General features: G+C 69.7%; 61 protein-coding genes, 1 tRNA gene and 1 riboswitch (2 of these 63 running past the window's edge). Of the genes, 24 read left to right on the top strand and 38 right to left on the bottom strand.

Annotated features, from left to right (window positions below; genetic code table 11):
- Positions 1-162, bottom strand: the beginning of a protein-coding gene (locus AB0L64_RS03745) for a GNAT family N-acetyltransferase (RefSeq protein ID WP_363707371.1). The gene continues 615 nt to the left of window position 1, outside the view; 162 of the gene's 777 nt are visible here — the first part of the coding sequence; it begins with the start codon at positions 160-162; its stop codon lies beyond the left edge, outside the window.
- A 42-nt stretch (positions 163-204) separates the two neighbouring features.
- Positions 205-609, bottom strand: coding sequence for a helix-turn-helix transcriptional regulator (locus AB0L64_RS03740; RefSeq protein WP_363707369.1), 405 nt, complete (start codon positions 607-609; stop codon positions 205-207).
- 62 nt (positions 610-671) lie between these two features.
- On the opposite strand from AB0L64_RS03740, the gene AB0L64_RS03735 reads away from it, so the two are divergent.
- The 3 genes from AB0L64_RS03735 to AB0L64_RS03725 all read left to right on the top strand — a co-directional run bounded on the left by AB0L64_RS03735 (position 672) and on the right by AB0L64_RS03725 (position 2,660).
- Positions 672-1,868 carry an MFS transporter gene (locus AB0L64_RS03735; protein WP_363707367.1) on the top strand — a complete coding sequence of 399 codons (1,197 nt, stop codon included), beginning with the start codon at positions 672-674 and terminating at the stop codon, positions 1,866-1,868.
- Between the two features lie 277 nt (positions 1,869-2,145).
- A complete protein-coding gene (locus AB0L64_RS03730) occupies positions 2,146-2,340 on the top strand; it encodes a hypothetical protein (RefSeq protein ID WP_355692923.1) in 195 nt (64 codons plus the stop codon).
- Positions 2,337-2,660 carry a hypothetical protein gene (locus tag AB0L64_RS03725; protein WP_363707365.1) on the top strand — a complete coding sequence of 108 codons (324 nt, stop codon included), beginning with the start codon at positions 2,337-2,339 and terminating at the stop codon, positions 2,658-2,660. The genes AB0L64_RS03730 and AB0L64_RS03725 overlap by 4 nt, the downstream gene beginning before the upstream one ends.
- 156 nt (positions 2,661-2,816) lie before the next feature.
- Here AB0L64_RS03725 and AB0L64_RS03720 read toward each other — a convergent pair whose 3' ends face one another.
- Both AB0L64_RS03720 and AB0L64_RS03715 read right to left on the bottom strand, forming a co-directional pair.
- Positions 2,817-3,569: a hypothetical protein gene (locus AB0L64_RS03720; RefSeq protein WP_363707363.1), complete on the bottom strand. Its 753-nt coding sequence runs from the start codon at positions 3,567-3,569 to the stop codon at positions 2,817-2,819.
- A 412-nt stretch (positions 3,570-3,981) separates the two neighbouring features.
- The gene (locus tag AB0L64_RS03715; protein ID WP_363707361.1) at positions 3,982-4,152 is read right to left on the bottom strand and encodes a hypothetical protein; all 171 of its coding nucleotides are present in this window, start codon (positions 4,150-4,152) and stop codon (positions 3,982-3,984) included.
- 76 nt (positions 4,153-4,228) lie between these two features.
- Here AB0L64_RS03715 and AB0L64_RS03710 point away from each other — a divergent pair, with 76 nt between their 5' ends.
- A complete protein-coding gene (locus AB0L64_RS03710; RefSeq protein WP_363707359.1) occupies positions 4,229-5,086 on the top strand; it encodes an aminoglycoside phosphotransferase family protein in 858 nt (285 codons plus the stop codon).
- Here AB0L64_RS03710 and AB0L64_RS03705 read toward each other — a convergent pair.
- Positions 5,067-5,804, bottom strand: coding sequence for a phytanoyl-CoA dioxygenase family protein (locus AB0L64_RS03705; protein WP_363707357.1), 738 nt, complete (start codon positions 5,802-5,804; stop codon positions 5,067-5,069). The two genes, AB0L64_RS03710 and AB0L64_RS03705, sit on opposite strands and share 20 nt — an antisense overlap.
- A gap of 105 nt (positions 5,805-5,909) precedes the next feature.
- Positions 5,910-6,272, bottom strand: coding sequence for a nuclear transport factor 2 family protein (locus tag AB0L64_RS03700; protein ID WP_355692935.1), 363 nt, complete (start codon positions 6,270-6,272; stop codon positions 5,910-5,912).
- 113 nt (positions 6,273-6,385) lie between these two features.
- On the opposite strand from AB0L64_RS03700, the gene AB0L64_RS03695 reads away from it, so the two are divergent.
- On the top strand, positions 6,386-7,180 hold the full coding sequence (locus tag AB0L64_RS03695) for a helix-turn-helix transcriptional regulator (RefSeq protein WP_363707355.1): 795 nt from the start codon (positions 6,386-6,388) through the stop codon (positions 7,178-7,180).
- Complete coding sequence (locus AB0L64_RS03690) at positions 7,177-7,680, top strand: DinB family protein (RefSeq protein ID WP_363707353.1); 504 nt, start codon at positions 7,177-7,179, stop codon at positions 7,678-7,680. Before AB0L64_RS03695 ends, AB0L64_RS03690 begins: the two co-directional genes overlap by 4 nt.
- A gap of 31 nt (positions 7,681-7,711) precedes the next feature.
- On the opposite strand, the gene AB0L64_RS03685 is transcribed toward AB0L64_RS03690, so the two are convergent.
- Positions 7,712-8,737 (bottom strand): hypothetical protein, encoded by a 1,026-nt coding sequence (locus AB0L64_RS03685; protein ID WP_363707351.1) that lies wholly within the window; start codon positions 8,735-8,737, stop codon positions 7,712-7,714.
- On the bottom strand, positions 8,737-9,252 hold the full coding sequence (locus tag AB0L64_RS03680) for a SigE family RNA polymerase sigma factor (RefSeq protein WP_355475199.1): 516 nt from the start codon (positions 9,250-9,252) through the stop codon (positions 8,737-8,739). Before AB0L64_RS03680 ends, AB0L64_RS03685 begins: the two co-directional genes overlap by 1 nt.
- Before the next feature lie 155 nt (positions 9,253-9,407).
- Here AB0L64_RS03680 and AB0L64_RS03675 point away from each other — a divergent pair, with 155 nt between their 5' ends.
- Both AB0L64_RS03675 and AB0L64_RS03670 read left to right on the top strand, forming a co-directional pair.
- The gene (locus AB0L64_RS03675) at positions 9,408-10,607 is read left to right on the top strand and encodes a hypothetical protein (protein WP_363707349.1); all 1,200 of its coding nucleotides are present in this window, start codon (positions 9,408-9,410) and stop codon (positions 10,605-10,607) included.
- 161 nt (positions 10,608-10,768) lie between these two features.
- On the top strand, positions 10,769-11,233 hold the full coding sequence (locus AB0L64_RS03670) for a hypothetical protein (protein ID WP_363707347.1): 465 nt from the start codon (positions 10,769-10,771) through the stop codon (positions 11,231-11,233).
- 56 nt (positions 11,234-11,289) lie between these two features.
- Here the strand turns inward: AB0L64_RS03670 and AB0L64_RS03665 are convergent, their stop codons facing one another.
- The 5 genes from AB0L64_RS03665 to AB0L64_RS03645 all read right to left on the bottom strand — a co-directional run bounded on the left by AB0L64_RS03665 (position 11,290) and on the right by AB0L64_RS03645 (position 16,080).
- Positions 11,290-11,718, bottom strand: a complete 429-nt coding sequence (locus AB0L64_RS03665; protein ID WP_363707345.1) for a hypothetical protein — start codon at positions 11,716-11,718, stop codon at positions 11,290-11,292.
- Complete coding sequence (locus tag AB0L64_RS03660; protein WP_355692947.1) at positions 11,715-12,239, bottom strand: SigE family RNA polymerase sigma factor; 525 nt, start codon at positions 12,237-12,239, stop codon at positions 11,715-11,717. Before AB0L64_RS03660 ends, AB0L64_RS03665 begins: the two co-directional genes overlap by 4 nt.
- A 21-nt stretch (positions 12,240-12,260) precedes the next feature.
- Entirely contained in the window at positions 12,261-13,601 is a 1,341-nt protein-coding gene (locus AB0L64_RS03655; RefSeq protein WP_363707342.1) for a GGDEF domain-containing protein, read from the bottom strand.
- Between the two features lie 157 nt (positions 13,602-13,758).
- Positions 13,759-15,306 (bottom strand): helicase HerA-like domain-containing protein, encoded by a 1,548-nt coding sequence (locus AB0L64_RS03650; RefSeq protein ID WP_363707340.1) that lies wholly within the window; start codon positions 15,304-15,306, stop codon positions 13,759-13,761.
- A gap of 69 nt (positions 15,307-15,375) precedes the next feature.
- Positions 15,376-16,080: a L,D-transpeptidase family protein gene (locus AB0L64_RS03645; protein WP_363707338.1), complete on the bottom strand. Its 705-nt coding sequence runs from the start codon at positions 16,078-16,080 to the stop codon at positions 15,376-15,378.
- Between the two features lie 159 nt (positions 16,081-16,239).
- Here AB0L64_RS03645 and AB0L64_RS03640 point away from each other — a divergent pair, with 159 nt between their 5' ends.
- Positions 16,240-16,533 carry a type II toxin-antitoxin system VapB family antitoxin gene (locus AB0L64_RS03640; protein WP_130386840.1) on the top strand — a complete coding sequence of 98 codons (294 nt, stop codon included), beginning with the start codon at positions 16,240-16,242 and terminating at the stop codon, positions 16,531-16,533.
- A 31-nt stretch (positions 16,534-16,564) separates the two neighbouring features.
- On the top strand, positions 16,565-17,128 hold the full coding sequence (locus tag AB0L64_RS03635) for a LytR C-terminal domain-containing protein (RefSeq protein ID WP_363707335.1): 564 nt from the start codon (positions 16,565-16,567) through the stop codon (positions 17,126-17,128).
- 15 nt (positions 17,129-17,143) lie between these two features.
- Here the strand turns inward: AB0L64_RS03635 and AB0L64_RS03630 are convergent, their stop codons facing one another.
- On the bottom strand, positions 17,144-17,407 hold the full coding sequence (locus AB0L64_RS03630; protein WP_363707333.1) for a hypothetical protein: 264 nt from the start codon (positions 17,405-17,407) through the stop codon (positions 17,144-17,146).
- 97 nt (positions 17,408-17,504) lie between these two features.
- Here AB0L64_RS03630 and AB0L64_RS03625 point away from each other — a divergent pair, with 97 nt between their 5' ends.
- The gene (locus tag AB0L64_RS03625) at positions 17,505-17,960 is read left to right on the top strand and encodes a MarR family transcriptional regulator (protein ID WP_363707331.1); all 456 of its coding nucleotides are present in this window, start codon (positions 17,505-17,507) and stop codon (positions 17,958-17,960) included.
- A 3-nt stretch (positions 17,961-17,963) separates the two neighbouring features.
- On the opposite strand, the gene AB0L64_RS03620 is transcribed toward AB0L64_RS03625, so the two are convergent.
- The 5 genes from AB0L64_RS03620 to AB0L64_RS03600 form a co-directional block, all read right to left on the bottom strand.
- The gene (locus tag AB0L64_RS03620) at positions 17,964-19,475 is read right to left on the bottom strand and encodes a potassium/proton antiporter (protein ID WP_363707329.1); all 1,512 of its coding nucleotides are present in this window, start codon (positions 19,473-19,475) and stop codon (positions 17,964-17,966) included.
- Positions 19,476-19,681: 206 nt separating this feature from the next.
- A tRNA-Ser gene (locus AB0L64_RS03615) sits at positions 19,682-19,772 on the bottom strand.
- A 13-nt stretch (positions 19,773-19,785) separates the two neighbouring features.
- Positions 19,786-20,214 carry a nucleoside deaminase gene (locus AB0L64_RS03610; RefSeq protein WP_359940327.1) on the bottom strand — a complete coding sequence of 143 codons (429 nt, stop codon included), beginning with the start codon at positions 20,212-20,214 and terminating at the stop codon, positions 19,786-19,788.
- 31 nt (positions 20,215-20,245) lie between these two features.
- The gene (locus AB0L64_RS03605) at positions 20,246-20,734 is read right to left on the bottom strand and encodes a tRNA adenosine deaminase-associated protein (RefSeq protein ID WP_363707327.1); all 489 of its coding nucleotides are present in this window, start codon (positions 20,732-20,734) and stop codon (positions 20,246-20,248) included.
- Between the two features lie 87 nt (positions 20,735-20,821).
- Entirely contained in the window at positions 20,822-20,983 is a 162-nt protein-coding gene (locus AB0L64_RS03600) for a hypothetical protein (RefSeq protein ID WP_359940007.1), read from the bottom strand.
- A gap of 104 nt (positions 20,984-21,087) precedes the next feature.
- Between AB0L64_RS03600 and upp the strand changes: the two genes are divergently transcribed.
- Entirely contained in the window at positions 21,088-21,729 is a 642-nt protein-coding gene (gene upp, locus AB0L64_RS03595) for a uracil phosphoribosyltransferase (RefSeq protein ID WP_355692966.1), read from the top strand.
- A gap of 1 nt (position 21,730) precedes the next feature.
- On the opposite strand, the gene AB0L64_RS03590 is transcribed toward upp, so the two are convergent.
- From AB0L64_RS03590 to AB0L64_RS03575, 4 genes are all read right to left on the bottom strand, one after another.
- Positions 21,731-22,693, bottom strand: a complete 963-nt coding sequence (locus tag AB0L64_RS03590) for a hypothetical protein (protein ID WP_363707325.1) — start codon at positions 22,691-22,693, stop codon at positions 21,731-21,733.
- 4 nt (positions 22,694-22,697) lie between these two features.
- Positions 22,698-23,663 (bottom strand): hypothetical protein, encoded by a 966-nt coding sequence (locus AB0L64_RS03585; RefSeq protein ID WP_363707323.1) that lies wholly within the window; start codon positions 23,661-23,663, stop codon positions 22,698-22,700.
- A gap of 179 nt (positions 23,664-23,842) precedes the next feature.
- Positions 23,843-24,745 (bottom strand): 1,4-dihydroxy-2-naphthoyl-CoA synthase, encoded by a 903-nt coding sequence (locus AB0L64_RS03580; RefSeq protein ID WP_363707321.1) that lies wholly within the window; start codon positions 24,743-24,745, stop codon positions 23,843-23,845.
- Positions 24,746-24,759: 14 nt separating this feature from the next.
- On the bottom strand, positions 24,760-25,773 hold the full coding sequence (locus tag AB0L64_RS03575; RefSeq protein ID WP_363707319.1) for a LacI family DNA-binding transcriptional regulator: 1,014 nt from the start codon (positions 25,771-25,773) through the stop codon (positions 24,760-24,762).
- Positions 25,774-25,918: 145 nt separating this feature from the next.
- Here AB0L64_RS03575 and AB0L64_RS03570 point away from each other — a divergent pair, with 145 nt between their 5' ends.
- Together AB0L64_RS03570 and AB0L64_RS03565 are read left to right on the top strand one after the other, a co-directional pair.
- Complete coding sequence (locus AB0L64_RS03570) at positions 25,919-27,853, top strand: Xaa-Pro dipeptidyl-peptidase (protein ID WP_363707316.1); 1,935 nt, start codon at positions 25,919-25,921, stop codon at positions 27,851-27,853.
- 149 nt (positions 27,854-28,002) lie between these two features.
- A complete protein-coding gene (locus AB0L64_RS03565; protein ID WP_363707314.1) occupies positions 28,003-28,866 on the top strand; it encodes a hypothetical protein in 864 nt (287 codons plus the stop codon).
- Positions 28,867-28,975: 109 nt separating this feature from the next.
- Here AB0L64_RS03565 and AB0L64_RS03560 read toward each other — a convergent pair whose 3' ends face one another.
- The gene (locus AB0L64_RS03560) at positions 28,976-29,902 is read right to left on the bottom strand and encodes a helix-turn-helix domain-containing protein (protein WP_363707312.1); all 927 of its coding nucleotides are present in this window, start codon (positions 29,900-29,902) and stop codon (positions 28,976-28,978) included.
- Positions 29,903-30,027: 125 nt separating this feature from the next.
- On the opposite strand from AB0L64_RS03560, the gene AB0L64_RS03555 reads away from it, so the two are divergent.
- Both AB0L64_RS03555 and AB0L64_RS03550 read left to right on the top strand, forming a co-directional pair.
- Positions 30,028-30,357, top strand: a complete 330-nt coding sequence (locus AB0L64_RS03555; protein WP_355692988.1) for a PadR family transcriptional regulator — start codon at positions 30,028-30,030, stop codon at positions 30,355-30,357.
- A complete protein-coding gene (locus AB0L64_RS03550; protein ID WP_363707310.1) occupies positions 30,354-31,538 on the top strand; it encodes a hypothetical protein in 1,185 nt (394 codons plus the stop codon). Before AB0L64_RS03555 ends, AB0L64_RS03550 begins: the two co-directional genes overlap by 4 nt.
- Here the strand turns inward: AB0L64_RS03550 and AB0L64_RS03545 are convergent.
- The 6 genes from AB0L64_RS03545 to AB0L64_RS03520 all read right to left on the bottom strand — a co-directional run bounded on the left by AB0L64_RS03545 (position 31,522) and on the right by AB0L64_RS03520 (position 37,827).
- Positions 31,522-32,250, bottom strand: coding sequence for a GNAT family N-acetyltransferase (locus AB0L64_RS03545; RefSeq protein WP_363707308.1), 729 nt, complete (start codon positions 32,248-32,250; stop codon positions 31,522-31,524). The genes AB0L64_RS03550 and AB0L64_RS03545 overlap by 17 nt on opposite strands.
- Before the next feature lie 124 nt (positions 32,251-32,374).
- Entirely contained in the window at positions 32,375-33,352 is a 978-nt protein-coding gene (locus AB0L64_RS03540) for an adenylate/guanylate cyclase domain-containing protein (protein ID WP_363707306.1), read from the bottom strand.
- A complete protein-coding gene (locus AB0L64_RS03535) occupies positions 33,342-33,740 on the bottom strand; it encodes a cyclic nucleotide-binding domain-containing protein (RefSeq protein ID WP_359940043.1) in 399 nt (132 codons plus the stop codon). Before AB0L64_RS03535 ends, AB0L64_RS03540 begins: the two co-directional genes overlap by 11 nt.
- Before the next feature lie 176 nt (positions 33,741-33,916).
- Complete coding sequence (locus AB0L64_RS03530) at positions 33,917-35,263, bottom strand: threonine/serine exporter family protein (RefSeq protein ID WP_363707304.1); 1,347 nt, start codon at positions 35,261-35,263, stop codon at positions 33,917-33,919.
- Complete coding sequence (locus tag AB0L64_RS03525) at positions 35,253-36,230, bottom strand: sugar-binding transcriptional regulator (RefSeq protein WP_363707302.1); 978 nt, start codon at positions 36,228-36,230, stop codon at positions 35,253-35,255. Before AB0L64_RS03525 ends, AB0L64_RS03530 begins: the two co-directional genes overlap by 11 nt.
- 31 nt (positions 36,231-36,261) lie before the next feature.
- Entirely contained in the window at positions 36,262-37,827 is a 1,566-nt protein-coding gene (locus tag AB0L64_RS03520) for a DUF4038 domain-containing protein (RefSeq protein WP_363707300.1), read from the bottom strand.
- Positions 37,828-37,874: 47 nt separating this feature from the next.
- Positions 37,875-38,008: riboswitch (FMN riboswitch) on the top strand.
- A gap of 84 nt (positions 38,009-38,092) precedes the next feature.
- Between AB0L64_RS03520 and ribB the strand changes: the two genes are divergently transcribed.
- Positions 38,093-38,707 carry a 3,4-dihydroxy-2-butanone-4-phosphate synthase gene (ribB, locus tag AB0L64_RS03515; RefSeq protein ID WP_363707298.1) on the top strand — a complete coding sequence of 205 codons (615 nt, stop codon included), beginning with the start codon at positions 38,093-38,095 and terminating at the stop codon, positions 38,705-38,707.
- On the opposite strand, the gene AB0L64_RS03510 is transcribed toward ribB, so the two are convergent.
- Genes AB0L64_RS03510 through AB0L64_RS03480 form a run of 7 tightly spaced genes read right to left on the bottom strand, consistent with a single transcriptional unit; the run spans position 38,691 to position 45,579 of the window.
- A complete protein-coding gene (locus AB0L64_RS03510; protein ID WP_363707296.1) occupies positions 38,691-39,659 on the bottom strand; it encodes a transketolase C-terminal domain-containing protein in 969 nt (322 codons plus the stop codon). The two genes, ribB and AB0L64_RS03510, sit on opposite strands and share 17 nt — an antisense overlap.
- On the bottom strand, positions 39,656-40,567 hold the full coding sequence (locus AB0L64_RS03505; RefSeq protein WP_363707294.1) for a transketolase: 912 nt from the start codon (positions 40,565-40,567) through the stop codon (positions 39,656-39,658). The genes AB0L64_RS03510 and AB0L64_RS03505 overlap by 4 nt, the downstream gene beginning before the upstream one ends.
- The gene (locus tag AB0L64_RS03500; protein ID WP_363707292.1) at positions 40,564-41,559 is read right to left on the bottom strand and encodes a sugar phosphate isomerase/epimerase family protein; all 996 of its coding nucleotides are present in this window, start codon (positions 41,557-41,559) and stop codon (positions 40,564-40,566) included. The genes AB0L64_RS03505 and AB0L64_RS03500 overlap by 4 nt, the downstream gene beginning before the upstream one ends.
- Positions 41,560-41,599: 40 nt before the next feature.
- Positions 41,600-42,496 carry a carbohydrate ABC transporter permease gene (locus AB0L64_RS03495; protein ID WP_355693010.1) on the bottom strand — a complete coding sequence of 299 codons (897 nt, stop codon included), beginning with the start codon at positions 42,494-42,496 and terminating at the stop codon, positions 41,600-41,602.
- Positions 42,493-43,392, bottom strand: a complete 900-nt coding sequence (locus AB0L64_RS03490; RefSeq protein ID WP_363707290.1) for a sugar ABC transporter permease — start codon at positions 43,390-43,392, stop codon at positions 42,493-42,495. The genes AB0L64_RS03495 and AB0L64_RS03490 overlap by 4 nt, the downstream gene beginning before the upstream one ends.
- Before the next feature lie 4 nt (positions 43,393-43,396).
- Positions 43,397-44,689: an extracellular solute-binding protein gene (locus tag AB0L64_RS03485; protein WP_363707288.1), complete on the bottom strand. Its 1,293-nt coding sequence runs from the start codon at positions 44,687-44,689 to the stop codon at positions 43,397-43,399.
- Entirely contained in the window at positions 44,686-45,579 is an 894-nt protein-coding gene (locus tag AB0L64_RS03480; protein WP_363707286.1) for a nucleoside hydrolase, read from the bottom strand. Before AB0L64_RS03480 ends, AB0L64_RS03485 begins: the two co-directional genes overlap by 4 nt.
- Positions 45,580-45,697: 118 nt before the next feature.
- Between AB0L64_RS03480 and AB0L64_RS03475 the strand changes: the two genes are divergently transcribed.
- A complete protein-coding gene (locus tag AB0L64_RS03475) occupies positions 45,698-47,101 on the top strand; it encodes an FGGY family carbohydrate kinase (protein ID WP_363707284.1) in 1,404 nt (467 codons plus the stop codon).
- Here AB0L64_RS03475 and AB0L64_RS03470 read toward each other — a convergent pair.
- Positions 47,088-47,933 carry a hypothetical protein gene (locus tag AB0L64_RS03470; RefSeq protein WP_363707282.1) on the bottom strand — a complete coding sequence of 282 codons (846 nt, stop codon included), beginning with the start codon at positions 47,931-47,933 and terminating at the stop codon, positions 47,088-47,090. The genes AB0L64_RS03475 and AB0L64_RS03470 overlap by 14 nt on opposite strands.
- Positions 47,934-48,134: 201 nt before the next feature.
- Here AB0L64_RS03470 and AB0L64_RS03465 point away from each other — a divergent pair, with 201 nt between their 5' ends.
- The 6 genes from AB0L64_RS03465 to AB0L64_RS03440 form a co-directional block, all read left to right on the top strand.
- Entirely contained in the window at positions 48,135-48,872 is a 738-nt protein-coding gene (locus AB0L64_RS03465) for a cupin domain-containing protein (RefSeq protein WP_363707280.1), read from the top strand.
- An 11-nt stretch (positions 48,873-48,883) separates the two neighbouring features.
- Positions 48,884-50,044, top strand: coding sequence for a Gfo/Idh/MocA family oxidoreductase (locus tag AB0L64_RS03460; protein ID WP_363707278.1), 1,161 nt, complete (start codon positions 48,884-48,886; stop codon positions 50,042-50,044).
- A complete protein-coding gene (locus AB0L64_RS03455) occupies positions 50,044-51,189 on the top strand; it encodes a dihydrodipicolinate synthase family protein (RefSeq protein ID WP_363707276.1) in 1,146 nt (381 codons plus the stop codon). Before AB0L64_RS03460 ends, AB0L64_RS03455 begins: the two co-directional genes overlap by 1 nt.
- Complete coding sequence (locus tag AB0L64_RS03450) at positions 51,186-52,001, top strand: sugar phosphate isomerase/epimerase (RefSeq protein WP_363707274.1); 816 nt, start codon at positions 51,186-51,188, stop codon at positions 51,999-52,001. The genes AB0L64_RS03455 and AB0L64_RS03450 overlap by 4 nt, the downstream gene beginning before the upstream one ends.
- Positions 52,002-52,014: 13 nt before the next feature.
- Complete coding sequence (locus AB0L64_RS03445; protein WP_363707272.1) at positions 52,015-52,770, top strand: sugar phosphate isomerase/epimerase; 756 nt, start codon at positions 52,015-52,017, stop codon at positions 52,768-52,770.
- An 81-nt stretch (positions 52,771-52,851) separates the two neighbouring features.
- Positions 52,852-53,795, top strand: partial view of a diguanylate cyclase gene (locus AB0L64_RS03440; RefSeq protein ID WP_363707270.1) — the 5' portion only. Its footprint extends 496 nt past the window's final position; only the first 944 of its 1,440 coding nucleotides appear in the window; its start codon is at positions 52,852-52,854; the stop codon falls past the right edge of the window.

The raw sequence follows: 53,795 nt of genomic DNA, 5'->3' as shown, positions 1-53,795 counted from the left end.
CTCGGGCGCGAAGGGCTGCCCGGGTTCGGCGGCGACCATGGTCGACAGGTACCACTCGTCCCGGTCGTGCAGCATCCCTACCAACGGCCCTGCGACGATCTGCCGCCGCGACCTCGCCAGCCCGTCCACCTGCGCCCGCGCGATCCGCGCCCCGATCTCCATGTCGCGGACCCTACGACGATCTCCTGCGGCTACGCGAGCCGGTTACGCGAGCAGCAGGAGGTCGAGCAGGCGGTTGAGGTCGGCGGCCGTCGGAGGACGCCCCAGGAGCAGGGCAAGCGCGTCGAGAGTCGCGACGAGCTCGCGGCGCGTCGCTGCGCGAGATCTCCCGTTCGCGATGGCGGTGACGACCACTTCGGCCCGGTCGGACGCGGCCAGCAGCTCGGCGGCGCCCGAGGGCGCAGGCGACGGTTCTTCGTCGTCGATGCGCACCTCGAGCCGCGCCCCGAGGGCGGTCGCGAGGCGATCCAGGGCGGCCAAGGTCGGGTTGCCGCGGCCGTTCTCGAGGTTCGCGATGTACGGCACGGACAGACCGGCGTCGACGGCCACCGACGCGATGGTCCGCCCGGCCGCCTTCCGGCGGTCGCGCAGGACGTCGCCAAGCTCCATGGAACCTATCTTCACAGAACACTCTTGCCGATGTCTATCTCGACAAGATAGATTCCGGCGGCGTGAGGGACTTCCGGCGCCTCTGGCTCAGCGGCGCGATCTCCGGCATCGGGTCATGGCTGCTGGTGGTCGCGATCCCCTTCCACGTGTTCGCGTTGACCGGATCCGCGGTCGCGACCGGTCTGACCTTGGCGTTGGAGGCCCTCCCGGCGCTCCTGATCGGCCCCTGGGCCGGCGTCCTGCTGGACCGCTGGAACCTGGCGCGGGCGATGTGGATCGCCGACCTGGTCAGCGCGGCGGCGGTCGGGCTCATCCTGACCGCCGATCCCGACCGCATCTGGCCGATCTACCTCGCGATCCTGCTCGAGAACACCGCGACGACCGTGTTCCGGCCGGCGGCCCGCGCGCTGCTCCCGGCGGTCGTCGGCACCGGCAAGGAGCTGGCCACCGCGAACGCGGTCAACGCCGCCACCGGCAGCGCGATCCGGCTGGCCGCGCCGCCACTCGGCGCACTGCTGCTGGCCGGACCCGGTATCGAGTTCGTGCTCGCCGTCGACATCGCCAGCTATTTGTTGTCTGCGGCAATCATCGCGACTGTCCGCACCCGCCGGCACAGCACTGCCGGCGAACCGCCACGGCCGCTCGAAGGATTCCGGGCGACGATCGAGCACCGGGCACTGCGCGGCATCCTGATCGGCCAGACGACGTTCCTCACCGCCAACGCCGGCCTGACCGCGCTTCTCGTACCATTCACCGTCGGCCGCCTGCACGCCCCCGGGTACGTCGTCGGCTACCTGATCTCCGGCCTCGGCGCCGGATACCTCCTCGGCGCCGCGCTGAGCACGAAGGCCGCCCGCCTGCTGGGGACCCGAGAGCTCCTCGCCCTGACACAACTCGCGACCGCCGCAGCGTTCTTCGCGCTCTTCAACGCCCCGAACGTCCCGATCGCGATCGTCGCCGCGGCCTTCATCGGCCTACCGGGCAGCATCCTGCTCATCACGGCGCAGACGACGATCCAGCGCGCCGCTCCACCGGAGGTCCTCGCGAGCGTCAGCGCGATCTTCTTCGCCGCCGACTCACTCGCACTGCTGATCGGAGCGTTGGCAGCACCCACGCTAACTCTCGTCCTCGGGCTGCCGCTGACCCTGAACGTCATCGCCGCCCTCGCGGTCGGCGCCGCGGCTGTCACGCTGGCCGTCGTACCGCGCCATCCGGCGCACCTGCTACCGGTACGTAAGCAGTCGCGCGCAAAGGGTTAGCAGGACGTCATAGATTTCTATCGCCGTCGAATAAAGGGCGGACGCCGAATCGTTATCTGCAAATACCTGCAGCCATTCTTGACATGCTTTCCGGCCGCCTCGACGATGCCGCGCAGACGGCGCTGACCTGCAGGTTCGTAGGGTTTCCCTACTCTGCGTTAGGCCTCTGTAAAGGTCCCTACGGAAGTGTTCCGAAGGTCGGTGCCGGTGAGGTTTCTTTATCTCAACGCCGGACAAAGCCGTCCGGGGTGAGACCGAGACTGCCGAAGGAACCGCGATGACCGAGACGCTCGAGACCCCCGCAACGCACCGTCGGGTGCGGGTTTGGTTCGGCGCGAACCCGATCGCGGACCACACCGCCACGGCGGAGCAGGCAGCGCAGTACGAGGAAGCCATGCGCCGGCGCTTCGCGTCCCTCCGGGTGACGAGCGAGCCGGTGCTGGTGGACACTCAAGCGGTGCCTGGGCGATGACCACCCGGCCGACGCTGCTCGGGTACGTACGGGCCGACGCGCTGAGCTGCGCGGAGGAGCTGGCCGCCGCGACCGATTCTCTGGTCGCCTTCGCCAGCGCTGAGGGGTTCACCCTCGGCACCGTCTACACCGAGCGCGATGCGGCCGAGTCGGCGGCGTTCCACGCACTGCTCGACGAGGTGAAGCGGTCCGACGTGCACGCCGTCGTCGTACCGACCATGAACCACCTCGGGTTCGGCAGCCCCGGCGGCACTCCGGCGGCGATGCGGCAACACCTCGAGTTCCACCAGGCGCAGGTCTGGGCGGCCGACTCGAGATAACTCCACACAGGCAAGCGGAGCTGACGTCTTGACCCCTGCATCGGCGTCGGTTCCGCTCTCCACCTCCACAGCTGCACCGGGGATGCCCGGGCGGTAGTGGACCACCAAGGCCCCACCGGCTGCTACCGGTGGGGCCTTGCCGTTGCTGGGGGTGGTTCAGGCGACGATCGTGTACCCGTACCGCTTCATCACGCCGGCCACGGCGGAGTTGAAGATCCCGGTGACGTCGAGCTTGAAGTGCAACTGCACCTTGCGGATCACCCGCTGGAAATGCAGGTGCCATTGCACGCCGGCCGGCGGCACCGTCTCTGCCTTCGTGATCGCGCCGACCCGGGGATGCGCCGCCCAGGCGATCACCCGGGCCCGGTCCGCGCCCCACACGCCGGTCATCGCGTCGTGCGTCCGGGCGTACTCCATCGCGGCCAGCGAGATCGTCGAGTCGGGTACCGGCTCCTTCGGCGGGTGCGCCTTCAGGTACAGCTCCCAGGTCATCCCGTAGTACCCGGGCGGCCCGTCGTCCTTCCCGCGGTTCGCCAGCCCGTTGAGCTTGCGGTGGTACTCCGCGACCTGGACGGCCGCTCCCCGGGACAGGTCCTTGTCGCCGACCGCGATCGCGTGCACGTGGTACGGCCAGTTGCCCTGCGCCGGCGTCCGCAGCCAGGCGGCGAATCCGACCTGCCGCAACGCCTTCACCACCGCGACCCGCTGCGCGGCGCTCTTCGTCCGGACGTCGACGTCGACCGCGCCGCCGCCGTCGTGGGTGCCGGCCGAGGCCTCCACACCGCCGGCGTTGTACGAGCCCTGCAGGATCGCGAACTTCGAGTCGTACAGCTGCTCCGCGGCCTCGACCATCGCCACGGTCCGCCGGTTCACCGTGACACCGCGCCAGGAGATCCTTGCCTCAGGCACCTTTCTCACCCACCGCACCGAGGATCACGTCCGCGTCCTCGGCCGCGCCGAGCGCCTCCAACTCGTCCAGCACGTCGTCGGTCAACTCGTCGTCGAACAGTTCCGGCATCGCCGTTCCTTCCCCCTGGCTGTCCGCACACCGACCCGGGTGCGCGAAAATCGCCGCCAGCCTAAGCGGCTGTCAGGTCAGCTACTACCGGTGAAGGTTTGAGGAACGTCAAGTTTTCCGTCCGATACGCGTGCCGGAGTGTGTGCCGGGCCGCGATCTGGGGTACCTCTAGGTGGTCCCGCGGTTCGGTCAGTGCCATTCGGGCATGGGTGGTGTTCACCGAGCCGCGAGTTCTCCCACTGAGGGGCGGGAGAACGACCGGCCGGCGGGTGTGTCTCTCCCAGGACGCACCCGCCAGGCACGTCACAGCGCGGACGCGACGAACAGGTACCTGTTCAGGCTGAAGAAGTAGCTCTCGCCGAGACCGCGCAGATCGTCCGCCCACGCTCGCGACTCGTCCTGCGTCGGCGTGAAACCGGTCTTCACCAGTACGTCGGCCAGCGTCCGCGGCAGATACGGATCGGCGCACATCATGGACCTCCGTCTCGCCGCGGGGAGGCGATCTGGAAATCGAGGGGCATGCCCCGGGTTGCCCCGCTACGGTTTCGGGATGATCGAGCTCCCCCGGACGTTCCTCGACATGCCACGCTGGTGGACCGAAGGACAGGCCTGGCTGGAGTCGCTTCCGCACGCCGTCGACGAGCAGTGCCGCCGCTGGAACCTCGCCGTCACGGGCCCGATCGCCCACGGCGGCAACGCGATCGTCGTACCGGTCGTGCGCGACGGCGCGGAGCTCGTACTGCGGATGTCACCGCCTGGTGACGAGGTGACGCAGCAGGCCTGGGCGCTGAGGTGGTGGGACGGCCGCGGCATGGTCCAGTTGTGGGACGACGACGCCGAGGCCGGGGCGATGCTGCTCGAGCGGCTGTCGACACCGCTGACGACGCGGCCGATCGACGAGGTGATCGCCGTGCTCGGGCAGTTGATGCGCAGACTCGCCGTCCCCGGGCCGGAGGACGCGCTGTCCACCGCGGACATCGTGACGACCCGATCGGCCGAGCTGGAGCCGCAGTGGGAGCGGCTCGGGCGTCCGTTCGACGCCGCGATCCTGCGCGAGGCACTCGACGTCGCCCCGACCGAGACCACGTCCACCGCCGCGGTCAACGGCGACTTCCACTCCGGCCAGGTTCTCGCGGGACAGCGGGAGGCGTGGCTGACCGTGGACCCCGTGCTCTACCGCGGCGACATCGAGTTCGACCTGGGCCGCGTGCTGTGGTGGGACCTGGACAGGATGACCGAGATCGTCCCGTACTTCGACATCGCTGTTCGTGAGGCGGGACTGCACCGCGATCGCGCGCGCGACTGGGTGTTCTGGCGGACCGTCGACTATTGGCTGTGGGGACTGCAAGCCGGTCTCACCGAGGACCCGGTCCGCTGCGCGCGGCTGGTCACTGCGCTTTCCAGATGAAGCGGCTGCGCATCATCCGCGGAACGTCGCCGGCGTTCGGCGCGATCGAGTGCAGGATCCACGGATGGGTCAGGTACACGTCGCCGGCCTGACCGGTGAGCTCGACGACGCGGGCCGGCAGCCCTTCGATCTCGGTGGGCTCGAGGGGGTCGACCGTGCGCTGCTCGGAGGTCAGGTTGCGCAGCCACGGATCGGAGCGCAGCACCTGGTCGCGGACCGCCTTGAACTCGCGCTCGTCCGTCGTGGTCAGGAACCGCTCGATGATCCGGTGCGAGCCCGCGACCTGCGGAGTCCCGCCGCCGCCCGGCTCCAGATCCCCGAGCAGGGCCCAGATCTTGACTGCCTCCGTCGGCGTCTCGAACCCGACGTCGGTGTGCCACTGCCGATGCGGCACCGACCACGACACGCCTTCCGGCATGGTGACCAGCACCTGGCCGGCGTGCTTCGGCTGGGTCCACTCGCCGAGCAGCCCGTCGAGCGCCGAGCGCACCCTTGGACCGAGCACCGCGAGGGCCGCGCGGCTGGACTTGGCGGTCTTCAGGCCGGTCGGCCGCAACGGCGTCCAGGTGGCACGGTCGTCACGATCCATCCCGTGCCGCTCGGACAACTCGCTCCACAGCACGTCCCGCATGGCGGCGGCCTCGTCGGAAGTGAAGGCGGACGGGATCTTCACGATCCCGTCGCGCTCGAAAACGTCGTGCTCCTCGGCGGTGAGCATCCGTCCATGCTGCGCCGACCGCCGCGGACCTTCCACCCAATTAACAGTCGCCCGCCGGCAGCTTGCCCTCCACGCGCCGGCCGAGAGTCGGATGTGGGCGAAAGGTCAGTGCTCCGGGGCGAAGTCGTGGAAGCCGATCAGCTTCTGGATCTTCCCGTCGGCGTCGAGCACGACGATGTCGGTGCCGCCCGCGACCGGCTCCTGCCCGTCGGCCTGCAGGTGCCAGGTCCAGCGCAGGTAGCCGTGGTGCTCGTCGATGCCGCCGATCCGGACGAACGACAGCCCCGGGAACATCTGCTGCGCGGCGCCGACCAGCTTGTTCAGCTCGTCGTGGCCGGTGGTCTCGAAGCTCGGGTCCTGGAAGGTCGCGTCCGCGGTCCAGTTGGCCGCGATCAGCTCGGCCCGGCGGTCGGCGTCGGCCGCGTTCCACATCGCGAAGTACTGGTCGGCGAGAGCGGTTGCGTTCATGGTGTTTCCTCCTCGGTTCGTGGTGATGACCAGAACTTTGCCGCCGCGCCCGGCGTACCGTCGATGACGTCGGAGGTAATGGAGCTGTCTACGCGAACCGCTACGGTCGGGGTATGGCAGCCACGATCGAGGAGACGTTCCAGCGCCCGGTGGGCGAGCTGCTGCGCGGCTGGCGGGAGCGCCGGCGGCTCAGCCAGCTCGAGCTCGCGAACCGGGTCGAGGTGTCCACACGGCATGTGAGTTTCGTCGAGACCGGGCGATCGCGGCCGAGTCGCGAGATGGTGCTGCGGCTGGCCGAGCAACTCGACGTGCCGCTGCGGGACCGCAACCAGCTGCTGCTGGCCGGCGGGTTCGCGCCCGTGTACAGCGAGGCGTCGCTGCACTCGCCGTCGATGCTCGCGATCCGGACGACGCTGCGCCGCCTGCTCGAGGCCCACGCGCCGTACCCGGCGCTGGTCGTCGACCGCTGGTGGAACATCGTCGAGGCGAACGCCGGGATCGCGATCTTCACCGCGGACGTCGACGAGAAGTTGCTCCAGGCACCGATCAACGCGCTCCGGCTGACCCTGCACCCGGACGGCCTGGCGCAGCGGATCGCCAACCTCGCCGAGGTCCGCGCGGCCGCACTGGCGAGCCTGCAACGCCAGGTGGCCGGCACCGCGGACCCCGAGCTCCAGGACCTGTACGACGAGCTGCGCGGGTACGCCGTCCACGACAAGCCGGCGCCGCCCGCGGCGGCCGAGGTCGTCGTACCGTTCCAGCTCACGCACGACGGACACGAGCTGTCGCTGCTCACCACCATCGCGACGTTCGGCACGCCGCTCGACGTCACGGTGTCCGAGCTGATGATCGAGTCGTTCTATCCCGCGGACACGAAGACGGCCGACTATCTGAGGACGCTGTCGTGAAGCCTGCGCGCGACCTCGCCGACACGATCGAGCTGCACCTGCAGTACCTCGACCGCTATCGCGGCATCATCGAGACGAAGCTGACCGGGATGAGCGATTCCGACCTGCGCAGCAGTCGTCTGCCGTCGGGATGGACGCCGCTCGAGCTGCTGAAACACCTGATCTTCATGGAGCGGCGCTGGCTGCGCTGGGGATTCGTCGCCGAGCCGGTCGACCACCCGTGGGGTGACTCCGCGGACGATCCGGACGGCCCGTGGACACTCTGTCCCGACGACACGCTCTCAGGACTGCTGGCCGCGCTGCACGCGGGTGGCGAGTTCACCCGGAGCGTGGTAGCCGGTGTCGATCCGGCGACGGTCGCGTCGGCCGGCGGCCGTTTCGGGACCGACGACCGGCCGACGCTGAACTGGATCCTCTTCCACGTACTGCAGGAGTACGCCCGGCACGCGGGCCACCTGGACGTGGCCCGCGAGCTGAGCGATGGCGCCACCGGCGAGTAGCTGCGTGACCCACTCGCCGGTGGCTTGGTCCCTACCGGTTTGAGGAGGGGTGACCGGTGGGGAACGTCGTCGGGAAGCTCGGCGTGGGGATGCTGGGCTTCGTCGTCGGGAACGTCGGCATCGTGGTCGGTACCGAGGGCTTGTTCGGCAGCGTCGGCTGGGCGGTCTGCTGCGTGCCCGGGTCGACGGTCACCTTCACGCCGCCGGAGACCGTGACCGTCGGCAGGGACGGAGCGGTCGGCTTGCCGTTCGGCTTGCCCGGCACGTTCGGCAGCGTCGGCTTCGGCGCCGTCGGCTTCTCGGTCGGTACGCCGTCGACGCAGTCCGGCAGCGTCGGCTTCGGGACCGGCTTGGCGGACGGAACCGCGGTCGGCAGGCTCGGCTTGGCCGTCGGCAGGGTCGGCTTGCCCGGCAGCGTCGGCTTGGCCGTCGGTACGGTCGGCAGCGTCGGCAGGCTCGGCTTCGACGGCAGGCTCGGCTTCGTCGTCGGAAGCGACGGCTTGGCGGTCGGCAAGGTCGGCTTGGCGGTCGGGAGCGACGGCTTCGACGTCGGCCAGCTCGGCTTCGTGGTCGGGATGCTCGGCTTAACCGTCGGCCAGCTCGGCGTCGTACTCGGCAGGCTCGGCTTGCCCGGAAGGCTCGGCTTCACGGGCAGCGTCGGCTTCGCAGTCGGCACGCTCGGCTTGGCCGGCAGCGTCGGCTTCTGCGGGTTGTTCGGGTCGATGGTCTTGTTCACCGAGACCACGACCTTCGGCAGCTGCGGCTTCTGCGGGAGGCAGGTCGGGTCCACCGACGGCACCTTCGGGGTCTCGGTCGGAACCACCGCCGGCACCGGCGGCTTGCCGCCCCCGGCCAGCAGATTCTTGACCGGCGCCGGGCCGCCGACCGCGGCGGACACCGTCGCGACAGTCCCGGCCAGTGCGGTCACGCCGGCGGCGGCCAGCCCCCGGCGTACCCAGGCCAGCCGCTTGCCGCGCCGCATCAGGTCGGCGGTGGCCGGCTGCCACGGCTCCATTTCGTACGTGAGCGCGTCGTGTACCCGCTGCTCGTCACTCATCAGTTTCCTCCAACTCCGCTGTCGATCAGGTCGGGTGCCAGACGCAACTTGGCCAGGGCCCGGGAGGCCGTGCTCTTCACGGTCCCGGCCGCCATGCCCAGCAGCTCGGCGGTCTCGGCCTCGGAGAGATCCTGCGAGTAACGCAGCGCGACCACGGCTCTCTCCCGGACGGTCAGACCGTCGAGGGCCGAGAGCACGGCCTCTCTGGTCTGAACCGCCCCGGCGAAGTCCGCCACCGCTCGCTGGTCCCAGTCGTTCTGCACCGGATCACTGGGTACTTCGTTGTTCCAGTGCCGGCGGGCCTGGGAGAGGAATCGGTTGACCAGTACGCGCCGGACGTACCGCAACGGGTCGCCGGTCAGCTTGTGCCACTTCGGATAGGACCGCATCAACGCTTGCTGCACCAGGTCCTCGGCGGTGTGCCGATCGCCGCACAACATCTCCGCGAAGCGGAGCAAGGGTGTCGACTGCGCCACGACGAAGCGCTCGAAGTCGGCGTCCGCGGTCCGGGTCATCGATTCTCCTCAGCCTCTGTCACAACGATCCAGACCCGCTGGGTGACCGAACAGGTTCTGTTCCGTCACGAGAAATTTATTCACGGGCTATGCAGAAGAGGTGTTTGTGAGTCACATTGGGTGCACAAGCCTTCACCGCCCCGGAGGTTCCGCCCATGCGTATCACCCGCTCCACCGCGCTCACCGCCTGTCTGGCGCTGACCGCCGCGATCTTTACCGCGACCTTGCCCAGCACCGCCGCCACCCCGGATCCGGTCGCGATCGCGGCCCAGCCGCTGGCCGGATCCAGCAACGTGAAGGTCGAGGGCAGCCGGATCATCCTCGGCGACGCCCCGGCCGCGATCGGCTCGACCGAGATCAGGCAACGCTCCGGCCTGGCCGAGCTCGCCCCGGTCCGGTTCGGCGCCCCCACGTCCGCCGTGGTCATCGGCTACACCTCCGGTACGCCGGACGGTTCGTCGGCCGAGGTCGACGTACGGTCGTGGGCCGGCAACAGGTGGTCGGAGTGGACCGCCGCCAAGGCAGGTACGCCGACCGCGCTGCCGGCGGCGAGCGACCAGGTCCAGGTCCGCATCATCGTCAGCGCCCCCTCGACCGGCGCCGCGCCGTGGGTCGGCGACGTGACCGTGCAACCCACCGACACGACCGCGGCGCCGCGGATGACGATCCAGGCGGCACCGCTCAAGTCGCACGTCTTCGCCACCCGCGAAGGCCTGGTCGGCGGGACGACGGCCAACGGCCACGTGATCGTGAGCCGGGACCACTTCGTCGCCCTGCCGTCACGACGCGGACTGTCCAGCGCCGGATCCGGCACGTACTCGGTGAAGGTCTGCACCGCCACCCGCTGCGCCTTCGAGCCGGTGTGGGACGTCGGCCCGTGGAACACCAAGGACGACTACTGGAACCCGAGCGCGACCCGCGAGATGTGGAAGGACCTGCCGCAGGGCAAGCCTGAGGCGCAGGCGGCGTACCAGAACGGCTACAACGGCGGGAAGGACCAGTTCGGCCGGACCGTCGCCAACCCGGCGGGGATCGACCTCGCGGACGGCGTGTTCTGGGACGCACTCAAGCTGGCCGACAACTCGTGGGTCGACGTCACCTATCTGTGGACCGGCGACGGTGGCCGCGGCACCGTGTCGATCTCGTCCGGCTACCTGAATGTGCGCAACGCCCCGAACTCCTCCGGCGCGGTCGTCGGGATGGCGGGCAAGTCGGCGCAGGTCACCGTCGAGTGCCAGACCACCGGTGAGAGCGTGACGGGGTCGCAGGGCACCAGCAACGTGTGGCTTCGGGTCAACGCCGGCATGTACGTCGCGAAGGCGTGGGTCTCGGCCGGCACTTTCGGCGCCTGCTGAACCTCCAACACTCACCAACTGACATAAACGTCACGGCCGCACGCTCAGCGAGCGTGCGGCCGTGCGGTTGATGAGTGCTGGAGGTCCGCTACTTGCCGGCCGGGAAGGCCGTCGGCAGCTGAGCCGAGGTCGGCGCGCAACTCGGCGACGGAACCCCACGAGTGGGCGACACCGTCGGCGGAAGGCTCGGCGTAGGCACCGGACGACGGGTCGGCTTCGCGGTCGGCGGAGGCGTCGGGGTGGCGACCGCACGGCGCGTCGGGGTGGTGACCGGGCCGCGGGTCGGGGTCGCTGACGGTGGCAGCGAGGGGGTGGGGACCGGTCGGCAGGTCGGCATCGCGGTCGGTGGGAGAGTGGGTGGGACCGGGCGCGCGGACGGTGCGCGGGTCGGGGTGGCGATCGCGCTGGGGGTCGCGCGGGACGCCGGTTCCTGCGACGCCGACCGGGTCGGCGTTGCCGCGGGACCGCCTTGGGCCGCGGTGTCCGCGTTCGAGCCGCCGCTGCGCGCCATCGCCGTTCCGGCGACCGCGATCCCGACGACGGCCGCGGACGCGATCGCGCCCACCAGCACCCGGGTCGTCCGCCGCTTCCGGCCTGCCTCGTTCATTGTTGCCCTCCGCACCTAAGTGATGTTCGGTCGGGCTGAAGGACGCACCCGGGCAACGAAAAGGTTCTGCCCCGGTCAGTCCGGCGTCCGCGTCGGCGGAGTCGACGGGGTGGCCTGCCGCAGCGGCGTGGTCCGGTCACCGCGCGGCCACGGCGGCGGGCTCAACGTCGGCGCGCTCGTCGGCCGCACCGTCCGCCGAGGCGGAAATGTCGGCGTCGCGCTGGGCGGTGGCGTCGGTCGCACCGAAGGCGTACGAACCGGCGTCCGAATGCTCGGCTGCACCGGCACGGCCGGACCGGGGCCCGCCGGCTGCGGTACGTCGGCCCGGGGCAGCCCCGCGACCACCGTCACGGCGACCACCCCGGCGACCGCAGCCGAAGCGGCGGCAGCCGCGACCCGGCCCCGGACCCGTCGGCGTCGCGCGCCGGCGATCACCCGCGCCGGGTCGAGCGGAGCGATCGTGTCGTCGGGCGCCAAGGCTGCCCGGAGTTGTTCGTCGTTCATGCCCGCTCCCCCACACCGCTCAGCTCGGGCGCGGCCCGCAGCTTGTCCAGGGCTCGCGCGTTCGCGCTCTTCACCGTCCCGATCGCCACCCCGAGAACCGCGGCCGTCTCCCGTTCGGTCAGGTCCTCGAGGTACCGCAGTACGACGACCGCCCGCTCTCGCCGGCTCAGCGTGGCGAGCGCGGCCCCGACCGCGACCCGCCGATGGACGCCGCCGCTCGGATCGGCGTCCGCCTCGAGGAGCAGCTCGAGCTCGGTCGTGTCACCGCTCGGCCGCTCGCGCCACGGCCGTCGCCGTACCCACGACAGGTGCTGGTTGACCACGGCCTGCCGGACGTACGCGAACGGGTCGGCCATCTCGATCCGGTCCCAGCGCAGGTACGCCTTCTCCAGCGCGGTCTGCACCAGGTCCTCGGCGAGGCCGGCATCACCGCAGAGCACCCGCGCGAAGTGCACCAGGCGCGCGGATCTGGCCAGCACGAATGCCGTGAAGTCGTCGTCACGACTCCCCGTGGCCGTCATCTGTGCTCCGTCCTGCCGTCCTCACCTCACAGGACGCTGGGCAGGAGCCAAAGGTTCTGTCTGGTCCACGAATTGTGCGGTCGCGGTCAGCCGGGGCAGCGGGACGATGTCCGCGGCCAGTCGGACCCGGTTGCGCCCGGCGGCCTTCGCGGCGTACATCGCGCGGTCGGCGCGCAGCAGCAGGTCGTCGACGGTCGTCCCGTCGGCCGGGTACACCGCGACGCCGATGCTGACGGTCAGGTGGAAGGTGTCCGGATCCAGGTCCGGGTCGTCCAGGACGCCGGCGCACATCGCGGCCAGCGGGCTGTTGGCGACCGCGTTACGGAGCCGGTCGGCGGTCACCGTCGCCTCGTCGAGCCCGGTGTCGGGGAGCGCGATCACGAACTCCTCGCCGCCGAACCGGCCGATCACGTCCTTGGCCCGGATCGCGCTGCGCAGGATCGTCGCGACCGCGCGCAGCGCCTCGTCGCCGACCAGGTGGCCGTGCCGGTCGTTGACCTGTTTGAAGTGGTCGATGTCGATCAGCAGCACCGCCATCGGCTCGTGCTGGTTCCGCGAGGTGCGCAGCATGTGCTCGGTCCGGCGCCGCCACCAGTCGACCCGGGTCAGGCTGGTCTTCGGGTCGGTCTGGGCCTCGGTCTCCAGCTGGCCGAGGAGCAGGGCACGCTGCGCGGTCAGCGTGACCGGGATCGCGACGAACGCGAACCACGGGCTGATCAGGCAGGCCGCCGCGAGCAGGCACCCGAAGGTCGCGGCGGTGACGTCGGTGCACAGGTCGTCCAGGTCGCCGACCGTCTCGCGGCGGTTGCTGCCCGGGATGATCAGCGAGATCGCGAGCCCGCACAGCAAGGTGTCGGTCACGACATACGCGAAAGCGCCGCCGGCCATCGCGACGACCAGGCCGAGGCCGCTGTCGCCGGTCAGCCCCCGGGCCGAGACGAAGACCGCATGCGCGGCGCCGACCGCGAGGACGTGCACGGCGGTCGAGAAGGCCCACCGGTACGGGATGCACTTGCCGGCCCGGATCCGCCACCAGATCCGCAGCAGCACCGCGACCAGGATCGCCAGCGCCGGGTGCAGGATCACCGACGCGGCGATCATCCACGCCGGGGAGAGGTCCTTGTGCAACGCGCCGCCGCGCCGCCGGCGGCTCTCCACCCGGCGAGCGCCTTCGACCGAGATCAGCGCCGAGACGGTCAGCGCGAACACGACGTCGAGACCGCGCCAGCTCGGCACCTCGGTGTACGCGCGCACGCCGTACCCGATCGCGGCCAGGTCGACGAGCACCACGACGGCGAACGCCGGGACCGTCAGGGTCCAGAGCGCCCAGGAACGCATCGCCCGCCTACTCTGTGCAACCATCACTTCACACGGTACGGCGTGTAGGCGTCACGGCCCAATCGGTGACGGCGCGGCTGTGGATGACGACTTGGAAACGATCGGCAGTGCTTGCTGAGTCAGTCGTTTGATCAACGATCGGGCCGGGTTTCCCCTGTCCTGACAAGGAAAACCCGGACCGTCAGCGACGCTTCCGGGCGGCGCCGAACAGGCCCCGGACGATCTCCCGGCCGGCCGACCGGGCGAACTGCTTGAAGGCCGAGGACCCGATCACCTGCTCGACCATCGACTTCTCCTGCTTCTGGGCCCGCGGCCGCGGCTCCTCCTGCTGCTTGGCCTGCTGCTGCTGCTGTTTCTCGGCCTCGGCCTGCGCCGCACCGGCCTGCACCTTCGCGGCCAGGATCTCGTACGCCGACTCGCGGTCGAGCGTCTGCGAGTACTTCGCGTTGTTCGCCGAGGCCTGCACCGCCGCGGTCAGCTGCTCCGCGGACGCCGGCGCCATCAGCGACTGCGGCGCCCGCAACCGGGTCCACGCGACCGGGGTCGGCGCGCCCTTCTCGTTCATCACGGTCACGATCGCCTCGCCGATCCCGAGCTGGGTCAGCACCTCGCCCAGGTCGTACGACGAGCTCGGGAACGTCGAGACCGTGGCCTTCAGGGCCTTCGCGTCGTTCGGCGTGTGCGCGCGCAGCTGGTGCTGCACCCGCGAACCGAGCTGGGCCAGCACCGCATCCGGCACATCCTTCGGCGTCTGGGTCACGAAGAACACGCCGACGCCCTTCGACCGGATCAGCCGGACGGTCTGCGCGATCGCGTCCAGGAACGCCTTGGACGCGTCGTTGAACAGCAGGTGCGCCTCGTCGAAGAAGAACACCAGCTTGGGCTTGTCCACGTCGCCGACCTCGGGCAGGTCGTGGAACAGGTCGGCGAGCAGCCACATCAGGAACGTCGAGAACAGCGCCGGCCGGTCCTGCAGGTTCGGCAGCTCCAGCAGCGACACGACGCCCTTGCCGTCGCGCTGCTGCAGCAGGTCGGCGGTGTCGAACTCGGGCTCGCCGAAGAACGCCTCGGCGCCCTGGTCGGCGAACCCGATCAGTGCCCGCAGGATCACACCCGCGGTCGCCGCGGACAGTCCGCCCAGCTCCTTCAGGTCGTCCTTGCCCTCGTCGGAGGTGAGGTGCTGGATGACCGAGCGCAGGTCCTTCAGGTCGAGCAGGGTCAGCCCGGCCTTGTCGGCGTAGTGGAAGATCAGCCCGAGCGACGACTCCTGGACGTCGTTCAGCCCGAGCACCTTGGACAGCAGCACCGGGCCGAACGAGGTGATCGTCGCGCGGATCGGGATCCCGGCGCCCTGGCCGCCGAGCGCGTAGAACTCGGTCGGAAAGCCGGTCGCCGTCCACTCCTGGCCGATCGTCTTGGTCCGGGCCAGCAGCTTGTCACTGCTCTCACCGGGCTGCGAGATGCCGGACAGGTCGCCCTTGATGTCGGCAGCGAACACCGCGACACCGGCCGCCGACAGCTGCTCGGCCATCAACTGCAGTGTCTTCGTCTTGCCGGTACCGGTGGCGCCCGCGACCAGGCCGTGCCGGTTCATCATCCCCAGCGGGATCCGGACCGCCGCCTCCGGATTCGGCTCGCCGTCGACCAGCAACGCACCCAGCTCGAGCGCCGCCCCCTCGAACGCGTACCCCTGCTTGACGGTCTCCACGACGTCGGCTTTCTCGGCCATCTGGCGCGCCTTTCCCCGGTTGCCTCGACTCTGGCTGTACTACCCGGTCGGCATGCTAGTCCTCCGAGATCAGCGCATGACGACCACACGCGTCGCGCCGGCCGCGAACGACCAGATCGCGATCGACATCGAGGCCGACACCCGGATGCAGCCGTGCGAGGCGCGGTAGTTCGTGCCGAGCAGCCAGTCGGCGTGGATCTGCTGCCCGTTCGACTTGTAGGTCGGGATCTGGTGGAACCCGACGCCGCACGGCGCGAACCGGACGAAGTGGTTCAGGTACAGCCGCCCGCCGTCGGTGTTGCGCAGTACCCGGGCCGGCCGGCCGCATTTCGAGCCGCTCGTATACGTACCAGCCTTGAGGTACGTCGGGTTGTCGATGATCCCGCCCTGCCGCACGACCTTGCCCCGGGCATCGATCAGCCACACCCAGTTCTGCGTCTGGCTGACGACGATCCGGCGCCCGGTCCCGGAGCGGCGCGGCACCGCCCGGACGTCGCAGCGCTTAGCGGTCGAGGCCATCAGGCGCGCGTACGTCGTACTGTTCAGCGAACCGGTCTGGCTCAGCACGTTGGCGGACTGGAACCGCACCGTCGCCGCCTGGGTCATCGCGCCGGCCTTGCCGTCGACCGGGCCGGACGTGCAGCCGAGCGTGTTCAGGCGGGCCTGGGCGGCCTTCACCTGGGACACCGTGACGGCCTCGGCCGGTACCGACGTACCGAGCCCGATCAGCGTGATCGCCGCAGTCGCGAGGCCGAGTTTCGGAAGAATTCGCATACCGTTCACTCCCCCTGGTCGTAGGCGCGGATCCGCCCCCACCGCTCCCTGTTCCTGTAGGACGCCGGGCGGCCCGGAAAGGTTGAGTCGGTGTACCGGACTGTTCCGGTGACATTCGTGACCTCTCGGACGACCTGTGATCCGGCTAGACTTCGGGGGGTGATCTTCAAGCGCGTCGGGGACGACAAGCCGTACCCGGACCACGGCCTGCGGCCGAAGGACTGGTCCTCGCTGCCGCCACGGCAGGTGCGGCTGGACGAGCTTGTCACCACCAAGGGCACCTTGGACCTGAACGCGCTGCTCGACGAGGATTCGACCTTCTACGGCGACCTGTTCGCCCACGTGGTGGAGTGGAAGGGCGACATGTACCTCGAGGACGGCCTGCACCGCGCGCTGCGGGCCGCACTGCAGCAGCGTCAAGTCCTGCATGCACGGGTACTGGTAGTGGACTGACCATGGCTGCCGCTCACGGGGGGAGGAGCAAGTGACAGCGATTCATCCGCAACCGAGACCGCACTCGCGGCTCCGGTGGCGCACGCCGATCACGATGGTGATCTTGCTCGGGATCCTCGCCGGCGGCGGCTGGTGGGGCTGGAACTCGCTGATGAACAGCAGCGCCGAGCCGACCTGTACCGAGCAGAAACTGACGAACAACCGCCTGGTCCCGAAGCAGGTAGTGCTGAACGTGTACAACGGCGGCGCCCGTGCGGGCTCGGCCGGCCGGGTCGCGGAAGTGCTGAAGCAGCGCGGCTTCAACATCGACCGGGTCGCCAACGAGCCCAAGGGCGACAAGACCGAGGTGGTGGCGTTGCGCGGCGCCACCGAGGACGCGCCGGAGATGCTGCTCGTCGCCGGTCAGCTCAACCAGAAGGCGCAGCTGATCGCCGACGGCCGCACCGACCACACCGTCGACCTGGTGATCGGCGCCGGCTTCGGCGCGGTGAAGCTCAAGGGCATCCCGTCGGTGGCGGTCGCCCCGGGATCCACGGTCTGCCTCCCGGTGGTCCCCAGCCCGCAGCCCGTCCCCTCCGGCCAGAACCCGAACTGAGGCGTCCGGCCGCGGTCAGAAGATGAAGAACCCCGTGACCGCGGTCGGGAGGATGCCCGGCAGCAGCCAGGCCGAGACCAGCCTGCGGCGGTGAATGGCGAGGATGCCGACCGCGGTGAGTACGCCGATCACGCCCGACATCAGCCACAGGCCGACGCCCTTGCCGAAGTCGCCGCCGGCGACGCCGATGCTGTAGACGGCCAGGGTGACGGCGGGGACGCTGCCGACGTGGAAGAGGATGGCCGAGACCACCCAGCGCTGCACGGTCTCGATGTTCATCGGCCGCGGGGTCCGGCGTCGTATCACCTGCGTCATTGCTCCCTCACTGACTCTTGGCACTAATAGTTAGTGTACATAATGTTGCTACACTAACCGCATGGCAGGGACGAAGATCACGCCGCCGGACAACCCTCTCGCGCTGGAGCATCAGGTCTGCTTCGGTCTCGCGGTCGCCGCGCGGACCGTCATCGCGCTCTACCGCCCGGTCCTCGAGCCGATGGGCCTCACCCACCCGCAGTACCTGGTGATGCTGGCGCTCTGGGAGCACGAGCCGGTCTCGGTCAAGGACCTCTCCCGGATGCTGCAGCTCGAGCCCGCGACGTTGTCCCCGCTGCTCAAGCGTCTCGAAGCGGCCGGCCTGCTGCGTCGCGACCGATCTCGCGCCGATGAACGCTCCCTCGCTGTCGCCCTCACCGACAAGGGCCGGGCGCTGCGCGAGCAGGCCCTCGAAGTACCACCGGCCGTCGTCGAGCGCCTCGGCATGGACGTCGACGAACTCATGGACCTGCACGCCCGCCTGACCAAGGTCATCGCCGCGGCGACACGCGCCTAGGGTCTAGTGCTGTTCGCGGCCGCGTTCGCCGAACCAGCCGGCCAGACGGCCGGCCCTGGAGACGGCCCGCAGGCGGCGGACGGTCTGCTCGCGGACCGGGCTGGGCGCGACCACGAGCAGGTTGTCGCCGGCCCGGAGCACGGTACGGCGGTCCGGAACGAAAGCTTGCTCGCCGCGGATCACCAGCGAGACCGAGACACCGGGCGGTAGCCGGAGTTCGCCGATCTCGACGCCCGCCAGCCGGGACTCGCTCGGGACGAACACCTGGAGCATGTCCGCGCCGAGCGACTCCAGCGGCGCCACGTCGATGTCCACCTCGTGCGCCGCGTTCTCGTCGAGCACGTTGAGCCGCTTCGCCAGCCACGGCAGCGACGGCCCCTGCAACAGCGTGAACAGCAGCACCAGCACGAACACCACGTCGAAGATCCGGCCGGCCTGCGGCACTCCCTCGGCGAGCGGGATGGTCGCGAGCACGATCGGCACCGCGCCGCGCAGACCCGCCCACGAGATGAACGTCCGCTCCCGCCACGGCAGCCGGAACGGCGCCGCCGAGATCGCCACCGACGCGAACCGCCCGACGACGGTCACCGCGACCCCGATCACGAGCGCGACGAGGACGTCGTTCAGCTCGAAGTCCCCCGGCGACGCCAGCAGCCCGAGCATCACGAACAGCCCGATCTGCGCCAGCCACGCGATCCCGTCGACGAACGACCGGGTCGCCATCCGGTGCGGCAACTCGGCCCGGCCCAGCACCAGCGAGGTCACGTAGACGGCGGCGAATCCGGACACGTGCAGCAGGACCGCGCCCCCGGCGTACGAGATGAAGGCCACGGAGAGCACCGCGAGCGGATACAGGCCGGCCGAGCCGAGCGCCATCCGCCGGATCAGGCCGACGCTCAGCCAGCCGATCAGCAGGCCGAACAGGGCGCCCACGACGAGCTCGTACACGACCAGGCCGCTGAACCACAGCAGGCCCTTGTCGCCGATCTCGCCGGTGCTGACGAGTGTGACGAGCAACACGGTCGGGGCGTCGTTCAGACCGGATTCGGCCTCCAGCGCGCCCCGCAGCCGCGGTTGGATCGGCACCCGTCTGAGCACCGCGAAGACGGCCGCCGCGTCCGTCGGGGATGTCACTGCGCCGAGCAGGACGGACAGCTGCCAGCTCAGCCCGAGCACGAAATGCGCGACGCAGGCGACGACGCCGACACTGACCGCGACACCGACCGTCGCGAGCACCAGCCCGAGCGGCATCACCGGGCGGACCTCGTTCCACCGGGTGGTCAGGCCGCCCTCGGTGAGGATCACCACCAGCGCCGCGAACCCCAGCGCGTGCGCCAGCTGCGCGTCCTCGAAGTGGATGTGCCCCGGCCCCGACTCGCCGAGCAGCAGGCCCATCCCGAGGTAGATGAGCAGCGACGGGAGCCCGACCCGCGCGGACAGCCGCACCGCGACCACGGCGACCAGCAGAACCGCCGCACCCGCCAGCAGAATGCCGTCGAGCTCCGCAACATCCATAGGGGCCCTCTCGCCGAGCGTCCCGAGTCAGGTCCAGAGAGACGAAAACCCTGACGCATCACACAGCATCAGGGTCTCCGGCTATCGGCCGCCCCGAGGGGCGGTTGGCGGTGGCGGAGGGAACCGTCGCGGGCTCCTCCCAAATCCCACAGCCGTTGATATTCGGTTGGATGGTCCCACACTTCGTGCGGGACCATCCAACCGAATGGCGGTGGCGGAGGGATTTGAACCCTCGGACGGGGGTTGCCCGTCACGCGCTTTCGAGGCGCGCTCCTTCGGCCGCTCGGACACGCCACCGCCGAGGACACTATCAAGGTCTGTGCCCGATGAAGAAATCGCGGAGCCGGGCACCGGCCTCGTCCGCCATCACACCGCCCACCACCTCGGGCCGGTGATTGAGCCGGCGGTCCCGGACGACGTCCCAGAGCGACCCCACCGCGCCGGCCTTCTCGTCGTACGCCGCGAAGATCAGCCGGTCCAGACGCGACAGCACGATCGCCCCGGCGCACATCGTGCACGGCTCCAGCGTGACCACCAGCGTGCAGCCGGTCAGCCGCCACTCACCGACGTGCCGGGCCGCTTCCCGGATCGCCAGGATCTCGGCGTGCGCCGTCGGGTCGCCGGTCAGCTCCCGCTCGTTGTGCCCGCGCCCGATGATCTCCCCGTCGCCGTCCACCACGAGCGCACCGATCGGTACGTCGGGCAGTGCCCGCTCGGCCTCCTCGAGCGCCAGCGCCATCAACCGCGACCACGCCTGCCGCAGGACCGGACTAGCCAACGGCTTCGATCGCGTCGTCGAACTGGTTGCCGAAGCCAAGCGCCTCGGCGACCTCCTCGAGCATCTCCACCGGGTAGAGGTCGACGTCGTCGCAGAGCGCGCCGAGGTCCATCGCGGTCATCCCCAGGTCGGCCACGATCGTCAGGTCGCCGGCCGGGACCTGCTCGTCGTCGTCATCGGCCAGCGGGATGTCGAGCTCGTCCACGACCTGCCGGGCCAGCGGCCATTCGGTCGCGGCGGTCACGTCGGAGATCAGGAACCGCGCCCGCCCGCCGTCCACCCGCACCAGGACGAAGAAGTCCTCGTCGACCGACACCATGCCGAGCACGCCCGCCTCGCCCGGGTAGCGACGCAGGGCGGAGACCAGGGTGGACAGGTCGAGCTCACCGCGCAGTACGAGCGGGGTGACAGTCCAGTGCCCGTCCTCGAGGTAGGCGGCAACCGCACAGTCGAGATCGGTCATAGCCGTGGCATCGGACACCGGCTCATCGTCCCAGACTCCAGCTTTCCAGGCGATCTCGTTGTGGTATCAGATCCGCCAACACAGGTCGACACCGCCCGGTCATGGTCAGTGATGGAACGTCGCCCGGCGCATCGCCTCCCGGAGCTGCCGAACGCGGGCCCGCCGGGGCGCGATCCGGTCCCGCAGGGCCGCCGCCTCCTCGCGCTCGCGCAGGAAGGCGGCACGCCGGCGCAGGCGGTCGAGCTGCTCGGGCGACTTCTCGGTCATCGGGTCACTCCCTGGTGGGCGACAGGGCAGAATCCAATGCGGTTTCCAGTTTGGCAGCGAGCGCGCTTTCCTGCCGCGAATCGCCGACGGTACCGTTCGGGCTTATGCAGATCCTCGTCGTGGACCACCCGCTCGTCGCCCACAAGCTCACCGCGCTGCGCGACGAGCACACGGACTCACCCACGTTCCGGCGGCTGACCGAGGAGCTCGTCACGCTGCTCGCCTACGAGGCGACCCGGGACGTGCGGACCGGCCCGGTCACGGTACAGACCCCGGTCGCGGAGGCGCAGGGCGTGAAGCTCGCCGCACCGAAACCCCTAGTCGTCCCGATCCTGCGGGCCGGCCTCGGCATGCTCGAGGGGATGACACGGCTGCTCCCGACCGCGGAGGTCGGCTTCCTCGGCATGGTCCGCAACGAGGAGACCCTGACCGCGTCGACGTACGCCGAACGGCTCCCGGAGGACCTGTCCGGCCGCCAGTGCTACGTCCTCGACCCGATGCTGGCCACCGGCGGCACCCTGGCCGCCGCAATCCAGTTCCTGGTCGACCGCGGCGCCGACCACATCACCGCCATCTGCCTGCTGGCCGCCCCCGAGGGCGTAGAGCGCGTAGAACGCGAACTCACCAACCTCCACGTCCCCTGCAACCTGGTCATCGCCGGCATGGACTCCCACCTGAACGACAAGGGCTACATCGTCCCCGGCCTGGGCGACGCCGGCGACCGCTTGTACGGCGTCGCCCAGTAACTCACACGAGGTCGTTGCGGTAGAAGAGGTTGGCTCGGCGGTCGCCGGTTACGCCGGAGGCGAAGCCGAAGTAGAGGCGGGCGGTGGTGTCGGTGGAGCCGTAGACGGCCATGCCTTCTGGTTCTCGGTAGGTGAGGCTTTTGCCGGCCAGGGTGAGGAACGAGTCGACCAGTTGGCCGGCGTTGATGTCGTAGCACCACATCTTCGACGTCGCCTGGGTCTCGTCGGGCTCGCCGGGATAGGCCTCGCCTTCCCAGAAATAGGCGTACGAGCCGTACAGCGCCCAGCCCTGGAAGTCGATGCCGGGCGTCAGTGCCGGCTGCTTGAACGATGCGAGGACCGTCGAGAAGTCACCGCTGCGCGCGGCCGTCAGCGAGTAGACGTTGATGTGCATGCCGTCGGACAGCGAGTGCCTGACGCCGAGCTGGTTGAAGCGTTGGTCCACGGCGGGGGTGAAGACGCTGCCGCTCGACACCGGCTTCCATTTCGTCACCGCGGACGACGTCAGCGTCTTCCCGTTCTGCCAGGGAAAGCGGCAGATCTGCCGGCCGCGCCCGTTCGCGGTATCGACGTCGGTCTCGGTCCACAGGTACGTCGTACTGCCGGAAGCCTCCGCGCCGATCGACACCGCGTGGCCGAACCCGGTCAGGTACATGTACCCCAACTGGTTCCCGGAGAAGTCGAGCTGGGTCAGGGCGAGATCACCGCTGTTCGCACCGCTCCCGCCGCGCAACTGGGCGGCGAACAGGCGGTTGTTGGGGGTGTCGAACGCGAACGACTGCATCACGGTCGCGTCCTGCAGCGGCTTGCTGCGGAAGAACTCGTTCGTGGTCGCGCTCATCTGGAAGCGCTTCGAGGTCGGGAGGGACAGGGTCCGGGCGGTGGCCGCCGGTACGCCGAGGGTGCCGGCGGCAACTAATGCGCCGGCACCGGTCAGCAACCCGCGGCGGGACAGGTTGTCCATGCGGTTACACCAATCTGCTCCGATAAAAGAGGTTGGCCCGGCGGTCGCCGGTCACGCCGGAGGCGAAGCCGAAGCACAGCCGCGGGCAGCCGAGACGATCGACGTGCACCCCGACACCCTCGGCCTCGCGGTAGACCAGGTCGGCGCCGTCCAGGATCTGTACGGACTCGACGACCTCGCCCTTGGTGATGTCGTACGTCCAGAGCTTCGACGTCGCCGCGGCAGGATCCGGCGTACCGGCGTACGCCTCGCCCTCCCACAGGTAGACGTACGAGCCGTACAGCGCCCAGCCCTGGAAGTCGATGCCCGCCGTCATCGCGGGCTGCTTGAAGGACGCGAGCACGCGCGAGAAGTCCCCGGCGCGCGCCGCGGCCAGCGAGTACACGTTGATGTGGAACCCGTCGGCGAGTGTGTGCCGGATCCCGATCCGGCCGTGCAGCTGGTCCACCGACGGCGTGAACACAGCACCGTCCGCGACCGGCTTCCAGCTGCGCAGTCCCGGCGAGTCCTTGGTCAGCGTCGCGCCGTCCTCCCAACGGAACCGGGCGATCTGCCGGCCGCGCGCGTTCGCGGTGTCGACGTCGGTCTCGGTCCACAGGTACGTCGTCCGCCCGACGGCCTCCGCGCCGATCGAGACCGCGTGGCCGAAACCGCTCAGGTACATGTGACCGACCACGTCGCCGGCGAGCGTGAGCTGCGTCAGCGTGAGATCACCGCTGCTGGACGGCGAGCCCGCACGCAACTGCCCGGTGAACAGCCGCTGGTTCACGTTGTCGAACGCGATCGACTGCATGACGGTCACGTCCGCGAGCGGCTTGCTCCGGAACAGCTCGCCACCCGGCCCGTCGAGGACGAACCGCCGCGACGGCGGGAGCGCGAGCGTCCCGGCGGACGCCGGCACTCCTACCGCTCCGCCAACCACCACAGCACCGGCACCAGCAAGCAACCCACGGCGGGAGAGATTGTTCATAGCGCCCGACGGTAAGCGATCTACCGCGAACTGTCAGCACTTCGCACGAATATTTCTGTGAAGAGCACAGGATTTAGTGTTAAAATCTATCAAGGCTGAACAGGCTGGCACTCACCCGGACGCTCGACGGAACACCAGCTGCCGATGCGCGAATCGTTGCCTATGCCAACAGACGTGGGCTAGAAGGCATATGGGTAAGGCGACCAGTCGGCCGGCCGCTTCTCCAGGAACGAGTCGCGTCCTTCGGCAGCCTCGTCGGTGCCGTAGGCAAGCCGGGTCGCTTCGCCCGCGAACAGCTGCTGCCCGACCAACCCGTCGTCGATCAGGTTGAACGCGTACTTCAGCATCCGCTGCGCCGTCGGGGACTTCGCGCAGATCTTCTTGCCCCACTCCAGCGCGACGGCTTCGAGGTCCGCGTGCGGGACGACCTTGTTCACCATGCCCATCCGGTACGCGTCGTCGGCGGAGTACTCGTCACCGAGGAAGAAGATCTCCCGCGCGAACTTCTGCCCGACCTGCCGCGCCAGGTACGCCGAGCCGAACCCGCCGTCGAACGACGCCACGTCCGCATCGGTCTGCTTGAACCGCGCGTGCTCGGCCGACGCCAGCGTGAGGTCCGCGACCACGTGCAGGCTATGGCCACCGCCCGCGGCCCATCCCGGGACGACGCAGATCACGACCTTCGACATGAAGCGGATCAGCCGTTGTACTTCGAGGATGTGCAGCCGGCCCGCGCGCGCCGGGTCGATGCTTTCGGCGGTCGTGCCCTCGGCGTACTTGTATCCGTCCTTGCCGCGGATCCGCTGGTCACCGCCCGAGCAGAACGCCCAGCCGCCGTCCTTGGGCGACGGCCCGTTGCCGGTGAGCAACACGCAGCCGACGTCGGTGGACATCCGCGCGTGGTCCAGCACCCGGTACAGCTCGTCGACGGTCTGCGGCCGGAACGCGTTGCGCACCTCCGGCCGGTTGAACGCGATCCGCACCACCCCGGCGTCGACCGCACGGTGGTAGGTGATGTCGGTCAGCTCGAAGCCGTCCACCTGCTTCCAGGCCGACGGGTCGAAGATCTCGGAGACGGTCACCGGTCGAGCATATTTCAGGCGCGGGCGGTGCTTTCGCGCAGTACTACCTCGGCCTTGAACGTCTCGGTCGTGGCGTCGCCGCCCTCGATGGCGAGCTCCAGCGCACGGCGACCCATCTGCTCCAGCGGCAGCCGAACGGTCGTCAGACCCGGCCACACGTCCCGCAGCGTCGCGATGTCGTCGAACCCGGCGACGCCGAGCTGACCCGGTACGTCGACGCCGCGCGCACGCAACGCGGACATCGCGCCGACCGCCATCACGTCGTTGACCGCGAACACGCAGTCGACGTCGGCGTTGCGGTCGAGCAGGTGCTCCGCGGCGGCGTACCCACCGTCGCGCGTGAAGTCGCCGGCCTCGACCGCCACCGGCGCCAGCCCGGCCTCGGCCAGCCCGGCGACGAACCCGTCACGCCGATCGCGTGCCGTCGCGAGCGTCTCCGGCCCACCCAGCACGGCGAACTTGCGCCAGCCGAGCCCGACGAGCTCGCGGGCCAGGTCGGCCGACCCCGAGCGGTTGTCCGGCTCGACCGTGTGCGCGGGCATCCCGGACTGGCTGACCAGGGCGAGACCCGCGCCGGAGTTGAGGAAGCTCTCCACCTCGGCCGCCGTCCGGGCCAGGCTGTCGCTGTCGGTCCGCCGGCTGCCGATCATCACCGCGGCCCGCGCCCGCTGCGCCCGCAACGACGACAGGTAGGCGATCTCGCGGTCGGCGTCCCGGAAGGTGCTGGCCATCATCACCAGCAGGTTGCGCTCGTCGGCGGCGCGCATCACGCCGTTCGCGATCGCGGCGAAGTACGGGTCCTCGATGTCGTGCACCAGAATGCCGACCACGTTCGTCGACGACTTGGCCAGCGCCTGCGCCTGTGCGTTCGGCGTGTAGCCGAGCTCGTCGGCCGCGGCCTTCACCCGTTCCTGCAACTCCGGACGGGGCACGCGGTCCCCGCCGTTCAGCACGCGGGACGCGGTCGCGACCGACACGCCCGCACGCTGTGCCACGTCCAGCAACGTGACCGGTGCTCGCAGATTCATGGCCTACCCTTTCGTGCGTCCCCCCGGTGGGCGGTGGCGGTCACCCTATCGAACCACGCAGTTCTCACGCTGCGTATCGGGCAGGTCGCTGCCAATCTCGGCAGAACCTGGCGTTGCGGCCCGCGAGTGACTAGCCTTCCCAGCCATGAGGACCGTCCGCGCCCGGGTGACGATCCTGGTCTCGTCCGCCGTGCTCAGCCTGTCGACCGTCGTCGGTCCGGCCGTCGCTGCGCCGCTCCCGGACGGGCCCGGTACGCCGGCCCCGGCTGCTGCTCCCAGTGTGCCGCAGCACATCGACACGCGCACCAAGAGCACCGAGCCGGTCTACGACTACGCGAACGCCATCCGCGAGTCGGTGTACGTCGACACCACGATGGACACCGACTCCGACGGCGAGAACGACGAGATCGCGGTCGACATCGTCCGGCCGAGCGAGACCGCCCTCACCGGCGTGAAGATCCCGGTCATCATGGACGCCTCGCCGTACTACTCCTGCTGCGGACGCGGCAACGAGAGCGAGAAGAAGACCTACGACGGCGACGGCGTGATCCGGAAGATGCCGTTGTTCTACGACAACTACTTCGTCCCGCGCGGCTACGCGATGGTCGGCGTGGACATCGTCGGCACCGGCCGCTCCACCGGCTGCGGTGACGTCGGCGGCCGCGACGAGATCCAGTCGGTCGTCGACGTGATCGACTGGCTGAACGGCCGCAACACCGCGCACACCGCGACAGGGCAACCGGTGAAGGCGTCCTGGACCACCGGCGCGGTCGGGATGATCGGCAAGTCGTACGACGGGACGCTCGCGAACGGCGTCGCGGCGACCGGCGTACCGGGCCTGAAGACGATCGTGCCGATCTCGGCCATCTCGTCGTGGTACGACTACACCCGCTCCGGCGGCGTACCGTACTCGGACGACTACATGCCCTGGCTGGCCGGATACGTCGGGCACGACAGCGCCGCCTGTGACGAGGTCCGCGGCGAGCTCGGTGACAACGACGACGACGAGACCGGCGACTACACGTCGTTCTGGGCCGAGCGCGACTACACCGAGAACGCGTCGAAGGTGAAGGCGTCGGTCTTCATCACCCACGGACTCAGCGACTACAACGTGCAGACGAACCACTTCTCGCAGTGGTGGTCGGCGCTGTCGCGCAACAACGTGCCGCGCAAGCTGTGGCTCGGGCTCGAGGACCACGTGGACCCGTTCGAGTTCCGCCGCGACGAGTGGGTCGACGAGCTGCACCAGTGGTTCGACTACTGGCTGCAGGGCCTGCAGAACGGCGTGATGAAGGAGCCGATGGTCTCGGTCGAGACGACGCCGGACGTGTGGCGCGACTACCGGACGTGGCCGGCCGTGAACCGGCCGACGCCGGTGCCGCTGGCGGCCGGCAAACTAGGCGCCGCGGGCAAGGGTTCGGTGACGATCACCGACGACCCCGAGCTCACCGAGGACGACATCGTCGCGGACCCGACGCAGGTGATCGCGGGGCGTCAGATGTTCCTGTCCGCGCCGCTCGCGGCACCGCTGCGGGTCAGCGGGACGCCGTCGGTCACGCTCCGGCTGAAGTCCGACTCGCCGACGACGCCGGTGACCGCGCGCCTCATCGAGTACGGCGAGGCCCAGCGTTACACCGGCATCCGCCGTACCGACGACAGCACCTGTGAGGGTTCGAGCACCGACTACGACGACAGCTGCTACTACACCGTCGAGAAGCTCACCGCACAGAGCGACCACGGCATCGTCAGCCGCGGCTGGATCGACGCCGCGCACAGCAAGTCCCTCACGCAGCCGACCCCCCTGAAGCCCGGCCAGTGGACCACCGTCACAGTCCCCCTCCGCGCCCAGGACCAGATCATCCCGAAGGGCCGCATCCTCGGACTGGCCATCACCCTGTCCGACACCGAGTGGACCAGCCCCAACGACACCGGCGCCACCATCGACATCGACGTAGCAGCCAGCCAACTCAACATCCCCATCTCCTCAGGCCACCTGACGGCCCCCACCAAACCCCAGTCGATCCAGGTAGAGATCACCACCCCCACCCAACGCCCCAACCTCCACGACCCCAAGAACTGACCCTCCTCTCCCGCCGAGTCGTGGAATTCGGCTGTGCAGGTCAGCCAGAATCCACGACTCGACGAAGGTGATCGAAGCCAATCGCCACGACTCGGCGGCGCTGTGGACAAGTGAAAGCGTGGGACAGGGGATCCCGCGATGATGGTGGTGTGTTGTTCACGGTGGCGGATGCGCGGGCGGCGGGTATCTCGCGCGGCGTGCTGCGCGGCCCGCGGTACCGACAGGTGCTGGGTCCTGTGTACGTCGACGCAACGGTCGCTCTCACGTCCCGGTTGCAGGCCGAGGCAGCGTTGATGCTGACGCCCGGTGCGGTCGTGAGTCACGACACCGCGCTGAGCCTGTGGAGCGCCGACGATCGCGCCGCCGAGATCGTCCACGTGACCGTCCGACGCGATCCGCGGCGAACCCTTCCACGAGTGAGCGGGCTGCGCGTTCACGAAGTACAACGACTCGACCGCGCGCTGCGTGCCGGACTGCCGCTGACGTCGCCCGAGCGGACGTTCGTCGACCTGTCACCGTACTGCGATCTGACCGGACTGGTCTGCGCAGGAGATTCCCTCGTACGGCACTCCGACGCGGAGCCGAACCACCTGGTCGAAACAGCCCTCGCGGCGATCGGAGTCCGGGGCGCCCGACGTGCTCGGGAAGCAGCGGCCCTGGTCCGCTCAGGCGTCGATTCTCCGATGGAATCGCGGCTCCGGCTACTGCTCGTCTTCGGTGGCCTGCCCGAGCCGGAGACCGGCTACGTGGTCACCGACTCCGCCGGCGGCTGGCTGGCCGAACCGGACCTTACCTACCCCCACTCGAAACTGGGGATCGAGTACGACGGGAAGCACCACCTGGTGGATGCGCGTCAGTGGCGGCTGGACATCCGCCGCCGCGAGAACCTCGAACGCGAAGGCTGGCGGATCCGGGTCGTCACCGCCTACGACATCCTGCAGATTCCGCACACCGTCGTGGCCCGCGTCTCCGAGGACCTCCGCACCCGACGCCACCCCCTCCGCGCCGCCTGACCCACTCCCACTGCCCCAGACCGCCGAGTCGTGGCGATTGGTCCCCACCTCCGACGCCGAGTCGTGAATATCGGCTGCGCGCGTCAGCCAATTCTCACGACTCGACGGGTTAGTTGCCTTCGGCTACGAAGTGCATTGGGTCGCCGGTGTCGAGGTCGGTGATGCCGGCGGTGTAGAAGGCGCCTACCAGGAGGGATCGGCGGTGGGCGGCGAAGGTCAGGACGTGGGCGACCATGCCGCCGTAGGTGAAGACGCGGGGTGGTTCGCAGGTGGTGTCGACGAAGGACTCGTCGAAGCGGCCTTCTTCGTTGAGTTGGTTGACGAGGGCCACGAAGCGGGCGCCGGCGTCGGCGTGCCGGGTGCGGAGTTCGGGGATCGGGGTGACGACCTCGCGGCCGCACTCCGGGACCTGGAACGGGCGGTCCTCGACGGACGCGAGCCACATCTCCTCCTGCCAGACCAGGCGGTCCAGGAGGTAGCGGATCGAGATGTCGTCGTCGATCCCTTCGACGGACAGCTCGATGGGGCGGTCCAGGGTCGCGGCGTCCAGCCGGGCGCCGCGTTCGATCAGCTCTCCGGTCAGCCACACGTGGTGCTCGACCATCCTGACAAGTACGTCCATGCCTCTCACCTTTCTACGGGCCGGCAGCCGAAGACCGGCCGGCGGCTGGAAATGCACTCCACTCGGCGCCGCGAGGAAGAAGACCCGCGACGCTTCCCGCCGCCACTCCCGTGGCGACATCCCGTACGCCCTGGCGAACGCACGCGTGAACGCCTCGTGCGACCCGTAACCGGCCTCGACCGCGACATCGAGTACGGCGACCGGCTCGGTCAGCAGCCGGTACGCCGCCCGCTCCAGCAGCACCCGCCGCCGGAACGCGAACGGCGACTCGCCCGCCACCGCACCGATCACCCGGTCGAAGTGGAACCGCGACAGGTGCACGCGGCCCGCCAGGCCGGCGCCGTCGAGCGGGTCGTCGGCTTCCCGAAGACCGGCCGCGACCACCGCCACGAACTTCTCGAACACGTCCGCCATGTCCACCACTGTGCCCCAGCCGCCCGGCACCGACTTGATCGAAATTGCGGAGTCGCTCAGTCTCCCAACCGGAGTACTCCGCAATGTGTAGTAGTCTTCTCCGCGGAACACCGGAGGAGGCCGCCATGGACACGAGCCAACTGCTCAAAGGCGTACTGGATCTCGCCGTGCTCGCTGTACTGCGAGACGCCGACGGCTACGGGTACGACGTACTGCGCCGCCTGCGCGCGGCGGGACTCGAGGACGTCGCGGACGCGTCCGTGTACGGGACGCTCCGCCGGCTGTTCCAGGCCGGCGCACTGACGTCGTACGTGCAGCCGAGCGAGGAAGGCCCGCACCGCAAGTACTACGGGCTGAACAAGACCGGGCGCGAGCTGCTCGAACAGTCCACGAAGACCTGGAACCACTTCGCCGACACGATGTCGGTGCTGCTGCTGGAGAAGGAGGCCGCGTGAACAGCACCCTGACCGGAGCGGTCGCGAGCTACCTGACGCAGGTGCGGGCCGAACTCGACGACCTGCCGCCGGGTGAGCTCGAGGACGTGCTCCACGACGTCACCGATCACCTCACCGAGGTGGCGGCCGAGCTCGGTGACCAGCCGTCCTTCGCCGACCTGCAGGCCCGCCTGGGGACGCCCCGGCAGTACGCCGACGAGCTGCGGACCGCGGCCGGCTATCCGGCCCGCACCGAGCCGGTGAACCAGGACCAGCTCGCCGCCGGCCGGCGGGCGCTGCACTGGGGCCTGATCGCCTGCACGGTCGGCCCGTTCTTCGTTGCGGTCAGCATCTTCGCGTGGTCGCGCGACGAGACGACGTTCTTCGGGCTGCTCGGGCTCGGCGTCCTGTTCGTGGCGGCGACGCTCGGTCTGCGCGCGCTGCACGGCAACGACCCGCGGATCGTCCTGGACACTCCACGCGGCACCCGCGGCGAGGCGGCGATCCGCGGCTGGATCGACCAGATCCCGCCGAACGTCCGGCACGAGCTGGTGACGATCGGCCAGCCGGTCTGGTGGGTCGTGCGGGGCATGATCGGCGCGGGCGGGTTCTTCGCGTTGTTCGGCGCCCTGTCGGTGACCGTGGTCGGCGCCTTCGCCGGCGCCGCGGTGTCGGTGTGGATCGGTCGCCGGACGCAGCAGGACCGGCGCTGGCTGTGGTACGTCGTACCGCTCAACGTCGTCGCGGCGGTCGCGGTCCCGGCGTTCCTGGCCGCGGCGTACGCCGGTGCGTCGTTCGGGTTCCTCAACAACTACAACGACTACCGCGGCACGAGCACGCGCTACAACCCGCCGGAGAACGGCATCACGGTGAACGGCACCCCGGTCTCGAACATCTACCCGTTCGATGCCCAGGGCAAGCAGGTGTCGGTGCGGCTGTACGACCAGAACGGCAGCCCGATCACCCTGGAACTGCAGGACTGCGCGGCCAGCTACGGCCAGGTGTCCCGCGACTCCACCAGCAACCTGTTCCCACAGGCCGTCGTCGTCGCCGACGAGAACGGCAACGTCACGTCCGACAACTGCAAGGACTCGACGAAGGCCCCCTTCGCCCCACCCCCGGCCCCGGCGACGCCCACCACTGCCAAGCCCTCCGGCACACCGACTCCCGGCGTCACCCTCACCGTCAAGCCGACGAGGTGACCGACGCTGCCGCGACGCGGCGGTAGCTGTAGCCGAGGCGGTGGTAGACGGCGATCGCGGCGGCGTTGCTCGCGTCCACCATCAGGGCCGCTCGGCCGTGGCGTTTCACCAGCTCGGCGGTCGTGAATCCGCAGACCTGGCGAGACAATCCCTTGCCGCGGGCCACAGGATGTGTCGCGACGCCGGCGAGGAAGCCGACCTCGGGTGCGCTCCACGCGTCCGCGGCGATACTCAGCAGCTCGCCACGCTCACCCGTCACCGCAGCCCAACGCCGTACGCCGGGATGCCCGGGCCACGCGTACGACGTGGGCGAGGCGAGTGTCAGCAGCTCTTCGACGCCGGTATCGCCGTCGATCCAGGCGGCCGTCGTGGTGACGTCCGGGATCACCTCGGCATCCATCCACCCGAAGGCCGCCGAGAACGTCAGCCCCGGCACCCGCTCTGCAAGGTCGCGGATCAGCTCCTCGTCCCCGAACGGCCGGTACGACGGACCGACCTCGGCCAGTACGCCGGTCGTCAGCCGCGCCGCGTCCTTGACCGGCCCGACCACCGCCAGCCGGTCGTGCTTCGACACGTCCGGTGACGCGACCGCCACCGCTGCGCCCGCACGCCAAGCACGCACCCCGGCGGCCAACCCCTGCGCCGCCCACCCAACAATCGGGTCGCCCCCGCCAACCAGCTGCAGCTCAGCCGGCGTCCTGATCTCCCGCACACCCCGAACCGTATGTCACGGACGACAGCTCGACAGGAGGTGTCCGCCGACAGGCGCGTCCAGCAGGCGTGCGCGGCGCGCCGATCGGCCGCAGTGGGCGTATACGTCCTGTCGAGCTTGCCGCTCAACCGGCTCGCTGGATGGCGTACGGGACCAGATGGCGGTAGCCGCGGACGGCGACGCGGCGCAGGCGGTGGATGGCGTACGACGGGTGGCCGTCGAGGGCCGCGGCGAGTTCACGGTCGGCGAGGACCCGGCCGGGTTTGCATTCCGTTGTGAGCCGGGCGGCCAGGTTGACCACCTCGCCGTACACGTCGCCGAGCCGGATCAGGATCGTGCCGTACGCGAGCCCGATCCGCAGCTCAGGCAGGTCCGCGTCGGCGGTCACCGCGTCCTGCAGCGCGAGCGCGACCGCGGCGCCCTGCGCGGCGGTGTCGGTCACGAACAGCACCTCGTCGCCGATCGACTTGATCACCCGGCCGCCGTTCAGCGCGACCACGTCGGCCGCCGTGCCCTCGAACCGCTCGATCAGCTCGCCCAGCTCCGCCTCGTCCAACCGCCGGGCCAGGCGGGTGTAGCTGACGATGTCCGCGAAACCGACCGCCCGGACACCGCGGGCCAGCTCGTCCGAGCCGGCCACCGCGCGCCCGGCGGCCGCGGCGAGGTGCCGACGCCAGACGTACGTCTGCAGGCGTTCCATAGCCGGCAGCAACAGGCCCGCGACCTCGATCGCCTCGTCCGCGGACAGTTTGGACCCGCCGAGGAACTCCAGGAACATCGCCGACTGCCACGACGCCAGCCGGGACTGCGTCTGCCCGAGTTTGCGGGCCAGCGAGGACTCCATCTCGGGCTCGATGAACCCGTCGTCCTCGAGCGCCGCGACCAGCCGCAACGCCTCGACGTCGTCGTCGGTGAAGGCGACCTCGTCGTCCGGCACGGTCGCGAACCCGAGCGCGCGCCACATCCGCTCGGCGCGCTGAGTCGAGATCCCGGCCCGCTCGGACACCTCGATCCGGGTGAACTTCCGCTCGCCACCGAGCAGCGTCCGCTCGAACTCCCGGGTCAGTCCGGCCAGATCCGGTGTCCCAGGGTCAGCGGCCACCGCGGCGCTCGGCGATGGTGGCGTCGATGGCGTCCCGGAACGCGGGCAGCCGGCGGGTCAGGTCGTCGAACTTCTCCCGGGTGAAGTGCAGCAGCTGCAGCCGCGACTTCGCCGTGACGGTTGCCGTTCGCAACGTGTTCTTCCGGACCGCGACCTCGCCGGCGATGTCGCCCGGGCCGAGCTCGGCGATCTCCTCGCCCTTCTCGCGGACCGCGGCCGTCCCGCTGAGGATCAGGTACGCCGCGTCCGGCGGCGTCTGCTCCAGGATCAGCGACCAGCCGGCCGGTACCGAGACCTCCTCGCCGGCGCGGAAGATGTCCCGGATGTCGCGCCCGGACAGATCCGCGAACAGCGGCAGGTCCCGTGGGGACGTCCTACCCAGTGCCACGTCGATCCTCCTCGCCGATGTTTCCCGTCGGTAACTCTAACGTGCCGTCGACACGATGGTCACCCTGCGGCGCCGCCCGCCGGGTGTCGTCGACCACTTTGTGCACCCACCGCTCGTTTCGCGGCGGCCGAAATGCGCGGTACGTGCACAAAGTGGACCTTGGCGGCGGAAATTCGCTAGGCGGCGCGGCGACGGCGGCGGGTCGTGCGGCCGGTCCGGCGGCGGACCGGGCGGCGCGGGCCGACGAGGCGGGGCCCGGCCAGGCGGTCCTCGAGGCGGCGGGCCTCGCGGCGGATCGGCTGGGCGACGTACTCGCCGAGGATCAGGCCCGAGGCGAGCGCGACGCCGATCGCGACCGCGGTGGTGAGGCTGACGATGCCGATCAGCTGGCCGACACCCATCAGCTCGTACAGGCCCTTGTAGATCGTCAGCCCGGGCAGCAGAGGGATCGATCCGGCGACGACCACGACCAGCGGCGGTACGCCGGTGCGCCGGCCGCTCGAGTACCCGCCCAGACCGACGACGAACGCGGCCGCGGCCGTGGACCACGCCGGGCCGAAGGACGCGCGCGTCATCAGCGTGAACACCAGCGAGGCGAGGGCGCCCATCAGGGCGACGGGCAGCAACGCCCGCAGCGGCGCGTACGTCGCGTAGGCGAAGGCGACCGCCATCACCGCGCCCGAGATCACCATGATCGGAAGGTTCGCCAGCTGGATCGTCTGCGGTTCGATGCCGACGTGCAGACCGAACCTCAGCCCGAGCGCGAGGCCGAGCGAGACGCCGGCGATGATCCCGCCGGTGAGCAGCATCGCCTCGAGGCTGCGGGCCGCGGCGGTCACGTAGTACCCGGTGATGGCGTCCTGGACGGCACCGGTGAGCGCGATCCCGGCCAGCAGCATGATGATGCCCGCGGCAACGACCAGGGACGGTTTCACCGGTGCGTGCACGGCGTACAGGATCAGCGCGACGGCGGTCGCCACGAACGCGCCGGCGACCTGCTGGTAGAACGCGGGCAGCCGCTGCCGGGAGAACCACCGGTTGTTCAGGTCGATCACGATCGCGGTCAGCACCGCGACCAGCGTGATCAGCCAGCCGCCGCCGAGCAGCAGCGTCGCGCCGCCGGCCATCACACCCCAGGCGAGCACGGCACTCCAGCGCGGGTACGGCGGACCGGCGGACGTGATCCGGGCGAGCTCCCGCGATGCCTCTTCGCGGGTCAGGTCGCCGCGGGCGAACCGCCGGACCAGCTGGTCGACCTCGGTCAGCCGGGAGAAGTCCTGCGACCGGTACCGGACCAGCCGGATGTGCGTCTCCGGCGCGACGTCGGGCGCGGCCTGGTACGAGACCGCCATCGACGTGAACGTGATGTCGACCTCGCACCCGCGCAGCCCGCCGGCCGCGGTGACGCCGAGGATCGTCGCGGTCGCGTCCGCCGTACCGGCGCCGCTGGACAGCAGCACCTCACCGACCCGCAACGCCAGGTCGATGGTCGCGTAGACCTCCCGCTGCTCGTCAGGCTGCATCGAGAAGCTTGTGAGCCATCGCGAGGTCGGTGATCAGGATGTTGACCCAGCCGCCGAGCAGGGCGGCGCGGATCGCGGAGTACTTGCGGTCGCCGCCGGCGACGCCGATCCGGCGCGGCACCGCCAGCAGCTCCTTCGCGGTCACCCCGATGACCCGTTGGTCGAACGTCGAACGCACGAGCTTTCCCTCTTCGTCGAAGAACCGGAAACACACGTCCCCGACGGCACCGAGCCGGCGCAGCTCGTCCTGGTCGGCCTCCGCGACCGCGTTGCCACTGCGCTGCAGCAGCGGCGAAGGTTCGAGGCTGCCGATCCCGACCAGGGCGTCGGTGAGCTGTCCCCACGTGCCCAGAACGTCCCGAACCGACACATCGTTCATCATCGCCCGGCGGACGGCGGGGGTGCCGACCAGCCCGGGAGCGGGCAGGTAGACCGGCATCCCACCGGTCAGCTCGGCGAACCGCGCGGTCAGCCGGGTGGCCTGCATCTGCACCGCGGCGTCGCCCAGCCCGCCGACGATCTGGACCACCTTGTCCACCACCGGAACGCTCTTGCGCGGCATCCGGTCGACGGCGCTGATCAGCGTCTCGCTCCACGACGAGATGCCGACCACGTGCCCGCCGGTCAGCGTCATGTCCAGGTACGCCGCCGCGCCCGACCCGAGCGCCGGCAGCACGTCGTCGCCCACGCCGAGGGTGTCGACGACCACGGCGTCCCGCAGCCCGTACCGGCCCTGCAGCTCGTCCTCGAGGTCACTGTGCACGCCGCTCGGCATGGTCACCACGGTGTGCACGATGCCGACCTCGACGGCCTGTTTCAGCATCCGGGAGACGCGCGCCTGGGACAGGTTCAGCTCGGCTGCGATCTGCGGCTGCCGGATGCCCTTCTCGTGGTACATCCGGGCCACCTTCGCGAGCAGCCGCAGCTCGTCCAGCCCGGGCTGGCGGACACCACGGTTGGTGTTCACGGCGCTCCCCCTTCGAGACGATCAACCTGGACTATAGGCAGATGTAGACCCGCGGTGCGCCACCGGCGTCAGGCAGTGGACTTCCCGGCGTGTCCCGCCGCCCGGTCGCGACGACCGAGCCGTCGCGCGGGTCGACGATCGTGTAGTTCAGCGGGACCGTGTCGTCGAACACCATCACCGGCCCGCCGTTCTCGCGATAGACGATCAGTCCGCCGTCGGTCATGCTCAGCGCGCGGCCCGAGATCACCCGGGTCCAGTCCGGCGCCATGTCGGTCGTCGGCAGCCCGTCGAGGATCTTGCCGAGCATCCCTACGTACGTCGATCCCTCGAAGCCGATCGCCTCCCGCCAGCCGGCGCCGGGGGCGAGGAAGAACTCGGAGTGCCCCGGCTCCTCGCCGTGCAGCCGCCACTGCCACAGGCTGCCCGCGCCGTAGACGACGCCCATCGTCCCGCCCGCGCACAGGTTGCTCCACGCCTCGTGGCCCTGCCACCAGCCCTCGGCCACACCGGTCCGGCCGGTGTGCTCGTACGTCGGTTCGCCGTTCGCGACCGCCTTGACCGGGTGGTTCCGCCACATGTCGGCGACCCGCTCGGGGACGTGCTCGCCGGTGTGGCCGGTCTGGCACCACTGGAAGTCGAGCCACTCGGCGTCCTGGTGGGCGTCGGCGCGGATGTGCGGGCGGTAGTGGATGCCGGTGGGCTGCTCGTAGCAGTCGACCGCGTGTACCTCGGCGCCGCCCGCCGCGGTCTGCGGCTCGACTCCGGAGCCGTCGCCGCCGACCAGGTAGATCGCCGGCCGGGCGCCGTACCGCGCGACGAGGTAGCGGCAGTAGGCGGCGTACTCCTGCTCTGGCACCACGGTGCCGGCCACGTCGAGGCCTTTCCAGCCGAACCCCTGGAAGACGGGCTGCAGGACCGGGACGATGCCGTGCTCGACGAGGATGTCGAGGAGGTCGTCGAGGTACTGGAAGTACTCGGCGTTCAGTTGCCGCAGGTGACCGTCGGGCAGGTCCTCGAAGCCGACGTCGAAGCCTTCGTCCTGGGTGCGGTCGCGCGGACCGACCGCGCGCATGTCCGGCTGCACGGTCATCAGGAGTACCGCGTTGAAACCCTTGGACTGCCGGTCCGCGGCGTACTCACGTACTTGCTCCGGGGTGGCGCGCCAGGGCAGCGCCCAGGCAGTGTCGGCCACCAGCAGCGCCGGCGTCCGGTCCGCATGCACGAGACTGCGCCCGCCAGGCGACATCCGCCAGAACCCATGGCGAAAGAACGGATTGAGCTCGTCGTCGAGCGCGGGGGCCACGTCGAACTCCCCGAAGCCGGGCGCTGTGGGCACGTCCGGCCGGGTCGGGGTCGGCTCGCTCGTCCACCGCCAACGGCCGGCAAGCGGTGCCGCGAAGCGGACCTTCCGCACCACAGCAACGCCCGCCGCGGCGGCTCCTCCGGCCGCACCATCGCCCGGTCCCGTGCCACCTCCCGCCGCCGCGCCGCCGTAGAACGTGGGGCGGCGGAGTGCCAGGCCGGACTCGTGCTCGAAATCGACCCAGTCGCCGGTAGCCGGCAGTTCGATCTCTCGCCAGACGGATGAGATGGACATGACACTCCTGGGGTGCTCGTTGCCGTTAAGCTGATGGTCGAGAGAACACACGTGCTCTGGGGTCGGTGAAATTCCGAGCCGGCGGTGACAGTCCGCGACCCGTGACTCCGCGAGGAGGAGCGGTTGACCTGGTGGAACTCCAGGACCGACGGTGAAAGTCCGGATGGGAAGACGCACGTGGCAGTCGCACGTCCTCGGAAACGGGGGCGTGGGCTTGTCGTTGCCCCCGGAGTGCTCTGCGTGCACTGCCGAGAGGACAACGACCGTGAACACCGTCACCAGCCTGGACACCATCGAGCGCGCCGTCGCCGAGATCGCCGTCGGGCGACCCGTGGTGGTCGTCGACGACGAGGACCGCGAGAACGAGGGCGACCTGACCTTCGCCGCGAGCCTCGCGACCCCCGAGTTGATGGCCCTGCTCGTCCGCCACACCAGCGGCTACGTCTGCGCGCCCGCCGCGCCGGAGATCCTGGACCGGCTCGAGTTGCCGCTGATGGTGCCGGACAACCAGGACAGCCTGCGGACGGCGTACACCGTGTCCGTCGACGCGGCGACCGGCGTCGGCACCGGCATCTCCGCCGCGGACCGGGCGCGGACCGTCCGCGTGCTGGCCGATCCCTCGGCGCAGCGCGCGGACCTGATCCGGCCCGGCCACATCCTGCCGTTGCGTGCCGTCGACGGCGGAGTCCGGCAGCGGCCCGGTCACACCGAGGCCACCGTCGAACTCGTCCGGCTGGCCGGACTGCCGCCGGTCGGCGTGATCGGCGAGCTCATGAACGACGACGGCACCCTGATGACCGGCGCCGACCTGCGCGGTTTCGCCGACACTCATGGCTTCGCGATGATCTCGATCGCGGATCTCGTCAGCTACCTGGCCTGAGCAGCTTGCGGGCGGCGTCGGCGATGCCGTCCGCGGACAGGCCGTACCGGTCGAGCAGGTAGCCGGCCGACCCCGTCGGCGCGAACTCGCCGATGCCCAGGATCGACACCCGGGCCGGGTGGTGCTGGACGACGGTCTCCGCGACCGCGCCGCCGAGCCCGCCGCCCGGCACCGCTTCCTCGGCGGTCACGATGCCGGCCGTCTCCCGCGCGGCCGCGACCACGGCGTCGACGTCCAGCGGTTTCACCGTCGGCATCGACAGCACCCGGGCCGAGATCCCTTCCGTGGCGAGCCGTTCCGCGGCGGCCAGCGCCCGCCACAGCACGGTCCCGTTGCTGATCACGGTCACGTCGTTGCCTTCGCGGACCGTGATCGCCTTGCCGAGCCGGAACTCGTAGTCGTCGCCGTACACCTTCGGCACGCTCATCCGGCTGACCCGGATGAACACCGGCCCGTGCGCGGCGGCCGCCCAGCGCAGCGCGGCCGCGGTCTCGACCGGATCCGCCGGCACGACGATCCGCAGGCCGTCGATCGCGCGCAGCCAAGCGATGTCCTCGATCGAGTGGTGTGTCGGGCCGAGCTCGCCGTACGCGACGCCCGGGCTCATCCCGCACAGCTTCACGTTGGTGTTCGAGTACGCGACGTCGGCCTTGATCTGCTCGAGCGCACGTCCGGTGAGAAAGCAGGACGCCGCCGACACGAACGGGATCCGGCCGCCGTTGGCCAGCCCGGACGCGACCCCGACCATGTCCTGCTCGGCGATGCCGACGTTGATCAGCCGGTCCGGGAACGCCTTGCGGAAGCTGTTCAGCTTGCTCGACCCGACGGAGTCGTTGACCACACCCACGATCCGGTGATCGGCCTCGGCGAGCTCCGCGAGCGTCTCGACGTACGCGTCCCGGCAGTCGTACCGTGGCTGGTCGGCGATGGAAGGGGTTTGTACGGCGGTCATGCCGGCTCCTTGGCAAATCCGGGAACAACAGCCTCCAGCTCGGTCAGCGCCTGCTGGAACTCCGCCGCGTCCGGCACCCGGTGGTGCCAGGCGACGTTGTTGCTCATGAACGAGATCGGGTGGCCCTTGTGCGTGTGGGCGATCACGAAGGTCGGCTTGCCCGGGCGGAACGGTACGGCGGACAGCACGTCGAGCAGCTCGCCGTGGTCGTGGCCGTTCACCTCGACCACCGCGAACCCGAACGCGGCCGCCTTCTCCGGCAGCGGGTCGAGGTCGTTGGTCTCCTTGGTGGTCGCACCCTGCTGCAGCCGGTTCCGGTCGACGATCACGGTCAGCCGGTCGAGCTGGTACTGCGAGGCCGCCATCATCGCCTCCCAGTTCGACCCCTCCTGCAGCTCGCCGTCGCCGACGAGTACGTACGTCCGCCGCAGCGAGACGTCGAGCTTGGCCGACAGGGCATGGCCGACCGCGACCGGCAGGCCGTGCCCGAGCGGGCCGGTGTTCGCCTCGACGCCGGCCACCTTGTTCCGGTTCGGGTGCCCGTTCAGCGCGGACAGCGGCTTGAGGAACGTCGCGAGCTCCGCGACCGGCAGGAACCCGAACGCCGCGAGCGTCGTGTAGAGCGCCCCGGCGACGTGGCCCTTGCTGAGGATGAAGCGGTCCCGCTCCGGGTCGTCGACCGCGTCGGGCGAGATGTCGAGCACGGCGCCGTACAGCGTTGCCAGGATGTCGATCGCGGAGAAGTCACCGCCGATGTGCCCGGCGCCGGCGTGGTGGACCAGCTTCAGGTCCTGGATCCGGATCTGCTTGGCGGCCTCGGCGATGTGCACGATCTGCTCGGCGCGGCTGCTGTGGATCGGCAGCCGTCCGAGGACCGGCAGCGTCGCGTGCTCGACGGTCAGCGTCATACGATCTCCGCCATCGAACTCAGCAGGACCTTCTGGACCAGCTTCTGCGCGGCGAGGGCGTCGTGGGACGCCTGTGCCGCCGCCAGCGCCTCCTCGTCCAGGACGTCGAGCGCGTGGTGCACCGCCTTCAGGAAGGTGATCGCCTGCTTCGCGGCCTGCACGCTGTCCTCGCGGAACGGGAACTGGTCGAGCTGCCAGACGCCGTCCCAGTTGTTCCGGCGCAGCGTGTGGAAGAACTCGAACGTCTCGACCAGGTGCACCGAGCCGACCACCATGTCGTCGTCCCAGCCGCGCAGGTTGTCGTTGACGTCGATCGCGAACAGCCGGCCGTAGTCGATCGCCAGCTGCGCCGCGTCGGCCGGCGTCTCCTGGCCGTACAGCGAGTGGCCGAAGTCGAGCAGGATGCCGAGGTTCGGCAGGCCGATCTTCTCGATGCCGAGCAGCGTGCGCGCGACGTTCGGGAAGATGATCTTCACCCGCGGCTCACGCGGCTTGTACTCGATCACGAAGTTGATGTCGCGGTGCGCCGACACCAACTCCTTGAGACCGTCCAGCGCCAGGTTCCAGATGTCGTGGTAGTTGACCTGGAACGGATAGTCCCAGCCGTCCTGGCCGGGCCACAGCTTCACGTACGAGCAGCCCAGGTCCTTGGCCAGCTCGGTTGCCTGGTGCAACAGCTCCAGCGCCTGCTGACGGACCTTCGGGTCCGGGTTCGTGAACGACCCCTTGACGAAGTCCTTGGTGTAGATCTCCGGCGTGATCGCGATCGCCTTCAGGTTGTTCCGCTGCAGCGCGGACTTGACCTCGTCGAGCGTGCCGTCGTACCCGGCGAACGGCCAGTTCAGGTCGACGACGGACAGGTCGCCGACGGCACCGGCCCGGTCGATCTGCTCCAGCAGCCCGACGGGCTCGCCGTACCCGTCGGTGGCGTAACGGTCCTTGTAGGTGGCGAAGTGCCAGATACCCGCGCCGAAGACCGGCATGTCTGTCATGGTTTCGATTCTCCTTGTCATGGGGCGGTGTGGGGCGGTGTCAGCCCTTCAGCGAGCCGGCGGTGAGGCCGCCGACGATCCAGCGCTGAAGGAGGGTGTAAGCGATCAGGATCGGCACGACGGCGATCAGGATGCCTGCCGCGAGGCCGGTGTTGTTGTTGGCGAACTGGCCCTGGAAGTTCAGCAGCCCGACCGGGATGGTCTTGTGCGCGTCGGAGTTCAGCAGGATCAGCGCGAACAGGAACTCGTTCCAGGTCGCGACAGCGTCCAGGATCGCCACCGTGACGAGCGCCGGCACCGACAGCGGCAGGATGATCGTGAAGAACACCCGCCAGTCGCCGGCGCCGTCCACCCGGGCGGCCTCGATGATCTCGTCCGGGAGCTGCCGGAAGAACGACTGCAGCACCAGCACCTCGAAGGGGATGCCGAAGGCCAGGTACGGCCCGATCAGCCCGAAGATGCTGTCGGTCGCACCGGCCTGCCGCATCATGATGAAGACCGGCACGATCGTGATGTAGATCGGGATCGTCAGCCCGAGGAACACCGAGAACATCACCGTCCGGCGGAACTTCATCCGCAGCTTGGCCAGCGCGAACCCGAGCATCGCCGACACCAGCACGCCGAGCGGCACCTTGATCGCGGCCAGGATCGCGCTGTTCTTGTACGTCGTGGCGAAGTTGCCGATGCCCCACGCGTCCTTGAAGTTGGACCAGGTGAGCTGATCGGGCCAGGACAGCGGCCCGTTGCCGATGAAGTCGGACAGCGGGCGTACCGCGGTGATCACCAGCAGTGCCAGCGGTGAGATCCAGAAGAGCGCTATCACTGCCAGGACGAGAGTCATCACCAGACCGCGACGACCCTTGGGACCGGAACTGATCGGTTCGGTGGCGGCGGCCTGAGCCGGCGCGGTCACCTGGGCCGGGGCAATGGTGGTCATGAGGCCTCCCTCGTCTGGGAGCGGACGTACGGGATGCCTACCGCGATTGCTACCAGCGTGATCACGACGGCGATCGCGGTGCCGTAGCCGGCTTGGTAGTACTGGAAGACGTTGAAGTACATCCACGTCCCCATCACCTGCGTCGACGTCCCGGGACCGCCGTACGTCATCGCGTAGATCATGTCGAAGACCTTGAACGAGTCGATCAGCGACAGCGCCAGCACGATGTAGTGCGCCGGCCGCAGGCTCGGCATCGTCACGTGCCAGAACTGCTGCCACTTCGTCGCGCCGTCGACGGTCGCGGCCTCGTACAGCTCGTTCGGGATGCCCTGCAGCGCGGCCAGGTAGAGCAGCATCGGGAACCCGGTGCGCAACCAGATCGCCGGCACCATCACGGCCCACAGCGCGGTCGAGTCCTGCCCGAGCCACGCCTGCGCCAGCCCGTCCAGCCCGATCAGCCGCAGGAACGAGTTGATCGCGCCGTACTGCGGGTTGTACAGCCAGCCCCAGATGCTCGCGATGGACACGAGCGGCAGCACCGCGGGCGTGTAGAAGATCAGCCGCAGGATCGGCTTGCCGTGCACCTTGCCGTTCAGCGCGATCGCCAGCAGCAGCCCGATCACGGTCGGTACGGCGATCGTGACCACGGTCCAGATCAGGTTGTTCTTCACCGCGGTGACGACCACCGGGTCCTGCGGCAGCTTGAAGTAGTTGTCCAGCCCGACGAACTTGTACGTCGCGCTCAGGCCGTCCCAGTTGGTCAGGCTGAACCACAGTGACGACAACGCCGGGTACACCAGGAACGCGACGTAGACCGCCAGGGCCGGCAGGGCGAACAACCACGGCGACCAGCGGCCACCGCGATTCGGTTTGGCGACTGCGACTGAGGTGGCCATGCGCTCAGCTCTTCGCCCAGGCGGAGACGATCTCCTGCATCTTCTTGGCCGCGGCGTCCGGCGCGACCGAGCCCTGCAGCAGGTCGCTCTGCACGCTGAAGTACTGGTCGGCCTGCTTCTTCGGGAACGCCTGGTCCTGGATCGTGTAGAACGGGTTGCTGCCGTACTTCTGCGCCCACTCGGCCGCCAGCGGCAGCGTCTTCGGGTCGGGCTCGGCGCCCTTGACCGTGGAGGCAGTCACCTGCAGCGCCTTCTGGGTGGCCGGCTGGATGATGAAGTCGATGAGCGCCGCGGCCTTGTCCGCGTTGCCGGACTTCGCGTTGATCATGTAGCCCTCGACGAACCCGGAGTGCCGGGCCGGGCTCTTGTCGGTCGGCAGCTCGAAGTTGCCGAACGCCGACGAGCTCTTCTTCGCCGACAGGATCGCCGCGGCCTCGGTCCACGGTCCGGTGATCGTGTACGCCGTCTTGCCCTGGACGTACGCCGGCTCGATGTCGGCCGGGTCGAGACCGAGCGCGCCCTGCGGCAGCCACTTCTTGTCCTGCCACTTCTTGAACAGCGCGAACGCCTCGACCACCTCGGGCCGGTCCCAGCTCTCGGCGCCGGTCAGCAGCTTGTCGTGCAGTTCCGGTCCCGCCGTGTGCTCGAGCAGGTACTCGAACAGCCTCATGATGTGCCAGCCGTACTTGCCGCCGGTCCCGAGCGGCGTCACTCCGACGGCCACCAGCTTGTCGTTGATCGCCTCCAGCTCGGCATAGGTCTTCGGCGGGCCGCTGACGCCGGCCTTCGCGAACAGCGACTTGTTGTACCAGGCACCGATCCCGAGGGACACGAACGGCACCCCGGCCTTCATCCCCTCGAAGGTCATCCCGCCGATCGCCTGGGTGTTGATCTTCGAGTCCCAGCCGTACTTGGAGTAGTACGGCGTCAGGTCGAGCGCCTGCTTGGCCTTCGCGAACGGCGCTCCGATCTGGCCGCCCCAGATCCGCCAGACGTCCGGGCCCTTGCCGCCGAGCAGTTCCGTACGCAGCTTGTCCGGGTACACCGCCGCCCCCGAACCGGGCAGGCTGTCGACCGTGGTCGTGGTCCCGTTCTGCTCGTCGAACTTCTTCACCTGCGCCTTCAGCAACCCGATCGTCTCGTCACCCTCGTAGGTGAACAGCCGCAGGTTGTTCGACGCTGCCTGAGTGGCTCCCCCGCCGGTCGACGTACCACCGCCCGTGCAGGCGGACAGACCGGCGCCGAGCGCGGCGGCGGACGTGAGACCGAGGAATCCCCGGCGGGAGAGGTTGCTCATGAGTTGCTCCTTAGGCGGGCAAAACGGCGGATCTTGGCGAACATGTCCTCGAGCAGGAACCGGACGTCGACCTGCTCGCAGACCTGGATGGGGTTGTCGGTGCCGGGCAGGTACCAGCCGTCGACACCGAAGCGCGGCGCCGGACGGGTCCGGAAGTTGCCGCTGTGCGGGTAGAGCATCAAGGAGATGGCGGGCGAGTCGCCGAGGGAGCGGGACTCGATCGGCTCGCCGTGCCAGGTGGCGTTCCACTGCACCAGCTGCTCGATCAGGTACTTGCCGAGCCGACCGGCGTCGCCGATCTTCTCCTCGAGCTCGGCGTAGCTGACCGAGACCTTCGTGTAGACGTCGCTCGGGACCTGCCAGACCGTGATCCCGGACCCGAACACGACATTGGCCGCGTGGATGTCGTTCGACAGGTTGAACTCCATCCGGTGGTCGGCGGCGTAGCCGTTGTAGCCGCGGCCGCCGATCCAGATCACGATCACGTTCCGACGGACGAGCTCCGGGTCGAGCAGGATCGCCGAGGCCATGTCGGTGAGCGGCCCGAGGAACGACACGAACAGCGGGTCACCGTCGGAGGCCAACTTGGACTCCTCGACGATCAGCCGCGCACCGGGCGAGTCGAGCGGGGTCTGCTCGTCCGGGATGCCGGTCGGAGCGCCGTTCGCGACGGTGACCCGGCCGGTCAGGTCCAGCAGGTCCAGCAGCAGGTCGATCTCCTCGCGGGACTCCTCCATGCTGCGATCCGACCGGCGGGTGCCGAAGTGCGCGGGGATCAGGCCGCGGACGTCGAAGGTGGGCGACAGCAGCCCGTGCACGATCGCGAACTGGTCGTCCGCCTCGTTCTTGGCATCGGTGTTGATGATCACCCGGCGTCTGCTCGGCTTCACGCGGTCTCCTCCGACTCTTATGGTGCGAATAGATATTCACTACTGCATAGCCTGTCGCCATGAGTGTCACCACGCGGCTAGAGTCACGTCAAGAGCTCAGTTGAAACTTGGAGGGCCGATGGTCCAGGCGGTACTCGCGATCGACCAGGGCACGACCAACTCCAAGGCGGTCCTGGTCGCCGCCGACGGAACCGTGCTCAGCACCGGCTCGGCCCCGGTCGACCTCTCGACGCCCCGCCCCGGCTGGGTCGAACAAGACGCCGAGAATCTGTGGCGGAGCGTCCTGCGGGCAATCACCACCTGCCTCACGGGCGGCGCAGCGGAGATCGTGGCGGTCGCGTTGTCCACTCAGCGCGAGTCTGTTGTCGGCTGGAACTCCTCGGGCGAACCCGTGGGTCCGGTTCTGGGCTGGCAGGACGTTCGCACCAGTAGTTGGTGTGCCCAACTACCGCCGACGGTCGACGGCCTGGTCCGTCGGCGTACCGGCCTGCGCGTGGACGCGATGTTCTCCGCGCCCAAGATGCGCTGGCTTCGCGACCGGTCCGACTGCCTGGTCGGGACCGTCGACGCGTGGTTGATCTACCGGCTGACCGGTTGCCAGGAGCATCTGACCGAGGCCGGCAATGCCTCTCGTACCCTGCTGTACGACCTGACGACCCTGGCCTGGTCGGACGAGCTGCTCGAAGCGTTCGGCGTACCGCGGGCGGCGCTGCCCGACGTGCGCCCGTCGAACGCCGGATTCGGGCTGACGAAGGGCGTACCGGGGTTGGGCGACGGGATCCCGATCGTCGCCGTGCTCGCGGACTCGCATGCGGCGATGTACGGGCAAGGGTGTACCGAAGCGGGTCTGGTGAAGGCGACGTACGGGACCGGCTCGTCGGTGATGACGCCGGTGGACGGGTTCGCGCCGGGCGGATGCACGCTCGCCTGGCTGACCGACCGGCCGGTGTACGCGCTGGAAGGCAACATCGTGTCGTCCGGCGCCGCGCTCGCCTGGACCGCGGACCTGCTCGGTCTTCCCGACGTCGGCGCCTTGACGGCTCTCGCGGGGACGGTCCCGGCGGCGGAGGGCGTCGTCCTCGTGCCGGCGTTCGCGGGACTCGGCGCACCGCACTGGGACCGGGAAGCGCGGGCGGCCCTGACCGGCATGAGCAGCTCGACGACGCGGGCGCACATCGCGCGAGCGGCCGTCGACGCGGTCGCGCATCAGATCTGCGACATCGCGGACACGATCCCGGGCCCGCTCAGCAGCCTCCGTGCGGACGGCGGCGCGACGGTGTCGGACCTGCTCATGCAGACCCAGGCTGATCTGCTCGGTCATCCGGTGGAGGCGTCCGACGTACCGGAGATTTCCGCTCTGGGCGTCGCCGAGCTGGCCTGGACGAAGCTCGGTGCGACGACCGGCTGGGCGGGGAAGCGGTCGTACCGGACGTTCGAGCCCGGTCCCGGCGCGGGCGATCGTGGCCGGCGCCGGGAGGAATGGGCTCAGGCGGTCGCGACGGTCCGCGTCACGCGAGCTTGATCCGGAACACGGCCAGCCGGGCGTCGTGGCCGTCGACGTTCATCGGGATCACCTTGGTGTTGACCAGGTCCAGCCGGACCTTGCCGTCGCCGGGCAGCCAGTTGATCCGGTCGATGCCCTTGAAGAAGGCCCGGTGCTCACTGTCCTGGCCGGTGGCCCGCACGTAGCCGGGGTTGTTGGTGTCCGCGGTCCAGATCACCAGGTGACCCTGGTTGTGGTGGGCCATCACGCGTTCGCGGTGCAGCTTCTTGTGCAGCTGCCACTCGTCCTGCAGATTCGGGTTCTTGGTGCCGTTGTACGCGTTCGCGATGTAGTGCGAGTTGATCAGGGCGAACTTCAGGCCCGGGTGCGCGCTGTGCTCGACGACCACCTCGTTGATGTACCGGGGCGGCGTCACGTGGGCGATGCCGCCGTGGACGAAGGTGCGCTTCGAGTTCACGATCTTCCACGGCTCGGGGATCGAGATCGGCACCCGGAACGATTTCGGATCGTGCAGGAACGCGTTGCGGTACTTGCTGCCGAAGTGCCGCGTGATCATCGGCGGCTCGCCCGAGTCGCCCTCGCTGATCTCCTGCCAGCCGACGCACGGCCGATGCCCCGGGTCACCGCCGCGAACGGCCGTGATCGCGGCCTCCCGGGCGCCGAGGTGCTTGCGCCCGATGTTCGCCGTCACGACGGGTAGCTGGAACCACCCCGTCCCCGCCTGCGCCGCCGCACCCCGCTCCACCGGCCGTGCCGCCGAAGCCGGCTGCGCACCGGCCGCCGAGCCGAGTGCAACCAGCGCACCTCCACCGAGCATCATCGCCTGCCGCCGGCTGATTCTGTCGGCCATAACCACCTCCACAAGAGTCCGGCCCGAGGGCCGGAGGGCGAATGTCTTGTCGACCGGCTACGACGTACTCGGCCTCCCAGTCGTTCCACAGCGTGTCGGAGATCGCTTTCCGTTGCAGGTTGACTCGGCCGTGGCGCCCACCTATGGTTGCGATCACAGGCGGTGGAAAGCCCTTTCCAAGCCTGCGGGAGGGAGGCGTCCATGTGTGAGTTCGAGCCCGGGCCGGCTGCGGCTCTGCCCGGCGGCATCGGCATCTCGAAGCTGACGGTGTACGACGTCGAGGCACCCGACGGCCTGGTCGGCGGGACGCCGCACGTCCACCTGGCGTGCTCCGAGGGGTACTGCGTGGTCGCCGGCGCCGGCGCCGTACAGACCCTGAACACGAAGGGTTACACCGAGACGCCGCTGCAGGCCGGAACCGTGGTCTGGTTCGACCCCGGCACGATCCACCGGCTGGTCAACGACGGCGGGCTGCAGATCCTCACCCTGATGTCCAACTCCGGACTTCCCGAGGCCGGCGACGCCGTCCTGACGCTGCCGCCCGAATACCTCGCCGACCGCGAGACGTACCTGGCGGCGACCGCCCTGACCGGCGAGGGCGAGGCTCGTACCCGGTCGGCGATGGCTCGGCGCGACCTCGCGCTCCAGGGATACGCCGTACTGCGGGAGCGGTACGAGGCGGAAGGCCCCGCGGCGCTGGACGAGTTCTTCACGGCAGCGGTCCGGATCGTGCGGCCGCAGCTCGCCGACTGGCGCAAGCGCTGGGAGCAGGGCGCCCGGCGGCTCGCGGACGAGACCGGCGCCGCGCTGGACGCGCTGGAGGCCGGCACCGCGCCGCACCTGCAGACCGCCGAACTCCACCGACTTCCGACCCCCACCGAGTTCGGCCGACACGGTATGTGCGGCCGCCTCGACGTCTATGACACCACCCGAGCGTGAGAGGTAGAACTGTGAACGAGCGACGCATCGGCATCGTGATGAACGGCGTCACCGGCCGGATGGGCCTGCGCCAGCACCTCGAGCGTTCCATCGTGGCGATCCGGGAGCAGGGCGGACTGCCCGCCGCCGACGGCACGATGATCATCCCCGAACCGATCCTGGTCGGCCGCAACGAGCTCAAGCTGCGCCGGATCGCGGAGCAGTACGGGCTGGAGCGGTGGACCACCGATCTGGCCGAGGCATTGGCCCAGCCGGACGTCGAGATCTACTTCGACTCCCAGCTCACCCAGCTGCGCGAGAAGGGCGTCCGGGCCGCGGTCGAGGCCGGCAAGGCGATCTACTGCGAGAAGCCGATCGCCGAGAGCCTGGACGCGGCCGTCGACCTGGCCAAGCTCGTGGTCGACTCCGGGTTGAAGAACGGCGTGGTGATGGACAAGCTGTCACTGCCCGGCCTGCGGAAGCTGAAGCGGCTGGTCGACGGCGGGTTCTTCGGCCGGATCCTCTCGGTCCGCGGCGAGTTCGGCTACTGGGTCTTCGAGGGTGACTGGCAGGAGGCGCAGCGGCCGTCCTGGAACTACAAGTCCGAAGAGGGCGGCGGCATCATCCTCGACATGTTCTGCCACTGGCGGTACGTGCTCGACCAGACGTTCGGCTCCGTGAAGTCGGTGTACTGCCAGGGCGCCACGCACATCCCGACCCGCGTCGACGAGAACGGCGACCCGTACACCGCGACCGCCGACGACGCGGCGTACGGCGTGTTCGAGCTCGAGGGCGGGATCGTCGCGCAGCTGAACTCGTCCTGGGCCACGCGGGTGTTCCGCGACGAGCTCGTCGAGTTCCACGTCGACGGGACCGAGGGCTCCGCGGTCGCCGGCCTGCGCAACTGCCGCGTCCAGCACCGGTCCGCGACCCCGAAGCCGGTGTGGAACCCGGACATCCCGGTCACCGAGAAGTTCCGCGACCAGTGGGCGACGGTGCCGGACAACGAGCCGATGGACAACGGCTTCAAGGTGCAGTGGGAGATGTTCCTGCGGCACGTGGTCGACGACGCGCCGTTCACCTGGGACTTCGTCGAGGCCGCGAAGGGCGTCCAGCTCGCCGAGCTGGGTCTGAAGTCGTGGCACGAGGGCCGCAAGCTCGAGGTCCCGACGCTCGATCTCGGGGCCAACTGATGGAGCTGAACCTTCCTGTCCACAGGGGACTCGAGAGGTACCGGCTGACCGGCGAGCCGGTTGCCCGGGGCACCTATTCGCCGGCGCACTCGCGGCTCGCGTTCGCCGCGGCGCACGTGGTGGCGGATCCGCTCGGGGACAACGCGCCCGGGGCGCCGGCGGTGATCGACTGGGAGCACACGCTGGAGTTCCGGCGGCACCTGTGGTCGCTGGGCCTGTCGGTCGCCGAGGCGATGGACACCGCGCAGCGCGGCATGGGCCTCGACTGGAAGGCAACGCAGGAGCTGATCCGCCGGTCCGCCGCCGAAGCGCCGGACGGCAGGATCGCCGTCGGCGTCGGCACCGACCAACTGGCGGGTCCGGCCACCCTGGACGCGGTCATCGGTGCGTACGAAGAGCAGTTGGCCGTTGCCGAGGATGTCGGCGCGCGGCCGATCCTGATGGCCAGCCGGGCCTTGTGCGCGGCGGCGGCATCGCCGGACGACTACCGCAAGGTGTACGACCGCCTTCTCGCCCAGTCCACCCAGCCGGTGATCCTGCACTGGCTGGGCCCGATGTTCGACCCCGCCTTGGAAGGGTACTGGGGCAGCGACTCGTTCGATTCCGCGGCCGCGATCGTCGTGGACCTGATCAACGCCGACGTCGAGAAGGTCGACGGGATCAAGATCAGCCTCCTCGACGCCTCGAAGGAAGTTGCCCTGCGCAACTGCCTGCCCGCGCGCGTCCGGCTCTACACCGGGGACGACTTCAACTACCCCGAGCTGATCCGCGGCGACGGCGAGCGGCACAGCGACGCGTTGCTCGGGATCTTCGCCGCGATCGCCCCGGCGGCGGCAGCAGCCCTGCACGCGTTGGACGCCGGTGACCTGGAGACCTACGAGCGGGTGTTCCAGCCGACCGTACCGTTGGCTCGGCAGATCTTCTCCGCGCCGACGTACTACTACAAGACCGGGATCGCGTTCCTGGCTTGGCTGAACGGGTTCCAGCCCGGGTTCACGATGGTGGGCGGTCTGCAGACCGGCCGGTCGTTGCCGCACCTGGCGGACACCTTCCGGCTCGCGGACCAGGCCGGCGTACTGACGAATCCGGAACTGGCCGTCGACCGGTTCCGGCAGCTGTTGCGGGTCGGCGGGATCGACGCATGAACCGGTACAGCCTCAACCAGGCGACCACGAAGTACTGGCCGCTCGAGGACGTTGTCGCGGCGAGCGCGAAGGCCGGGCTGGAGTGGATCGGGCTGTGGCGCGAGCCGATCCAGGAGTACGGCGTCGACCAGGCGGCGAAACTGGTCGCCGACGCCGGCCTGAAAGTCTCGTCGCTGTGCCGCAGCGGCTTCTTCACCTCGACCGACGCCGCCGAGCGGAAGGCGAAGATCGAGGACAACCGGCGCGCGATCGACGAGGCCGCGACCGTCGGCACGCCGGTCCTCGTGCTCGTCAGCGGCGGACTCCCGGCCGGGTCCCGCGACCTCGACGGTGCGCGCGCGATGGTGCGCGACGGGCTCGCCGAGCTGGCGCCGTACGCCGAGGAGCGCGGCGTCACGCTGGCGGTCGAGGCACTGCACCCGATGTTCTGCTCGGACCGCTGCGTGGTGTCGTCGCTGCGCGGCGCGCTCGACCTCGCCGAGCAGTTCCCGGCGTCGCAGGTGGGCGTGATCGTGGACGCCTACCACCTGTGGTGGGACGCGGACGTGTACCGGCAGATCGAGCGGGCCGGCGAGCGGATCGTGTCGTACCAGGTCAGCGACTGGGTGGTTCCGCTGCCCGCGGACACGCTGCTCGGGCGCGGCATGATGGGCGACGGTGCGATCGAGCTGCGCCGGCTGCGCGAGGCCTGCGACGCGGCCGGGTACGACGGACCGATCGAGGTCGAGATCTTCAACCAGCAGTTGTGGGACGCGCCGGGGCAGGAAGTCTTCGACCTGGCGCTGGCGAGGTACCAGGAACACGTCCTCTGACGAAGGAGCCTGTATGACTGACCGGACCATTCCTGCCGACGGAATCGGCATGCACCTCTACACGATGCGGGACGTGCTGGCCGAGGACTACCCGGGGACGCTGAAGCGGCTCGCCGGGATCGGGTACCGCACGGTGGGGGTGAGCGGGCGGTTCGACCACAGCGCCGAGGAGATTCGCGGGTTCGCGGACGACGCCGGGCTCGCGATCGTGCTCGAGCACGTCGGGTACGCGCGGCTGAGCGACGACTGGGCCGGTGCGCTGGCCGACGTGAAGACGCTCGGCGCGCAGTGGGCCGTCGTACCGTCGATTCCGTCCGAGCTGCACTCGGTCGAGGGCTTCCGGACCGCGGCGGCCGCGTTCACCGAGGCCGGCAAGGTCGCGCGGGACAACGGCCTGAAGCTGCTCTTCCACAACCACGGCCGGGACTTCGACGAGGTCGACGGGCAGGTGCTGTACGACATCCTGCTGGACGTGGACCCGGAGCTGCTCGGGTTCGAGCTGGACCTGTACTGGGCGGTGGACGGCGGGCACGACCCGGCGAAGCTGTTCCAGGAGCACCCGGGCCGGTTCCCGGCGCTGCACGTCAAGGACATGGCCGCGGACGGCTCCTGGGAGGACGTCGGGGCCGGGAAGCTCGACTTCGGCGCGATGTTCGCGCACGCCGAGGCGGGCGGTGTCGAGCAGTATCTGGTCGAACACGACAAGCCCGCCGACGCCTGGCAGTCGGCCGAGCGCAGCTACCGCGGACTGACCGAATTGCGGTACTGACGCATCTCATAGCAAACGCTTAACCGGGTCACCTGTGCATACACCTGCTCACCCCCGGTGAAATCGGCTTATTCTCAACGAGTGCAGAACGAGCCCACGGTCCGGCTGTCCGCCGTACGGCGCTTGTACGAGGTGAGCGCGCGGATGGGCGCCGGGCGGAGCCTTGCCGAGACGCTGCAGGCGGTCGTCGACGGGGTCGTGAACGGGCTCGGCTTCGGCATCGCCGTGCTGAACCTCCGGCACCCGGACGGCAAGTTCGAGGTGATCGCCGTGGCCGGGTCGCCCGGGGCCCGGTCGGCACTGCTCGGGAAGGTGAGCGCGGCGGACCTGTTCGACGCCGAGTTCGCGATCGCCGACGAGTGGGGCAAGCTCCGGTTCGTGCCGCACGAGCGGCTGCCGGAGGGCGAGGTCACCGGCTGGGTGCCCGACGTACCGGTCTCGGACGCGCCGGAAGCCTGGCACCCGCTGGACGCGCTGTTCGCGCCGCTGTACTCCTCCGACGGCGAGCTGGTCGGGATGCTCTCGGTCGACCTGCCCGAGGACCAGCGGCGGCCGGGGCCGATCCACCGGGAACTGCTGGAGATCTTCGCCACCCAGGCGGGGCTCGCGATCGACAAAGCCCGGTTGACCGACCGGCTGCTGGCCGAGAAGACCCGCCTGGAGGCGAGCGAGGCGACGTTCCGGCTGGTCTTCGAGGGCGCCGGGAACGGGATGGCGACGGTCGCGTTCGACGGACCCGAGCTGGGCCGCATCCTGCGCGTGAACGCCGCGTTCTGCCGGATCACCGGCTACACCCCGGACCAGCTGATCGGGACGCGGCTGGTCAGCTTCCTGCGGGACGAGGAGCCGGAGCAGACCCGGACCGAGCTGGAGAAACTTGCCGCCAGCAACGGTACCTACCGGTTCGAGCGGGTGTTCACGCAGCCGAGCGGGAACGCGATCTGGCTCGGCGGCACGGCGTCACTCGTCGAGCAAGGCGCCGGGCTGCCGCGGATCCTGCTGGTCCAGATCGACGACGTGACGGC

It is taken from the genome of Kribbella sp. NPDC051936 (genome assembly GCF_040680955.1).
In the GTDB taxonomy this organism is placed as follows: domain Bacteria; phylum Actinomycetota; class Actinomycetes; order Propionibacteriales; family Kribbellaceae; genus Kribbella.
Note: the sequence above shows the minus strand (reverse complement) of the source record. Positions and strands in the feature narration are given on the sequence as shown.

What these genes read in the sequence shown, in the direction of transcription:
- AB0L64_RS03740 (WP_363707369.1), bottom strand. Translation starts at nt 609, where the DNA reads ATGGAGCTTGGCGACGTCCTGCGCGACCGCCGGAAGGCGGCCGGGCGG.
- AB0L64_RS03730 (WP_355692923.1), top strand. Translation starts at nt 2,146, where the DNA reads ATGACCGAGACGCTCGAGACCCCCGCAACGCACCGTCGGGTGCGGGTT.
- AB0L64_RS03725 (WP_363707365.1), top strand. Translation starts at nt 2,337, where the DNA reads ATGACCACCCGGCCGACGCTGCTCGGGTACGTACGGGCCGACGCGCTG.
- AB0L64_RS03715 (WP_363707361.1), bottom strand. Translation starts at nt 4,152, where the DNA reads ATGATGTGCGCCGATCCGTATCTGCCGCGGACGCTGGCCGACGTACTG.
- AB0L64_RS03710 (WP_363707359.1), top strand. Translation starts at nt 4,229, where the DNA reads ATGATCGAGCTCCCCCGGACGTTCCTCGACATGCCACGCTGGTGGACC.
- AB0L64_RS03705 (WP_363707357.1), bottom strand. Translation starts at nt 5,804, where the DNA reads ATGCTCACCGCCGAGGAGCACGACGTTTTCGAGCGCGACGGGATCGTG.
- AB0L64_RS03700 (WP_355692935.1), bottom strand. Translation starts at nt 6,272, where the DNA reads ATGAACGCAACCGCTCTCGCCGACCAGTACTTCGCGATGTGGAACGCG.
- AB0L64_RS03695 (WP_363707355.1), top strand. Translation starts at nt 6,386, where the DNA reads ATGGCAGCCACGATCGAGGAGACGTTCCAGCGCCCGGTGGGCGAGCTG.
- AB0L64_RS03685 (WP_363707351.1), bottom strand. Translation starts at nt 8,737, where the DNA reads ATGAGTGACGAGCAGCGGGTACACGACGCGCTCACGTACGAAATGGAG.
- AB0L64_RS03680 (WP_355475199.1), bottom strand. Translation starts at nt 9,252, where the DNA reads ATGACCCGGACCGCGGACGCCGACTTCGAGCGCTTCGTCGTGGCGCAG.
- AB0L64_RS03675 (WP_363707349.1), top strand. Translation starts at nt 9,408, where the DNA reads ATGCGTATCACCCGCTCCACCGCGCTCACCGCCTGTCTGGCGCTGACC.
- AB0L64_RS03665 (WP_363707345.1), bottom strand. Translation starts at nt 11,718, where the DNA reads ATGAACGACGAACAACTCCGGGCAGCCTTGGCGCCCGACGACACGATC.
- AB0L64_RS03660 (WP_355692947.1), bottom strand. Translation starts at nt 12,239, where the DNA reads ATGACGGCCACGGGGAGTCGTGACGACGACTTCACGGCATTCGTGCTG.
- AB0L64_RS03655 (WP_363707342.1), bottom strand. Translation starts at nt 13,601, where the DNA reads ATGGTTGCACAGAGTAGGCGGGCGATGCGTTCCTGGGCGCTCTGGACC.
- AB0L64_RS03650 (WP_363707340.1), bottom strand. Translation starts at nt 15,306, where the DNA reads ATGGCCGAGAAAGCCGACGTCGTGGAGACCGTCAAGCAGGGGTACGCG.
- AB0L64_RS03645 (WP_363707338.1), bottom strand. Translation starts at nt 16,080, where the DNA reads ATGCGAATTCTTCCGAAACTCGGCCTCGCGACTGCGGCGATCACGCTG.
- AB0L64_RS03630 (WP_363707333.1), bottom strand. Translation starts at nt 17,407, where the DNA reads ATGAACATCGAGACCGTGCAGCGCTGGGTGGTCTCGGCCATCCTCTTC.
- AB0L64_RS03625 (WP_363707331.1), top strand. Translation starts at nt 17,505, where the DNA reads ATGGCAGGGACGAAGATCACGCCGCCGGACAACCCTCTCGCGCTGGAG.
- AB0L64_RS03620 (WP_363707329.1), bottom strand. Translation starts at nt 19,475, where the DNA reads ATGGATGTTGCGGAGCTCGACGGCATTCTGCTGGCGGGTGCGGCGGTT.
- AB0L64_RS03610 (WP_359940327.1), bottom strand. Translation starts at nt 20,214, where the DNA reads ATGGCGCTGGCGCTCGAGGAGGCCGAGCGGGCACTGCCCGACGTACCG.
- AB0L64_RS03600 (WP_359940007.1), bottom strand. Translation starts at nt 20,983, where the DNA reads ATGACCGAGAAGTCGCCCGAGCAGCTCGACCGCCTGCGCCGGCGTGCC.
- upp (WP_355692966.1), top strand. Translation starts at nt 21,088, where the DNA reads ATGCAGATCCTCGTCGTGGACCACCCGCTCGTCGCCCACAAGCTCACC.
- AB0L64_RS03590 (WP_363707325.1), bottom strand. Translation starts at nt 22,693, where the DNA reads ATGGACAACCTGTCCCGCCGCGGGTTGCTGACCGGTGCCGGCGCATTA.
- AB0L64_RS03585 (WP_363707323.1), bottom strand. Translation starts at nt 23,663, where the DNA reads ATGAACAATCTCTCCCGCCGTGGGTTGCTTGCTGGTGCCGGTGCTGTG.
- AB0L64_RS03575 (WP_363707319.1), bottom strand. Translation starts at nt 25,773, where the DNA reads ATGAATCTGCGAGCACCGGTCACGTTGCTGGACGTGGCACAGCGTGCG.
- AB0L64_RS03570 (WP_363707316.1), top strand. Translation starts at nt 25,919, where the DNA reads ATGAGGACCGTCCGCGCCCGGGTGACGATCCTGGTCTCGTCCGCCGTG.
- AB0L64_RS03560 (WP_363707312.1), bottom strand. Translation starts at nt 29,902, where the DNA reads ATGGCGGACGTGTTCGAGAAGTTCGTGGCGGTGGTCGCGGCCGGTCTT.
- AB0L64_RS03555 (WP_355692988.1), top strand. Translation starts at nt 30,028, where the DNA reads ATGGACACGAGCCAACTGCTCAAAGGCGTACTGGATCTCGCCGTGCTC.
- AB0L64_RS03530 (WP_363707304.1), bottom strand. Translation starts at nt 35,263, where the DNA reads ATGCAGCCTGACGAGCAGCGGGAGGTCTACGCGACCATCGACCTGGCG.
- AB0L64_RS03520 (WP_363707300.1), bottom strand. Translation starts at nt 37,827, where the DNA reads ATGTCCATCTCATCCGTCTGGCGAGAGATCGAACTGCCGGCTACCGGC.
- AB0L64_RS03510 (WP_363707296.1), bottom strand. Translation starts at nt 39,659, where the DNA reads ATGACCGCCGTACAAACCCCTTCCATCGCCGACCAGCCACGGTACGAC.
- AB0L64_RS03505 (WP_363707294.1), bottom strand. Translation starts at nt 40,567, where the DNA reads ATGACGCTGACCGTCGAGCACGCGACGCTGCCGGTCCTCGGACGGCTG.
- AB0L64_RS03500 (WP_363707292.1), bottom strand. Translation starts at nt 41,559, where the DNA reads ATGACAGACATGCCGGTCTTCGGCGCGGGTATCTGGCACTTCGCCACC.
- AB0L64_RS03495 (WP_355693010.1), bottom strand. Translation starts at nt 42,496, where the DNA reads ATGACCACCATTGCCCCGGCCCAGGTGACCGCGCCGGCTCAGGCCGCC.
- AB0L64_RS03490 (WP_363707290.1), bottom strand. Translation starts at nt 43,392, where the DNA reads ATGGCCACCTCAGTCGCAGTCGCCAAACCGAATCGCGGTGGCCGCTGG.
- AB0L64_RS03485 (WP_363707288.1), bottom strand. Translation starts at nt 44,689, where the DNA reads ATGAGCAACCTCTCCCGCCGGGGATTCCTCGGTCTCACGTCCGCCGCC.
- AB0L64_RS03475 (WP_363707284.1), top strand. Translation starts at nt 45,698, where the DNA reads ATGGTCCAGGCGGTACTCGCGATCGACCAGGGCACGACCAACTCCAAG.
- AB0L64_RS03470 (WP_363707282.1), bottom strand. Translation starts at nt 47,933, where the DNA reads ATGGCCGACAGAATCAGCCGGCGGCAGGCGATGATGCTCGGTGGAGGT.
- AB0L64_RS03465 (WP_363707280.1), top strand. Translation starts at nt 48,135, where the DNA reads ATGTGTGAGTTCGAGCCCGGGCCGGCTGCGGCTCTGCCCGGCGGCATC.
- AB0L64_RS03455 (WP_363707276.1), top strand. Translation starts at nt 50,044, where the DNA reads ATGGAGCTGAACCTTCCTGTCCACAGGGGACTCGAGAGGTACCGGCTG.
- AB0L64_RS03450 (WP_363707274.1), top strand. Translation starts at nt 51,186, where the DNA reads ATGAACCGGTACAGCCTCAACCAGGCGACCACGAAGTACTGGCCGCTC.
- AB0L64_RS03445 (WP_363707272.1), top strand. Translation starts at nt 52,015, where the DNA reads ATGACTGACCGGACCATTCCTGCCGACGGAATCGGCATGCACCTCTAC.